Origin of the sequence: Rossellomorea arthrocnemi (genome assembly GCF_904424705.1) — a bacterium.
Lineage (GTDB): Bacteria > Bacillota > Bacilli > Bacillales > Bacillaceae_B > Rossellomorea > Rossellomorea arthrocnemi.
Genome location: NZ_CAJGBF010000001.1, coordinates 517,101 through 562,732, shown reverse-complemented (window position 1 = coordinate 562,732; position 45,632 = coordinate 517,101). Strand labels below are relative to the sequence as shown.

At 44.8% G+C, this 45,632-nt stretch carries 49 protein-coding genes and 1 pseudogene (1 of these 50 only partly in view); 32 read left to right on the top strand and 18 right to left on the bottom strand.

The window, feature by feature from the left end; all coding sequences use genetic code 11:
- A partial coding sequence (locus BAA9072_RS02860; RefSeq protein ID WP_330999259.1) for a KGG domain-containing protein occupies positions 1–177 on the top strand: 177 nt, incomplete at its 5' end.
- Positions 178–227: 50 nt separating this feature from the next.
- Positions 228–455 (top strand): annotated as a pseudogene (locus BAA9072_RS02855) (KGG domain-containing protein); the annotation flags it as partial.
- A 123-nt stretch (positions 456–578) separates the two neighbouring features.
- Here the strand turns inward: BAA9072_RS02855 and BAA9072_RS02850 are convergent.
- From BAA9072_RS02850 to coxB, 5 genes are all read right to left on the bottom strand, one after another.
- The gene (locus tag BAA9072_RS02850; protein WP_201713153.1) at positions 579–815 is read right to left on the bottom strand and encodes a hypothetical protein; all 237 of its coding nucleotides are present in this window, start codon (positions 813–815) and stop codon (positions 579–581) included.
- A 642-nt stretch (positions 816–1,457) separates the two neighbouring features.
- Entirely contained in the window at positions 1,458–1,724 is a 267-nt protein-coding gene (locus tag BAA9072_RS02845) for a hypothetical protein (protein ID WP_201713152.1), read from the bottom strand.
- A 2-nt stretch (positions 1,725–1,726) separates the two neighbouring features.
- Positions 1,727–2,311 (bottom strand): cytochrome c oxidase subunit 3, encoded by a 585-nt coding sequence (locus BAA9072_RS02840; RefSeq protein WP_201713151.1) that lies wholly within the window; start codon positions 2,309–2,311, stop codon positions 1,727–1,729.
- Positions 2,308–4,176 carry a cytochrome c oxidase subunit I gene (locus BAA9072_RS02835; protein WP_201713208.1) on the bottom strand — a complete coding sequence of 623 codons (1,869 nt, stop codon included), beginning with the start codon at positions 4,174–4,176 and terminating at the stop codon, positions 2,308–2,310. The genes BAA9072_RS02840 and BAA9072_RS02835 overlap by 4 nt, the downstream gene beginning before the upstream one ends.
- 114 nt (positions 4,177–4,290) lie before the next feature.
- A complete protein-coding gene (coxB, locus tag BAA9072_RS02830; RefSeq protein ID WP_201713150.1) occupies positions 4,291–5,283 on the bottom strand; it encodes a cytochrome c oxidase subunit II in 993 nt (330 codons plus the stop codon).
- Between the two features lie 263 nt (positions 5,284–5,546).
- On the opposite strand from coxB, the gene BAA9072_RS02825 reads away from it, so the two are divergent.
- Both BAA9072_RS02825 and BAA9072_RS02820 read left to right on the top strand, forming a co-directional pair.
- Positions 5,547–6,104, top strand: coding sequence for a CBO0543 family protein (locus BAA9072_RS02825; RefSeq protein ID WP_201713149.1), 558 nt, complete (start codon positions 5,547–5,549; stop codon positions 6,102–6,104).
- A gap of 247 nt (positions 6,105–6,351) precedes the next feature.
- Positions 6,352–7,125 (top strand): PAS domain S-box protein, encoded by a 774-nt coding sequence (locus tag BAA9072_RS02820; RefSeq protein WP_201713148.1) that lies wholly within the window; start codon positions 6,352–6,354, stop codon positions 7,123–7,125.
- Between the two features lie 67 nt (positions 7,126–7,192).
- Here the strand turns inward: BAA9072_RS02820 and BAA9072_RS02815 are convergent, their stop codons facing one another.
- Positions 7,193–7,462: a DUF3243 domain-containing protein gene (locus BAA9072_RS02815; RefSeq protein WP_201713147.1), complete on the bottom strand. Its 270-nt coding sequence runs from the start codon at positions 7,460–7,462 to the stop codon at positions 7,193–7,195.
- Positions 7,463–7,653: 191 nt separating this feature from the next.
- On the opposite strand from BAA9072_RS02815, the gene BAA9072_RS02810 reads away from it, so the two are divergent.
- The 6 genes from BAA9072_RS02810 (at position 7,654) to BAA9072_RS02785 (ending at position 11,920) form a co-directional block, all read left to right on the top strand.
- A complete protein-coding gene (locus BAA9072_RS02810; RefSeq protein WP_201713146.1) occupies positions 7,654–8,532 on the top strand; it encodes a DUF6843 domain-containing protein in 879 nt (292 codons plus the stop codon).
- A gap of 53 nt (positions 8,533–8,585) precedes the next feature.
- Positions 8,586–8,981 carry a nuclear transport factor 2 family protein gene (locus BAA9072_RS02805; protein WP_201713145.1) on the top strand — a complete coding sequence of 132 codons (396 nt, stop codon included), beginning with the start codon at positions 8,586–8,588 and terminating at the stop codon, positions 8,979–8,981.
- A 106-nt stretch (positions 8,982–9,087) separates the two neighbouring features.
- Positions 9,088–9,480: a DUF5412 domain-containing protein gene (locus BAA9072_RS02800; RefSeq protein WP_201713144.1), complete on the top strand. Its 393-nt coding sequence runs from the start codon at positions 9,088–9,090 to the stop codon at positions 9,478–9,480.
- A 180-nt stretch (positions 9,481–9,660) separates the two neighbouring features.
- Positions 9,661–10,113: a helix-turn-helix domain-containing protein gene (locus BAA9072_RS02795; protein ID WP_201713143.1), complete on the top strand. Its 453-nt coding sequence runs from the start codon at positions 9,661–9,663 to the stop codon at positions 10,111–10,113.
- 198 nt (positions 10,114–10,311) lie between these two features.
- The gene (locus BAA9072_RS02790; protein ID WP_201713142.1) at positions 10,312–10,992 is read left to right on the top strand and encodes an adenine nucleotide alpha hydrolase; all 681 of its coding nucleotides are present in this window, start codon (positions 10,312–10,314) and stop codon (positions 10,990–10,992) included.
- A gap of 64 nt (positions 10,993–11,056) precedes the next feature.
- Positions 11,057–11,920 (top strand): protein phosphatase 2C domain-containing protein, encoded by an 864-nt coding sequence (locus BAA9072_RS02785; protein WP_201713141.1) that lies wholly within the window; start codon positions 11,057–11,059, stop codon positions 11,918–11,920.
- 127 nt (positions 11,921–12,047) lie between these two features.
- On the opposite strand, the gene ahpF is transcribed toward BAA9072_RS02785, so the two are convergent.
- Positions 12,048–13,574, bottom strand: a complete 1,527-nt coding sequence (gene ahpF / locus BAA9072_RS02780) for an alkyl hydroperoxide reductase subunit F (RefSeq protein ID WP_201713140.1) — start codon at positions 13,572–13,574, stop codon at positions 12,048–12,050.
- Between the two features lie 12 nt (positions 13,575–13,586).
- Positions 13,587–14,150, bottom strand: a complete 564-nt coding sequence (gene ahpC / locus BAA9072_RS02775) for an alkyl hydroperoxide reductase subunit C (protein ID WP_034761584.1) — start codon at positions 14,148–14,150, stop codon at positions 13,587–13,589.
- A 140-nt stretch (positions 14,151–14,290) separates the two neighbouring features.
- Here ahpC and BAA9072_RS02770 point away from each other — a divergent pair, with 140 nt between their 5' ends.
- Positions 14,291–14,749 (top strand): hypothetical protein, encoded by a 459-nt coding sequence (locus BAA9072_RS02770; protein WP_201713139.1) that lies wholly within the window; start codon positions 14,291–14,293, stop codon positions 14,747–14,749.
- A 24-nt stretch (positions 14,750–14,773) separates the two neighbouring features.
- Positions 14,774–14,989, top strand: coding sequence for a hypothetical protein (locus tag BAA9072_RS02765; protein ID WP_201713138.1), 216 nt, complete (start codon positions 14,774–14,776; stop codon positions 14,987–14,989).
- A gap of 26 nt (positions 14,990–15,015) precedes the next feature.
- On the opposite strand, the gene BAA9072_RS02760 is transcribed toward BAA9072_RS02765, so the two are convergent.
- Positions 15,016–15,480: a UPF0158 family protein gene (locus BAA9072_RS02760; protein ID WP_201713137.1), complete on the bottom strand. Its 465-nt coding sequence runs from the start codon at positions 15,478–15,480 to the stop codon at positions 15,016–15,018.
- An 87-nt stretch (positions 15,481–15,567) separates the two neighbouring features.
- Between BAA9072_RS02760 and BAA9072_RS02755 the strand changes: the two genes are divergently transcribed.
- Both BAA9072_RS02755 and BAA9072_RS02750 read left to right on the top strand, forming a co-directional pair.
- On the top strand, positions 15,568–16,881 hold the full coding sequence (locus tag BAA9072_RS02755) for an MFS transporter (RefSeq protein ID WP_230980730.1): 1,314 nt from the start codon (positions 15,568–15,570) through the stop codon (positions 16,879–16,881).
- On the top strand, positions 16,835–17,455 hold the full coding sequence (locus BAA9072_RS02750) for a TetR/AcrR family transcriptional regulator (RefSeq protein ID WP_201713136.1): 621 nt from the start codon (positions 16,835–16,837) through the stop codon (positions 17,453–17,455). Before BAA9072_RS02755 ends, BAA9072_RS02750 begins: the two co-directional genes overlap by 47 nt.
- 190 nt (positions 17,456–17,645) lie before the next feature.
- Here the strand turns inward: BAA9072_RS02750 and BAA9072_RS02745 are convergent, their stop codons facing one another.
- On the bottom strand, positions 17,646–18,221 hold the full coding sequence (locus BAA9072_RS02745; RefSeq protein ID WP_201713135.1) for a type 1 glutamine amidotransferase family protein: 576 nt from the start codon (positions 18,219–18,221) through the stop codon (positions 17,646–17,648).
- Positions 18,222–18,244: 23 nt separating this feature from the next.
- Positions 18,245–18,403 (bottom strand): hypothetical protein, encoded by a 159-nt coding sequence (locus BAA9072_RS02740; RefSeq protein WP_201713134.1) that lies wholly within the window; start codon positions 18,401–18,403, stop codon positions 18,245–18,247.
- Positions 18,404–18,496: 93 nt separating this feature from the next.
- On the opposite strand from BAA9072_RS02740, the gene BAA9072_RS02735 reads away from it, so the two are divergent.
- The 3 genes from BAA9072_RS02735 to BAA9072_RS02725 are packed head-to-tail and all read left to right on the top strand — an operon-like array spanning position 18,497 to position 20,123.
- Positions 18,497–18,922, top strand: a complete 426-nt coding sequence (locus BAA9072_RS02735; protein ID WP_201713133.1) for a DMT family transporter — start codon at positions 18,497–18,499, stop codon at positions 18,920–18,922.
- 16 nt (positions 18,923–18,938) lie between these two features.
- On the top strand, positions 18,939–19,634 hold the full coding sequence (locus BAA9072_RS02730) for a Crp/Fnr family transcriptional regulator (protein WP_201713132.1): 696 nt from the start codon (positions 18,939–18,941) through the stop codon (positions 19,632–19,634).
- 12 nt (positions 19,635–19,646) lie between these two features.
- Positions 19,647–20,123, top strand: a complete 477-nt coding sequence (locus BAA9072_RS02725) for a DMT family transporter (RefSeq protein WP_201713131.1) — start codon at positions 19,647–19,649, stop codon at positions 20,121–20,123.
- Positions 20,124–20,368: 245 nt separating this feature from the next.
- Here BAA9072_RS02725 and BAA9072_RS02720 read toward each other — a convergent pair whose 3' ends face one another.
- From BAA9072_RS02720 to katG, 3 genes are all read right to left on the bottom strand, one after another.
- Positions 20,369–21,145 carry a phosphatidylserine decarboxylase gene (locus tag BAA9072_RS02720; RefSeq protein ID WP_201713130.1) on the bottom strand — a complete coding sequence of 259 codons (777 nt, stop codon included), beginning with the start codon at positions 21,143–21,145 and terminating at the stop codon, positions 20,369–20,371.
- On the bottom strand, positions 21,142–21,684 hold the full coding sequence (locus BAA9072_RS02715; protein WP_201713129.1) for a helix-turn-helix domain-containing protein: 543 nt from the start codon (positions 21,682–21,684) through the stop codon (positions 21,142–21,144). Before BAA9072_RS02715 ends, BAA9072_RS02720 begins: the two co-directional genes overlap by 4 nt.
- Positions 21,685–21,976: 292 nt before the next feature.
- A complete protein-coding gene (gene katG, locus BAA9072_RS02710) occupies positions 21,977–24,193 on the bottom strand; it encodes a catalase/peroxidase HPI (protein ID WP_201713128.1) in 2,217 nt (738 codons plus the stop codon).
- A 326-nt stretch (positions 24,194–24,519) separates the two neighbouring features.
- Here katG and BAA9072_RS02705 point away from each other — a divergent pair, with 326 nt between their 5' ends.
- The 4 genes from BAA9072_RS02705 (at position 24,520) to BAA9072_RS02690 (ending at position 29,586) form a co-directional block, all read left to right on the top strand.
- The gene (locus BAA9072_RS02705) at positions 24,520–25,206 is read left to right on the top strand and encodes a response regulator transcription factor (RefSeq protein ID WP_201713127.1); all 687 of its coding nucleotides are present in this window, start codon (positions 24,520–24,522) and stop codon (positions 25,204–25,206) included.
- Between the two features lies 1 nt (position 25,207).
- Entirely contained in the window at positions 25,208–26,203 is a 996-nt protein-coding gene (locus BAA9072_RS02700) for a sensor histidine kinase (protein WP_201713126.1), read from the top strand.
- Positions 26,204–26,323: 120 nt separating this feature from the next.
- Positions 26,324–27,007, top strand: coding sequence for an ABC transporter ATP-binding protein (locus BAA9072_RS02695; protein WP_201713125.1), 684 nt, complete (start codon positions 26,324–26,326; stop codon positions 27,005–27,007).
- Entirely contained in the window at positions 27,004–29,586 is a 2,583-nt protein-coding gene (locus BAA9072_RS02690) for an ABC transporter permease (RefSeq protein WP_201713124.1), read from the top strand. The genes BAA9072_RS02695 and BAA9072_RS02690 overlap by 4 nt, the downstream gene beginning before the upstream one ends.
- A 61-nt stretch (positions 29,587–29,647) precedes the next feature.
- On the opposite strand, the gene BAA9072_RS02685 is transcribed toward BAA9072_RS02690, so the two are convergent.
- Entirely contained in the window at positions 29,648–29,872 is a 225-nt protein-coding gene (locus tag BAA9072_RS02685; RefSeq protein ID WP_201713123.1) for a hypothetical protein, read from the bottom strand.
- A gap of 132 nt (positions 29,873–30,004) precedes the next feature.
- Here BAA9072_RS02685 and BAA9072_RS02680 point away from each other — a divergent pair, with 132 nt between their 5' ends.
- Genes BAA9072_RS02680 through BAA9072_RS02670 form a run of 3 tightly spaced genes read left to right on the top strand, consistent with a single transcriptional unit; the run spans position 30,005 to position 33,968 of the window.
- Complete coding sequence (locus BAA9072_RS02680) at positions 30,005–31,627, top strand: spore germination protein (protein ID WP_201713122.1); 1,623 nt, start codon at positions 30,005–30,007, stop codon at positions 31,625–31,627.
- Complete coding sequence (locus BAA9072_RS02675) at positions 31,617–32,840, top strand: Ger(x)C family spore germination protein (protein ID WP_201713121.1); 1,224 nt, start codon at positions 31,617–31,619, stop codon at positions 32,838–32,840. Before BAA9072_RS02680 ends, BAA9072_RS02675 begins: the two co-directional genes overlap by 11 nt.
- A 27-nt stretch (positions 32,841–32,867) precedes the next feature.
- Entirely contained in the window at positions 32,868–33,968 is a 1,101-nt protein-coding gene (locus tag BAA9072_RS02670) for a GerAB/ArcD/ProY family transporter (protein WP_201713120.1), read from the top strand.
- Between the two features lie 192 nt (positions 33,969–34,160).
- On the opposite strand, the gene nhaC is transcribed toward BAA9072_RS02670, so the two are convergent.
- A complete protein-coding gene (gene nhaC / locus BAA9072_RS02665; protein ID WP_201713119.1) occupies positions 34,161–35,639 on the bottom strand; it encodes a Na+/H+ antiporter NhaC in 1,479 nt (492 codons plus the stop codon).
- 19 nt (positions 35,640–35,658) lie between these two features.
- The gene (locus tag BAA9072_RS02660) at positions 35,659–36,825 is read right to left on the bottom strand and encodes a trans-sulfuration enzyme family protein (protein WP_201713118.1); all 1,167 of its coding nucleotides are present in this window, start codon (positions 36,823–36,825) and stop codon (positions 35,659–35,661) included.
- Positions 36,826–36,987: 162 nt separating this feature from the next.
- Here BAA9072_RS02660 and BAA9072_RS02655 point away from each other — a divergent pair, with 162 nt between their 5' ends.
- Both BAA9072_RS02655 and BAA9072_RS02650 read left to right on the top strand, forming a co-directional pair.
- Complete coding sequence (locus BAA9072_RS02655) at positions 36,988–37,674, top strand: FadR/GntR family transcriptional regulator (RefSeq protein ID WP_201713117.1); 687 nt, start codon at positions 36,988–36,990, stop codon at positions 37,672–37,674.
- A 231-nt stretch (positions 37,675–37,905) separates the two neighbouring features.
- Positions 37,906–38,793, top strand: coding sequence for an EamA family transporter (locus BAA9072_RS02650; protein WP_201713116.1), 888 nt, complete (start codon positions 37,906–37,908; stop codon positions 38,791–38,793).
- A gap of 151 nt (positions 38,794–38,944) precedes the next feature.
- On the opposite strand, the gene BAA9072_RS02645 is transcribed toward BAA9072_RS02650, so the two are convergent.
- Entirely contained in the window at positions 38,945–39,787 is an 843-nt protein-coding gene (locus BAA9072_RS02645) for a hypothetical protein (protein ID WP_201713115.1), read from the bottom strand.
- A 395-nt stretch (positions 39,788–40,182) separates the two neighbouring features.
- Between BAA9072_RS02645 and BAA9072_RS02640 the strand changes: the two genes are divergently transcribed.
- The 6 genes in view from BAA9072_RS02640 to BAA9072_RS02615 are tightly spaced (at most 48 nt apart) and all read left to right on the top strand, a layout consistent with a single transcriptional unit that may run on beyond the window.
- On the top strand, positions 40,183–40,845 hold the full coding sequence (locus BAA9072_RS02640) for a sugar transferase (RefSeq protein WP_408015199.1): 663 nt from the start codon (positions 40,183–40,185) through the stop codon (positions 40,843–40,845).
- Between the two features lie 19 nt (positions 40,846–40,864).
- Positions 40,865–42,091, top strand: coding sequence for a glycosyltransferase family 4 protein (locus BAA9072_RS02635; RefSeq protein WP_201713114.1), 1,227 nt, complete (start codon positions 40,865–40,867; stop codon positions 42,089–42,091).
- Positions 42,092–42,108: 17 nt separating this feature from the next.
- Complete coding sequence (locus BAA9072_RS02630) at positions 42,109–43,473, top strand: sugar phosphate nucleotidyltransferase (protein WP_201713113.1); 1,365 nt, start codon at positions 42,109–42,111, stop codon at positions 43,471–43,473.
- A gap of 13 nt (positions 43,474–43,486) precedes the next feature.
- Entirely contained in the window at positions 43,487–44,446 is a 960-nt protein-coding gene (locus tag BAA9072_RS02625; RefSeq protein ID WP_201713112.1) for a pectate lyase family protein, read from the top strand.
- A gap of 48 nt (positions 44,447–44,494) precedes the next feature.
- Positions 44,495–45,427 (top strand): NAD-dependent epimerase/dehydratase family protein, encoded by a 933-nt coding sequence (locus BAA9072_RS02620; RefSeq protein WP_201713111.1) that lies wholly within the window; start codon positions 44,495–44,497, stop codon positions 45,425–45,427.
- A gap of 4 nt (positions 45,428–45,431) precedes the next feature.
- Positions 45,432–45,632, top strand: the 5' portion of a protein-coding gene (locus BAA9072_RS02615) for a YveK family protein (protein WP_201713110.1). 546 nt of this gene lie beyond the right edge of the window; only the first 201 of its 747 coding nucleotides appear in the window; its start codon is at positions 45,432–45,434; its stop codon lies beyond the right edge, outside the window.

The window sequence follows — 45,632 nt, the reverse complement described above, 5'->3', positions numbered from 1 at the left end:
AACCATGACAAAGAATTCTACCAGGAGATCGGTGAAAAAGGTGGAGAAGCGACTTCGGACAATCATGACAAGAAATTTTATCAGGAAATCGGCGCGAAAGGCGGAAGCCAGTCGAGTAATTCGGGCAACGCAAACAATTCAAATAGCTCGAATACCTCAAATAGCAACAATAAATAGTCGGATGATTTCATAAGCCAATTTCACAAAATATAAGGAGGACTTTAATCATGGCAAACAATAACAACAACAGCAACAACAGCAACAACAGCAACAGCAACAACAAAATGAGTTATGAAGAAGCTGGCCGTAAAGGCGGAGAGCAAACAGCGAAGAACCATGACAAAGAATTCTACCAGGAGATCGGTGAAAAAGGTGGAGAAGCGACTTCGGACAATCATGACAAGAAATTTTATCAGGAAATCGGCGCGAAAGGCGGAAGCCAGTCGAGTAATTCGGGCACTTCCAACAGCTCAAACAATTCAAGTAACTCCAACAGCAATAACTAGCCGAGGATCACGAAAGAAGACCTGTCCATTCGATGACAGGTCTTCTTTTTTTGAGCCATAAAAAGCAGACCATTATCGAGCAGTGGTATTCAACCTGCGTAATAATCGCTCTAATTGGGTCAAGGCAGCCTCTATATCAGGGAATGCTGCCTCAGAGTCACTCTCGGTGATGATAAATGCTTCGGCTTCTTTGGAATAAGAAACCAACAATACTTCAGTATCATGTTCAGAAAATGAATGGGTGATGTCACATTCGGCATAAGTTTGAAGGGTCTTTAAGATGGTGAACAGTTCACTATTTTGTGACATTATCAACATCTCCTTTCTTGCAAAAAGGGAAGAAATTTGTCTGATTTTTGGCTAATTTTAACATAAAAGCAAGATGTTTTTAAGGGAGAAAAGTAGTGTTTTGCTTGTAGGGTTATAGTGAAAATGAAGTGGCGGTATGGGTGGAAGATTGACTAGATAGATCAGGGAGCAGACATGCTCCCTGGTGGGTTTTCCACTAAAATGAATGGGGTATCGGCACGCCCGGTACCAGCCGGAGTCTACGCAGTTCCCCCTCGCTATTAAACGAGATTTGAGTGACAGTACACTAGTGACAAAAGGCAATCGAAAGAGGAGGACGTTAATCGCTCAATATTTAGAAAAAAGCTAGAGTTAAAATGTAAGGTGCTCGAGTCCTGCGGGAATAGCGGGAAATGCAGAAAAGCGGAGGCGGCTCGTTCAGTCCCGACAAGCATAAGCTAAATGGGCTAAGAAGGCGTTCTTTGCCTTCTTGGTCCATTTAGCTTATGACCTCGAGGGGCTAGCCGCCGGAGCTAGACAAGTTGAGACCCCGCAGGGCAAAGCCTGAAGAGGCTAACTCACGCCCCACGGAAAGTGAGCACCTTTCGTCCCAATCAACTAGCACTCACTAATTAAAAAGCAACAAAGTTTGCGAAAACAGCCTTATTTTAAAAGGAATAAATATAGAAAAGTGAGCCCTCCAATTAGCAGCCCGCTTGATAAGGAAAGCCATTTCCACTTGGTGATGGGTGTCCTGGTTCTCATCAATACTGTTATCTGCAGACTGATCGATAAAAAGGCAAGGGATAAAAGCGCTGTGAAGAGGAGAGTATGATTCAGTGTTTCCTTGTAGAATTCCACCAGTAAATACCCCCCGCAAGCAGAACCAATCACGATGACATAAAGAAGGAAGAATGTCATTTTATTCATGCTTATCCCACCTTTCCATACAGATAGACGAGGGTGAAGATCAATACCCACACAAGGTCCACAAAGTGCCAATAGAGGGAAAAGACCGCAAGTCTCGAGGAGTTCTCCCTGCAATGGCCATTCAAGACTAAGTGAATGAGTAAGATCCCCATCCAGAGGACTCCTGTCAGCACATGAAGTCCGTGGGTCCCGACCAATAAATAAAAGGAAGACAGGAATGGACTGGTATCCAATGCATAGCCTTTTTCGTAGTAGTGGATAAACTCTCTGGATTCCATCATCAAAAATACGCCTCCAAGCAGAAGTGTCACGAGTAATAGGAGGAGTGTCTGTTTCGTTTTTTCCCTTTCACTCGATTTAACACAGGCATAGATGGTGAAGCTGCTTGAAAGGAGAAGGACCGTTGAGAGCATCACACTTTTCAACTCCATCATTTGTTCACTGGATGGGCCATCTGAGATGTGGGATTTGAGGGTAAGGTATACCCCGAACAGGGAAGCGAAGATAACAACCTCCGCTGCAATAAAGAACCACATGGCAAGCAACTTGTCCTGCTTTTGTTCGGTTACGAATGTATGTTGATTCATTGGGACCGTTTCCTCCTTTCTGCCCGTAATTCATTAGGAGTATAAGGTGTCCATGTTCGTCCGGCTGTGAATGAACGTAGAGTCAGCATTCCAATGACACTGGCTAAACCAAACCATTGCAAGGGTGGAAAGGCAAAGATAAAGCCAAATGAAGAGACGAAAAGGGCTCCTGCCAGCATCAGGGGCTGAGACGTGTGATTCGATACATTAATAATGTCTTCTTCCCCAGCTGTTTGAATGGTCCCATCCCCTTTTTGCTTCTCATACCAGAGTTGATCGATTGTTGTGAGGACCGGCAGATGGATGAAATTCCCGAGAGGAGGGGGGGATGCGATCGACCACTCAAGGGTGCGTCCGTCCCAAGGATCCCCGGTGAGATCACGCTTTCCGTTCCGGTAACTCCAGTAGATGTTCCAAAGAAAGATCATTACGGCAGCAGCCATGAGAAAGGCTCCAATCGTGCTGATGAGATTCAATGTCCCCAAGCCGTCACTCTTTAAATACGTGAAAACACGGCGGGGCATCCCATTCAAGCCCATGAGATGCATCGGGAAGAAGGTAATATGAAAGCCGATGGTGAAGAACCAGAAATGCCACTTCCCCAATGTTTCATTGAGTAAAAAACCGAACATTTTCGGCCACCAATAATACACACCTGCAAAAATCCCCAGAATCGTTCCACCGACAATGACATAATGGAAATGTCCGACCACAAAATAACTATCGTGGTACTGATAATCGGCAGGAGCCGACGAAAGCATGACACCTGTGGCACCGCCGATGAGAAAGGTTGGGATGAACGCCAGTGAAAATAACATGGCGGTCTTAAACCGGATGACCCCTCCCCGAAGTGTGAAGAGCCAGTTGAAGATTTTGATGCCTGTCGGGACTGCTATGGACATGGTGGCGAGGGCAAAGATGGCATTGGAGATCGGTCCGAGCCCCACCGTAAACATGTGATGGATCCACACCATGAAACCAAGAAAGCCGATCAGCACAAGGGCAAAGACCATAGCAGGGTAGGCAAAAAGGTTCCGTCTTGAAAAGGTGGTGATCACGTCGGAAAAGATGCCAAAAGCCGGCAGGATTAAAATATATACTTCAGGGTGACCGAAGATCCAGAATAAATGCTGCCAAATAAGAGGATTTCCCTCAGTTCCCGTCAAGAAAGCCGTGCCGTACACCCGGTCCATCGTTAATAGTAACAAGGCAACAGTAAGGGCGGGAAAGGCAAATAATATTAAAATGGATGTGACAAATGAAGACCATGTGAATAAAGGCAGTCTCATAAAAGTAAGCCCAGGAGCCCGTTTTCTAATGATGGTCACCAGAAAATTAATGGCGGATATAATTGTACCGGCACCAGCGATTTGAATGCCAATGGCATAATAATCAAGACCAGGGCCGGGAGTATAGACATCCAGGCTAAGTGGGGCAAAGCCGGTCCACCCTGCAGAAGGTGATCCTCCCAGAACAAAGCTGATATTAACCAACGCCCCTCCAATAAGAAACAGCCAAAAGCTCAGCAGGTTGAGATAGGGGAAAGCTAAGTCCCTAGCCCCTATTTGAAGGGGAACGGCGACATTCATAAGCCCGATCAATAAAGGCATGGCTACGAAGAAGATCATCGTAGTGCCGTGGGTCGTCATCATTTGGTTATACTTTTCACCTTGAAAGACCCAGAACTGATTTTCCGGGAGTGCGAGCTGGAGCCGGATGATCAGGGCATCCAGACCACCTCGTAGAAAAAAGGCACCGCCTGCCGCCATGTATAAGATGCCTACTTTATGATGATGGGTGGAGGTTGCGAAGTTCCATGCCCACTTCCACTTTTTTAAGTATGTCAATAAGAAGAAGGCAGCCATTCCCATGATGAGAATGGAGATGTCTGCCGCAATGATATCAGAGGGGAATACGAATTCCCGTCCGAAAAGGGTGTACTTGATATCCATATTCACCACCTCCTAATGGCCAAAAGTTTATTCTTCTAATCGCGAAAGATATTCGCTTAATGCATGAAGGTCTTCCTCCGTTAAATCCGGAAAACCGGGCATGTTGATATCGGGTTTGAAAGAAGACGGGTCCTTGATCCATTTTTCTACATTTTCGTCCGTATTCTTCACGACATTCCCTATCCGCTCTTTATCGGAAAATCCGGCCAGGTTGGGCCCTTCGCTTCTTTCTGCAGGTGACACGGCATGGCAGCTTAAGCATTTAGATATGAAGATTTTCTTTCCTTTTTCAGCCGCCGGGGTTAGATTTTCAGGTGCTTTTTCCTTTGATTTTTTATCCTTCCATTGATTGAATTGGTTTTCTCCGACCGCGTGAATCTTGAATCTCATGAAAGAATGGGAAGCTCCGCACAACTCTGCACATTGTCCCTTGTAGACCCCTTCCTCCGATGCATTCAGGGTAAGAGTGTTGTTCTTTCCTGGTATGAGATCCTTTTTTCCACCGAGCTTCGGCACCCAAAAGGAATGAATGACATCATCGGATTTCAAATGGAACACGACTGGCTGATCCACTGGTATGTATGCTTCGTTGGTCAGGGTGATGTCCTGATCGGGATAGTGGACCTCCCACCAATACTGGTGTCCCGTCACTTCAATTTCCAATGGATTTTCACTTTTTTCATCCGAATGGGCAAGGGAGAAGGTTCCTTTCACAGTAGGGACTGCAAGGATCGTCAATAAGAGAATGGGGATGACAGTCCACGTCACCTCCATTTTCTTATTCCCTTTGACATATGAAGGGGTGAAACCGCGGCGCTCAGGTGTTTCTCTATACTTCCATGTGAAATACACAAACATGGAAAACACAATAAAAAAAACCAACAGCATAATCGCAATGGAAATTTGGAATAAGTTCAATTGAAGTTCAGCCACCGTACCTTTGGGATCAAGTACCTTTAAAGAGCTGCAGCCGGTGAGGAAAAGAACGGACATCAAAATACCGCAACAAAGACGCTTCATGGTATCCCCCTCTCAAAATTTTTTGTGACCATCCAAAAGTAGAAATAGGACGATTCTTCAAGCAGTAGGCCTTTCCATACATACCCCTACCTCAAATGTGGTGGTATTAAACAAAAAAATTAAAAAATGGCGGATATTAGGGAATTCGTACCAGGATGGAGAGTGAAGAAAGAATATAATCTCTTTAATAGCAGACAATAGGAACAAAACCTGCAATAAGGCACTTTCTAAAAATGAATCATACATGATTAAGGAGATAGCATATGCAAGAACGATATGATCACATAAGAGAAAAGGCTCTGGAAGTGACCCGGGAAAATATCGCTTATTGGCTGGATAACTGTTTTCTGTCTTTCCGCTGGTGGTTCATCGTTATTCTCTTAATCCTGACCTGGATGGTGTTTATCCGGTTAACGAGAAACGACAAGAATAAGCCTAAACTTCTATTCCTCGGTCTGGTATGGATAATCGTCGCGGCAAACTTAGACGGTATCGGTTTTGACCTCGGGTTGTGGGGCTATCCCGGGCAATTAATCCCGGTTTTACCGAAAGCGTACTTATTCGACTATGGCCTCATACCTGTAACCTACATGCTTCTATATAAATATTTTCCCAGAGGGAAGGCATTCTTTTATGCCACTATTATTCTGGCGGCTGGAGGTTCGTTTATAGGAGAAATATTTTTTGAATGGCTGCACATTTACAAAATATATCACTGGGAGTTATGGTGGTCATTTTTCATTTATATCCTTCTTTCCTATATCAACAGGGGAATAGTTGAGTATGTTTTTAGAAAAAGTAGCGAGAATAAGGAGGGTTGATGACATTGAGGGGGAAACAAGCAAGCATTATCTTATGGCTGTTGATCGGTAGTACGATTTTATCATCCATATTCAGCCTCATCATGATGACCGGGTTGAATTCAATCAACAAAAAGCTTTGATAAACCTAATGAGCTAACATGAGGAAATGTTGGCTTTTTCTGGTTTGAAGAGATTGTCAACTCCTCCCATCGCCCTTGCTATCTATTAAAACAACCTGTATCGTAAAAGGAAAAGGAGTGATAGTGTGAATGTTTCGATTGCAGAAGTGGATTATTTAGAAGTTATGGAATATTCACGGGATCCACTCATTATTCATACGGACTATAAAGTCCTGTACATAAACCATGCAGCGGAAGAGTTCTTTAGAAGCAACAAAGAAAACATGATCGGCGCGAGTCCCCTCGATATTTTCCAGGAAAGCTCTAAGGACGCCATCAGGCAGAGAATACAATCGGCGTATGAAAAGCCGGCAGATGTCATAGAAGAAACGATTTACCGTATGGATGGATCGACAGTAGAGGTTGAATTGTATTGTCACCCTGTGAAAGTGGGAGAAAGTATGGCCATTCAAACGTATGTCTGGGATGTGACGAAACGGAAAGAAACGGAAAAGCATCAGCAAGACATGAATGAGGAAATCAATGAATTGTCTGCTACGCTTGTGCCCCTTTTGGATGATGTGGCCGTTCTACCGTTGAGAGGGAAAATCAATCAAGAGAAAGCCACGGCCCTCCTGGAATTAATACCTGTCAAACTAAAGGATAAAAGTGTCGATCGCTTAATCATAGATTTTTCCGGTGTATATGCGTTAGATCGTATGGTCATCGATTATCTCTTCAGGATTACCAACGTTTCATCCCTCCTCGGTGTGCGTTCCATCATAACCGGCATTAGGCCTGAATTAGCGGTTGAAGCAACCAATATGGGCATTGACTTATCCTCATTTCCCGCAGTGGCAACGGTTAAAGATGCCCTTTCATACATTGGAATGACTTTAAAAGAACAGGTTGGGAACTAATTATAAGACTATTGATTAGGATAAAGCCCCCAAGGCATGCATAAATGGGGGCTTTCGCCTGTGTACTTTAATTGGTTTGGTCAGCCAGTTTCACTAACACATGGGCCATATGTTCCCGTTCTTCCTTGTTGGCGACATTCCACATTTCATTCAGTACTTTCTGCTCCCGGTTCCGAGGTTCTTCATGCTCGGCTAAATAGTCAGCCACGCGCTTAGCCCCTTTAGAAAGAGCTTCCTCACTGAGCCCCAATTTTTCTCCCTTGTGAACCTGATCTCCTAAATAGTTCTTAAAAGAATCGTACTGCTCCAGAATTTCTTCCTTTTTGTCTTCATTCATTTTTGCGGCTGCTTGTTTCGGATCGTGTGTGATAATGAATTCCTCCTTTATAGGTTGTACTAGTGTATTTCCCGTGTACAATATCGTTAAACAAGGGAGAGCACATCGGAGGAGAGTCTTCCAACTTCATACAATTTATGGTATGATTTTTTGTGAAAACATTCACAATCGGAGCTTTGGGAGGTTGGCAGATGAATAAATTCAAAACGGGCCTTTACACAAGTCTGATTCTTTCCAGTATTATGATGATCCTCAGCATAACGGACGGGGGGCTTTGGATCTTTGGAATTGTCCTGATCTATTCACTGGCAGGGAACCTGGCATACGGGATCCCCGTTTCACTGCTGTCTGATTGGTTGACAAGGAAGCTTGAGAAGGGACGGATGATGGCAGCAGGTTTCATCCACGCTTTCTTTGGTGGCCTCACCTATATTGTCATCGACGGATTTGCCTGGTTTGCCGTGATCTGTGCGGTGATCTTTTTCTTCATTGATGAGTGGTTGAAAAGGAAGGATAAAGCAGATGTTGACCGGGTGAATAAGCAATTTTATTTCTCATTATTGAGCGTTGTATCCGTGTTGGTGGTTGTGATTCTTGCCGTGAATTGGCTCCCTGGTAAAGATCATGGAGAAAGGGCCAAGAACCGTTTCTTGATCCCTGAAGGGTTTGAAGGCACGATTGTCATCTTTTATGGTATGTCTGATCGGCCTGCCCTTGAAAAAGACGGGAAGGTTTCCGTCATTCCTGTAGAGGTTGAAAGCTTACCTACTTTGATGAGAACTGATATTGAACGGTATGGAATCTATCAAACTTCTACACAAAATATGGGATTCAGTCAGAGTCAGTATTTCTATGAGGATGGAGCGGGAAATCGTACTCCCATCCCAGCTGAGTGTGTGTACCGGAGGGGAGGGGGCGGTATGACCGGCGCCGATGGGGAACAGGTGGAATACGATGAAGTACAGGTGACTAACTCAGCGTGCAGCGGAGACTTTTCTTTGGACGGCAATCAGCGATACTCTGCTCAGGGACGGGAGATTGTGAAGTACTATAATGAAATTTGGGATTGAGTTTACGACTCTATTTTGAAATAATTGGTAGTACTATGGTTTAAGAGGTTTCCATGAATAATCATCCATTTAGAGGAGCATTGGACGCATTTTTAGAAGCTTGGAAGAATTCTTCAATCAGAGAGCTTGAGAGCTTCTTTTCTACCGATTATCAAGCCAGGGAAGTCAGGGATGGAGACATCGTGGATTTTGGATATGAGGAATCGATCGAAGGCTGGAAGCAGGGATTTGATTTTGTGAAAGAGCACCCTGCAGAGTGGGAAATCCGGGAAGTGTCCGTCATTCCCCTGAAAGAGGATGAAATGATGGCCATCCTTTCCGCCACGATTGTAATCGATGGAAAGCCGATGCAAACATGCAACCTCTTCTTTGATACCTTTAAAAAGCAAAATCAATGGAAATTAATAAGAAGCTACATCGAGGCAGGAGTAATGAGAGAAGTGAAATGATTAGAAAGAAGGAGACCAGAAGAGGGACGGACCTCAAAATAGGCTTCGAAGAGTTGGATAACCCGGCGATTTGAGGTCCGTCCCTCTAAGAAAAGGAGTACATAAGATGGGATTAGATTCTGGTGTGGATACTGAAAGGAAAGTGGTCTTTGCTGTTTTGGGTTTCTTTGTTGTGTGTGTGATAGCATTTGGGGTGTATGGGGTGTATTGGGCTTTTTATGATATGGACAGGCTGCCGGAAGGAGAGTTTCTCACAGAAGAACCATCCCCCGATGGGAAATACACGGTGCGGGCATATGTCACGAATGGTGGAGCGACGGTTTCCTATGCGGTCAGAGGCGAACTGGTATATAACGACAAAGAGAACAAGACGAAAAACATTTACTGGAATTACCGGGATGAGACGGCAGAGATTTCGTGGACGGATCAAGATACAGTGGTGATCAATGGAGTGTCGTTGGATGTGCCTGGTGATGAGTTTGATTTTCGGCATCAATGAAGGTGATCTGCTGTTTCAGGTCACTTTTTTTATGTGAACGGATGATACGTGAATCCTTGATATAGCGGGGATTTTTCCATGTCAACGTGGGGTTGCGGGTATGTGCAACGGTTCCGTTCTTTACGATTGAAGGACTATGGGCAACAATGGAATTATCAACAATGAAAGGTGACTGATGGAATGGTTTTTGGGGAGAAGTTAAAGAGGGAGAGAAACAATAAAGGGTGGTCCCAGGGGGAATTGGCCGAGCAGCTATTTGTCAGCAGACAATCGGTTTCGAAATGGGAGAACGGACAGAACTATCCGAGCATCGAAATCATCATCCGGTTGAGTGATTTGTTCGGTGTGACGATTGATGAATTATTAAGGAGTGATGAAGAGTTGACGGAGAAGGTTATTAAAGACAGTAAGAAGCTGGCTTATCCGAGGGTGAAATTTATCTTCGATGTGTTGTTTTTAATAGGAATTATCTTATTGGCCATCAAATTGATTGTCCTGGGAGTAAACCACTTCACTTCGATGGATGCGGTTTTATATGGAGGTTCTTTCTTGTGGAATTTTGGTCCTCTGATCCTCATGCTGGGTGGGGGCTTCGGTTCTGGAGTGGTGAAGGATAAATATAAAGAGGAGTAGGGGTATACAGTGAAGTATGATTGAATGAAAAAAGGTCAAAGGTGACCCTGTATATCACAAAATAGTATAAGGATAATGAGATAATCAACTAAAGAGGCTAAATGGCCTCTTTTTTTTGCGAGAAGAAGTTTGAGTTCCTGGTTCAGGTTTGGAATAATAAATATTGAGAAAACTCATTGGGAAAACAGGGAGGTCAACATGAAAACAGTCATAGCATTCAGCGGTGGAAAAGATTCAACTCTGGCATTATATAACATTCAACAAAATCCGGATTTCGAGGTGGACTCACTTCTCGTGACTCTGACGGAGGGATTCAACCGGGTATCGATCCATGGGGTCAGGTATGAATTGTTGAAGAAGCAGTCAAAGTCCCTGGGGATTCCACTCCGTGAAGTCTGGATCCCGCAAGACTGCCCGAATAAAGTGTATCAGGAGCGGATGGAAAAAGCGGTCTCCGGTATGCTTTCGGACGGGGTCACGCATATGGTCTTTGGGGATATCCATCTGGAGGATGTTCGGGCATATCGTGAGGAAATGCTTGCAGAAACGGGCATCATCCCGATCTTTCCTCTCTGGAACAGACCCGTGGAGGAGCTGGGCCGTGAATTCATCGGGCTCGGATTCAAAACCGTTCTCACCTGCATCGATTTGGAACAGTTGGATCAAGAGTTCGCCGGGAGAGTATATGATGGTGATTTTCTAAAAGACTATCCTGAGAACTGCGATGTGTGCGGGGAGAATGGGGAATTTCATACATATGTATTTGACGGTCCAAACTTTGAATTTCCGATTGAGTATGAACTGGGTGAGGAGAGAGTGACACCGGACTTGGTGACGGGTCGGGACCGGTTTATGTATCGGGATGTGGTCCCTAAGTGAGTGAATGGAGAAAATCCAGATAGATTCGTAGATTTGCTGAAATAAAATATAAGGAAGTGTTCACATGAAACTACATCACATCACTATAAAAGGGGACGGACCTCTAAACGAGGATGCATTGATCTTTAATGAGCAACAGTCCCTATTCGGAGTCGCTGATGGGGTCTCCTCCCTTGTTCCATTCACCTCAAAAGAGAACCTGACAGGCGGGTACATCGCCTCCCATACGGTGAAGGATGCATTGGAATGTCTTGAAAAGGAGGATCAAACACTAGTCCAAACCTTATCAAACATTAATGATCGTTTACATAGCAAAATGAATGAATACGGAATCAACCACAATCGGAAGGAACAACTGTGGGGCACGGCTCTTGCCGTGGTTCGCATCCTTGATCACGGGATCGAGTTTATCCAGACGGGGGATTGTATGATCCTCGCCGTATATGAGAGCGGAGAGGTCCGTCCCTTGACGAGGCTGCAGGTGGATCACCTGGAGGAGACAGCGATTGAAATGTGGAGAGAATGCATCCGAAGAGGGTACCGGAAGAAAAATGAAATAATGCCTTATGTGAAGGAACAGCTGATTGCGAACAGGCAGTTGAGTAATCGGGAGAATGGATACGGTGTCCTGAACGGGGAGCCGGAAGCCCGTGATTATTTCGAATACGGGAAGATCAACAAGGTGGGGCTGACTCAACTGATCCTGCTGACGGATGGATTGTTCCTTCCTTCAGAATCAATCCCAGAGGGAGAATCTTATTGGGAATTCACAGCCTGCAGCATCCTCGAAAAAGGAATCGGAAAATATGCTGCAGACCTGATCGACCTGGAAGAATCCGACCCCGAATGCATCACCTACCCAAGATTCAAAAAAAGCGATGACAAAGCAGGAATCGTAATCGACTTTTGGAGAGGGACGGACCTCTAAACGAAGCCAGCATACATGGTTGCGGAATAATTTAGAGGGACGGACCTCGAAATCCGTCCAAAAGGGTTTATCCTCAAGACGAAAAGAGGTCCGTCCCTCTAAAACAAGGTCGGACCTCTACATTCATTTAGTTGCGAATCAGGTAGTCGAATGCGCCTAGTGAGGCGGTGGCTCCTGATCCCATGGAGATGATGATCTGGTTATATGCGTTGTCTGTACAGTCTCCTGCGGCGAATACGCCGGGGACGTTGGTGGCACCGTGTTTGTCTACCATGATTTCACCGAATTTCGTACGTTCGACAAGGTCGCCGAGCCAGTCTGTGTTTGGGACGAGGCCGATTTGGACGAATACACCTTGCAGCTCGACGTGTTTTTCTTCAAGAGTTTCACGGTCCTTATAAGTGATTCCATTCACCTTATCTGTACCCGTGATCTCCTGAGTCTGAGCGTTCGTGATCACGGTCACGTTCGGCAGGCTGTAAAGACGTTTCTGCAGCACATCGTCGGCTTTCAGTTCAGGATTGAACTCAAGGACCGTTACATGCTTGACGATTCCGGCAAGATCGATGGCTGCTTCGATTCCGGAGTTTCCTCCGCCGATGACAGCGACATCTTTCCCTTCGAACAGTGGTCCGTCACAGTGAGGGCAGTATGCCACTCCTTTGTTCTTGAACTTCTCTTCACCAGGAACGCCGATGTTACGCCAGCGTGCACCTGTTGAGATGATCAGACTCTTACTCTTCAGGACTGCGCCGTTTTCAAGCTCAAGCTCCACAAGGTCTTTCTTCTCAAGGCGGCTTGCTCGATGAAGGTTCATGACATCAATGCCATAGTCCTTCACGTGCTCTTCAAGGCTCGCCACAAGCTTAGGACCTTCCGTTTGCTTCACACTGATGAAGTTTTCGATACTCATTGTGTCAAGGACCTGACCTCCGAAGCGCTCAGCAACGATTCCTGTACGGATGCCTTTACGTGCAGCATAAATCGCCGCACTTGCTCCCGCAGGTCCGCCACCGACGACAAGGACGTCATACGGGTCTTTATCCGATAGCTCATCTGCACCTGGACCTTCGACGATTTTAGAAAGAATTTCTTCTAACGTCGTGCGTCCGCCGTTGAAGAATTCCGCATTCAGGTAGACAGCAGGAACGGCCATGACGTTCTTGCGTTCCACTTCATCCTTGAATGCAGCTCCGTCGATCATCGTGTGGGTGATATTCGGGTTCAGGACACTCATGATGTTCAGTGCCTGCACCACATCAGGACAGTTGTGACAGCTTAGGCTGACATACGTTTCGAAGTGGTGTTCGCCTTTGACGCTCTTGATCTGGTCAATGACGCTTTGATCCACTTTCGGCGCTCTGCCGCTCACTTGAAGGAGAGCCAGGACCAGAGAGGTGAATTCATGTCCAAGGGGAATCCCGGCAAAAATGATGCCGGTCTCCTCACCAGGACGATTCACGCTGAAGCTTGGTGTTCTTGTCAGTTCTTCTTTTTCAACACTGATACGGGATGACATGGAAGCTAGCTCCTCAACAAGAGCCAGCATTTCCTTCGACGTGTCATCGTCGCCTGCACTGACTTTCAGGACGATGTCGCCTTCCATCATCTGCAGGTATTGTTCTAATTGTGCTTTAATATCTGCTTCAAGCATGCGTAGCACTCCTTATAATTTACCAACTAGATCAAGGCTTGGCTTAAGGGTTTCAGAACCTTCCTGCCATTTAGCCGGGCAAACTTCGCCTGGGTTGTTGCGCACATATTGTGCCGCCTTAATTTTGCTTACTAGAATGTCTGCATCACGGCCGATTCCGCCTGCATTGATTTCAACAGCCTGGATCACGCCATCCGGATCGATGATGAAAGTTCCGCGGTCAGCAAGACCATCTTCTTCATTTAATACATCGAAACCGCGAGTGATACGTTGTGAAGGATCACCGATCATAGCGTATTTGATTTTACCGATTTTTTCAGAGCTGTCATGCCAGCCTTTATGTGTGAAATGAGTGTCCGTAGAAACTGAATACACTTCTACGCCAAGCTCTTTAAGAGTTTCATAATTATTCTGAAGGTCTTCAAGTTCTGTCGGGCATACAAATGTGAAGTCCGCAGGGTAGAAGCAGAAAATGCTCCATTGACCTTTCAGGCTTTCGTCTGTCACAGTGATGAACTCACCGTCTTTGAATGCTTCTGCTTTAAATGGTACGACTTGTGAACCGATTAATGACATAGTGTAAATTCCTCCTAATAGTTGGTTGTGATTGAGAATCATTAACAGATTGTAATAATTCTAATTCGATATTCATTATTATATAAATGCGTTTTTTTGTCAAGGGAAAAGATTAGAGTTTTAAAAAGGGGGAGATTGAATTGAAAAAGTTTCTATTGATTATGTTACTCATCATGCTCCTGCCTATCCACATCTACGCTGCATCACCAATGGTCATAGGAGAAGGAAGTGCCGGCGGTTTTCATTATAACGTCATAAAAGATGGCCGAACGTTTCTCTGGGAAATTGGACATGAAAAACATAAGAAGACGATACAAGAAGACAGTGAGAATGAAAAAAGCCTTGAGAGTTTTCGGGCGTCGGTGAATCAAGCGGAAAGTCACCGTTTCACTCTGATTCTATCGGCAGGGTATGTTGTCATTGTCGGCGTTACGACCTTGATTTTTTATAAAAAACGTAGGCATATCCCTTTATCGGCTGGAATCATTATTACCTGTTTGGCTGGAGGTGCGTTGTATTGTGCGGTTACGTCCTTTACAGGCATGCAGGCGGCTCTTTGGGATGCAGGGTATTATTACGGGGGATTGTTGGTGGAATGAAAATACATAAAAGGAGAAATGGCCATGAAAGCTGTCTTTCTCGATCGTAATGGAACAATCGGAGGAACGGGTGGCGGGATGCATCCTATGGACTTTGAACTGTATTCTTTTACACCTGCTGCCATTCGGAAGCTGGGAGGGAATAGAGGCGGAGTAGGGTGGATGCCCTTCGTGGATGAAAGGAGATATCTCTTAACTGGCAACCTGGTTTTTCAGTGCACTTATTTCATAAATTTGTAGGTTGAGAGTGGACTCTTTCTCCACTCTCACTCAACCCCCACCCCATTAAACTCACACCACCGCAATGCTACAGCTCTGTAACATTCGTGCCTGAATGCAAACCATTCTTCCTTTTTCCTTAACTGATCCACCTGGTCTTTGAATCTTCTAAACGCTCCATGTCCTTGAATAGCTGAAATCAGCCGTTCTCTAGCGTGACCTTCCTCCTGGGAATAGCAGAAGCTTTCCATCATCAGGTATTCATTGATTTCCTCTTTGTCCGGGAGTTCAAGATAATGTGAGTTATGCTCGATCACATCTTCTGCCTGGGCATATTCAATCTGTTCCCAGTCTTCAAGCTCGTCGATGGGCTCTTCATCTTCCGCCTTTATGAGGATCTCTTTGGAAACCATTACGACCGATCCCGTCTCCAAATGTAGATAATAGTAAAATTCATCAAACTGTGATTCCATTTCTTTAATGAGCATGTCTATATTTACAGGTTTGGGCATAAACAGACCTCCGTTTCTTATAAGCTAAGTATAACTATTTTTAAAAAATCTAAAAGTTTATTGTAAAATGACATTGGTGTCGTTATAATGAAATTAACGAAAACGACACCGATGTCATTTTTATGGAGAGGGAGATGTGGAATGGGTACTTCATTACGGAAAAATAAACCGTTCATCACGTTGATGACGGCGCAGGCAATTTCAGGCTTGGGGGATTGGTTGAGTATTGTGGCGATCATTACGCTGGTTGGGTTAAAATGGGAAGCGACACCGATGCAGATGTCGTTGATCATTCTGAGTCTCGCCCTGCCGATGGCTTTACTCGGACCGGTCACGGGAACGATTGCCGACCGGATGGAACGGAAGACGTTGATGATGTTTTCCGACGTGGTGAGGGGTGTATTGATTCTGCTCCTGACACTGGCAACGAATGTGTGGATGGTATACGGTTGTTTGTTCCTGACGGGGATCTTCTCCTCGGTTTTCATTCCGGCAAAAAACGGGAAACTGAAAGAACTGGTGCAGGATGAACAAATCAAGGGGGCAATGTCCCTGTCCTCCACCATCGATTCGGGTACGAAGGTCATCGGACCCCTTGTCAGCGGGATTCTCGTATCCCTGATCGGAACGTACAACGTCTTCTATCTCGACTCCGCCACCTTCTTCCTTTCAGCCATCCTCATCTTCCTGTTGCCGAAAGCCGTAAAGGAAGTCGAAGTCGAGAAGAGGGACGGACCTTCCTTCAAGAAGGAAATCAAAGTTGGATTCTCTTTTATTAAGAAAAGCCGTTTCTTATTATACGGATTGTTTTTACTCGGGGTCAGCTTATTGATCCTTCAGTTATCGGATTCTCAAATCATTGTCCTCTTAAGGCAGCTGACGGATGTATCACCAGATTTATTCGGATATACCGTAACGAGTGCAGGCGTCGGAATGCTGCTTACAGGGATATTTCTTTCAAAAAAGACCGATTACAACGCGTTCCTTTATATGTGTTTCGGCGTGCTTGGGATCGGCGCAGGATTTGGCCCGATGGCGATTCTTACCCATTATGACCTCAGTCTGTCGATTGTCTGGGTTCCGCTCCTGGGACTTATCGCAGGGGCATCTGCGGGATTCGTATTCATCCCGTTCCAGGCTGCAACCCAGGAGAAGACACCGGTTCATATGACGGGAAGGGTCTTCGGGGTCGTCAACAGTACCACGACGACGGCCACGATCATCGGGCCGTTAGCAGGAGGAACCCTTGCCACGATCATCGGGATCATTCCGTCCTTCATCGTGACGAGTTCCTTATTGATTCTTTTATTCATCATTTCAATCGCCGTAAAGGATAAAGTAGAGGAGGAGACGGATGTCACCGAAAGTCAGTCAACAACACAAGGAGCAACGCCGCTCTAACTTATTAGAAGCAGCGAGAGACGTTTTCATCGAGCATGGCTATGAAAACACCACCATGAAGCATGTCATGGAGCGGGCTGGCGTCAGCAGGGGCGGATTGTATCAGTACTTTGAAAATAAAGAGGATCTCTTCGAAGCCTTGATCGCGGAAGAACTGAGGGAGGCAATCGAAGGAAGCATCGAGGCAATGTTGAAAAAGCAGGGCTCATACTGGGATGTCCTGCTCATGAGCTTCCTAGGGGAGAGTAAAAAGGCAACCAATCATATGGATGCCCTCGCCCCTTCCAAGCTTGAATATTTCATTACCGGACGCCATGATGAAAGCAGGAAGGAGCATGCCAGGAAACGATTCCTCCACGCTTATCAAATGACCGTCAACATCATCGAAGAAGGCGTCAAAGCGGGGGAATTTTCTCCTCGTTTTGAACCTGAGGTGATAGCCAAGGCAATCATTTCCCATATCGATGGAATGGCGATGGACCACGCAATTCTCGATTCGGAGACGATCCAGTTGAAGGAGCAGACGGAGTGGCTGATGGGGTATGTGAAGTGGGGACTTGGTGTGGAGGAGTAAATGATGGGTGCGAAAAGGGGGGCGCTGATATATTTCTTTTTTCGCTGATAAAATCGATTTTTCGATGATATATCGAAACTATCGATATATCAAAAATTCCGCTGATAAAAGCTTCTCAGCCGTTGCCCTCACTCCAAAAAAAGAAGAGAAACAGGTTCCTTACAATACAGGAAGCTGTTTCTCACGTATTCTAACTGTGAACAGAACCTTTTTTAAATAACGCATACCATTCTTGAAGTTCTTTCTCATCGTATACTTGTAATTCCCGTAATACGTTTCTTGTAAATTCGAGTGCCGCCGTTCCATTAGCAGTGATCAGCCCGTTGTCACGAACCGATTGTTCGTCTATGTAATGGTCCTCCCCGCGATAATGCGGTGCCCCTTCTTTTAAATAAGGAAGCGAATTCCCCGTATGTTTATGGTGATCAAGGAATCCGTGGATCCCTAGGAATGTCGTGGCATCACAAATGGCCGCGACGGGGATGTTTTTCCTGAAACAATCTTCCACCAGCTTCTTGACCTGTTGATTCTTTTCTTCACGCCAAGTGGTTCCCCCTGGCAGGATCAACATGCTAAATCCTTGTGGCACGTCATCCATGCTGTAATCAGGAAGTACCGTCAGTCCTCCCATTGAAACCTTTGGATCCTTGTCGATGGCTACGGTCTGAACTTGATAGTCCGTCCACGACTTATTCAACTCCGCCGTCACGTAACTGGCTTCCCAATCGGCGAAACCATCCGTTACAAATAGCAATACTTTTTTCATACGCATCCCCTCCTTGTTACATTTTACCATAGCTTTAATTTACCTATGGCTGATTCTAGGTAATAATGGAAGAATCGCTGATAAAAATGAGATCCCGCTGATAAAATGAAAATTCCGCTGATATAAGCTCCATTTTCGCTGATAAAGGATTGGTCTGCCAGAAAATTTGAATGAAAACGCATACCCAATCCCCCATCCGGCAACCCTTAGGACATATGTCCTTTCACGAAACGCCAACCTCCTATTTAATAGAACAAAGGATAGGAGGATGAACGATGAAAGGTGCTATATTTGCCCTCTTTGGGGGTCTTTGCATCACGATGCAGGGGATTTTCAATGCACGGATGAGTGACGCGATCGGCGGGTGGCATACGACTTCGATGGTCCACCTTGTGGCCTTTACGATTGCGATGACGGTTTATATGAAAGTAAGAGATGGAAAAGGTAAAAGCTTCAGGCAGGTTCCGTTTTTGTATTTGATCGGCGGCACATTCGGTGTGATCGTCGTGTTCTCTGAGCTGACGGCGATTCACATGATCGGACCGGCATCGGCCATTGCGATCCTGCTCGTGGCCCAGATCGGGACGGCCTTCCTTATTGAGTCCCGGGGATGGTTCGGGGAAAAGAAGATCCCGGTTACAACGCGGCAGGCAGTTGGCCTCTCCATGATGCTTGCAGGGGTTATCCTGTTCCAATTGTAAAAAAAGGAGTCATACGATGAAAGAAACCCAGGGGGCTGCCCCCAATCATTATATAAACCAATTCGAGCTGGACGATTTATTTCCAGCAGATTTCAGAAAATATATCAAAATGTATTCCTTTGAAAAAGGGGATGTCTTATTTTCCACGGGGGAAGAGCTCGACGAACTGTACTTCCTCATGGAGGGAAAGATCAAGATCTTCACCCATACACCGGAAGGGAAACTGTTGATCAACCGCTTCAAGCGTCCACTTGCCCTGATCGGGGATGTGGAATATGCGAAGGGTACAGCGGTTCTTAATTCTGTGGAAGCCGTCACGGACGGAGTGTTCCTATCGATTCCGTTCACGGATCTCTCAAGGCTTGAGAAGGAGCATCCGGCGATCATGCGCTTTCTATTTGATACAGTGGCCCACAAGTTCTACACGGAATCCCATATCACGAGCATGCACATGCTGTATCCCGTTGAAGTTCGGCTTGCGAGCTATTTATTGTCCATTTCAGAAGCAGGCGAAGGGACCATGTTCCATCAGGAGATGCATACGTCCAATCTCATGGAGCTCGCCGAATGGATCGGAACGAGCTACCGCCACCTGAACCGGGTACTGAAAAAGATGGCGGCGGATGACCTCATCGAACGGGTCAACGGTTCCATCACCATCAAAGATCTGGAAAAACTCAGCATCCTTGCGAAAGGAAACATCTATGAATAAGGAGGGCATCACATGTTCGGAATAGGATTAGCCATCATAGCAGGAATCCTGATCAGTTTGCAAAATGTATTCAATGCCCGTGTCAGTGAAAAAACCGGCCCATGGGCCACGACAAGCCTGGTACTCGGCCTTGGTCTTATTTGTTCACTGCCCGTGTTTTATACAATGGAAGATAAAAGCCTGCTGGACTTCAGCGGAGTCAATCCCGTCTTTCTGTTCAGCGGAGTGTTCGGAGTCGGCATCGTGTTCTTCCTGATGAGGGGAGTCACATTGATCGGACCGGCATATGCAATCTCCATCGCGCTAATTTCGCAGATCACGATCGCATTCATCGTCAACACAGGCGGATGGTTCGGGTTTGAACCTTCTACATTGTCCTGGGAGAAGCTACTTGGAATTGCGTTGTTGATCGGCGGGGTGCTCGTTTATAAATTGGAGAAGCGTGCGGATGAAAAACCGGTTCGTGAACGTGAGAGAGTGGGGGCTTGAAAGGTTTTTTGCTTCAAAAGAGGTCTGATTATAGGATTTTTTAAAAAATAGAGTAAGTTTTGATGAGGATTAAGAAGGCTGTTCTAGCCTTTTGGCAGGATATGAGCCTGTTCTCAGGACTTATGAGCCAAAATAAAAATTTATGAGCTGAAATTTATATATATGAGCCACTTTCCCTCATTTATGATCCTTTTGTCGAAAAATCAAAAACCGCCTCCCCCCAACAGGGAAAAGGCGGTTTTTATTTAAGAGTTCCATTTTCCAATTTCTTCACCCATTTTGACAGGACCCGTTTTTCCGTTAAAGGTAAAACGACCTTCCGGAACGCAGATGACGACCGTCGATCCGAATGAGAAGTACCCGTAAGGATCTCCCCGGTGAACGACATCCTTCATATTCGTCCTCACGATGGAATTCACATTCAATGCTCCGACCATGACATGGGCAAGAGGGGCTCCTGCTACATCAAACCGGGAAACGAGTCGATAATTCCGGGTGAGTGGACGGAGACCGTGGGTCAGTCCGAGTTCATTTACGGGAGCGGCGTCTTTTCCAAGAGTATAGACCTCCTCCACGTTCGCGTCGATCGGCACGTGAACCCGGTGGTAGTCGGTTGGACTTAAATAAAAGATGAGAACCTGACCTCCGGCGTACGGTTCCGCTTTGGATGATGAGCCCAGCAGTTCTTCCACAGTGTAGTTCTGACCTTTGACCATGAACGTGCTCTCCGGGGTCAAGTCATCGACAACGGACAAATATCCGTCACACGGGCTGACAAATGCATCGGCAGAGGACGCGACAGGACGCGCATCAGGTGTCAACTCCCTTGTGAAAATATCATGAAGAGTGCCGTATTCACGGAGGGCGCGCGTGGCTTCTTCCATGTTCAGTTTATACAATTTGGCAAAAGAGCCGATGAACGGTTTGCTCACCTTGGATTGGGCGAATGAGCGTAGTCCTTTGGCGATGATGGGATGGCCGTTCAGTTCGAATACTTTTCGGTAAAATTTCGTCCTGATCATTGGGTGTCACGTCCTTTAGGGTCTGGGATAAGCATTTGGATGAGAGAGATTTTGTCATGTTCTTTCGTCGGCCTGTTCGATTTGAATTTACTCAGAAGCTCGGTCATGCCTTTATTCAACTCTTTGAGTTCATCGGGTGTCAGATATAGGTCCAACTGGTTATATCCGAATGAATCCCCGGTAAGATCCGGGTCTTTCAGAAGATAGCTTTTGGCCTGTCCTGTCACGGAAGAGAGGAAGGTCATGAATAATTTTAGATGCTCTTCCCCTGACAGCTGCTCCAATTCTTCAACAGTCAGATAGGGGCTGTCTTCCTGCATGGCATAGGTTTTCTCAACGGCACCCCGGATTTTCCGTTCATCGACAATATGGATGATCTTATTTTCCGTCAGTCGATTTAAATGCCGGTAAAGGGTAGCCTGTGGAACATCTGACATCCACTCCTTCAACTCGTGTACCGTAGCGGCCCCTTTTGAGAGGTGCTGTATAATACGCATCCGGACAGGGTGAAGGATCAAGTCTGTATTTAGTTCGGTCATGACATTCAATCCTCTTATTTGTTATTATTATCGATATTGATAATAATGGAGGGAGAGGGATTTGTCAATATACGGGGTATGACAGCACTATTAAGTTTCCTTTTATAGGGGAGGTGCATTTTTTTGAAAAAGTATCTTTAATCTTGCTGATTTTTACCAATCTAAATTATTAGTCCGTTACAAATATACGAGCCGGTTTCCTCCCTTGATGAGCAGGAATTTGTCGAAAATTCGCTGTGCAAAACCTCAATTAAAAACACGCCCCATCCCCAAGGACAAGGCGTGCAATTCATTATCTCAAATCAAACCGATCCGCATTCATCACCTTCACCCAGGCAGAAACGAAGTCACGGACAAATTTCTCTTGGTTATCATTTTGCGCGTACACCTCTGCCAGAGCTCGAAGGACTGAGTTTGAACCGAATACCAGGTCAAAGCGCGATGCTTTACGTACGACTTCACCCGTCTTTCGGTCGCGGCCTTCGTATTGATTGAAGCCGGCCGGTTTCCATTCGATGCCCATATCCAACAGTTTCACGAAGAAGTCGTTGTTCAGGGTACCGACGCGGTCCGTGAATACGCCGTGATCTGTATCGCCGTGGTTGGCGCCGAGGGAACGCATGCCGCCGAGAAGAACGGTCATCTCCGGTGCAGTCAATCCTAACAGCTGTGCTTTATCCACAAGCATTTCTTCGGGACTGACGGCGTATTCCTGCTTTTGATAGTTGCGGAAGCCGTCTGATACGGGTTCCAATACACCGAAGTTCTCTGCGTCAGTCTGCTCGGGCGTTGCGTCACCGCGACCTTGGGAGAATGGAACCTTTATCTCGAAGCCGGCGTCACGGGCAGCTTTTTCGATGGCGGCATTTCCGCCCAGTACAATCAGATCGGCGAGGCTGACGTTCTGATCAAGCTTGCCTTGAAGGTCTTCGTAAACTCTAAGGACTTTCTCAAGCTGCCGGGGTTCGTTCGCTTCCCAGTCTTTTTGAGGGGCAAGGCGGATGCGGGCACCGTTCGCGCCACCGCGCATATCGGAACCACGGTAGGTGCTGGCCGAAGCCCACGCCGTTTTCACAAGCTCGCTTACAGTTAAGCCTGTGTTCAAAATATGTTCTTTCAACGAGGCTACTTCACTTTCAGAAAGATCGTAATCCACGGAAGGAACCGGATCCTGCCAGATCAACTCTTCATCCGGTAACTCTGGACCCCAGTAGCGTGCTTTCGGACCCATGTCGCGGTGAAGGAGTTTGAACCAGGCGCGGGAGAAGGCATCGGCGAACTCTTCCGGATTTTCATGAAAATGACGGGATATCTTTTCGTAATCAGGATCCATACGGAGCGCCATATCAGCCGTCGTCATCATCGTCTTCACTTTGATGGATGGATCTTCGGCGTCAGGGGCCATATGTTCTTCCGTCATACCAACCGGTGTCCATTGGGAGGCACCTGCTGCACTCTTTGTTTTCTCCCACTCGTAGCCGAAAAGAAGATCGAAGTAGCCGTTATCCCATTTCGTCGGATTCGTCGTCCAGGCTCCGTCAACACCGCTTGAAATGGTGTCGCGTCCTTTTCCGCTTCCGTGGGAACTGAGCCAGCCCAATCCTTGATTTTCGATGTCTGCCGCTTCCGGATCATCACCGACAAGGGAAGCGTCTCCGGCACCGTGGGCTTTCCCGAATGTGTGACCGCCTGCGATAAGCGCGACGGTTTCATAATCGTTCATCCCCATGCGTCCGAATGTGTCACGGATATCACGGGCACTTCCGAGTGGATCCGGTTCTCCGTTCGGTCCTTCCGGGTTCACGTAGATGAGTCCCATTTGAACGGCAGCGAGTGGATTCTCGAGTTCCCGGTCGCCTGAATAACGGTTGTCAGCGAGCCATTCCTTTTCATTTCCCCAATACACATCTTCTTCCGGATGCCAGATATCTTCGCGTCCTGCACCGAAACCGAACGTCTTCAAGCCCATGGATTCAAGGGCTACGTTCCCTGTCAACACAAGTAAATCAGCCCATGAAATTTTATTCCCGTATTTTTGCTTGATCGGCCATAACAGGCGGCGGGCTTTATCCAGATTCACATTATCCGGCCAGCTGTTCAGGGGGGCAAATCGCTGTGAACCTGAGGAACCGCCTCCGCGACCATCCGTCTCGCGGTATGTACCTGCTGCATGCCAAGACATCCGGATGAAGAATGGACCGTAGTGACCGTAGTCAGCCGGCCACCAGTCCTGGCTGTCTGTCATCAGGTTATGGAGATCCTGTTTCAGGGCATCGTAATCCAGCTTCGAGAATTCTTCCTTATAGTTGAAGTCTTCCCCCATGGGGTTCGATTTCCGGTCATGCTGGCGAAGGATGCCGAGGTTCAGCATATTCGGCCACCAGTCTTTATTCGTTGTACCACCAGGAGCCGTCGTCGTTGTGATGGCACTATCCTTGTGATGAGTGACAGGACACTTTCCCGATGCTGCTGTGTGATCTTTTTGATCAGGGCGTTGATTGTTTTCCATTTACCATTCTCCTTTCTGATATGGGACACGTAGTCGTAGAAAAGCTGTACAGCTTACGAAAGATGAAGTGTTAGACTATTGTGATAATTCTTACTTATATTATAGTAGACTGGGAGGCTGATTCAAAGTGTGAAGTGTTGAGTCGAAGCATTTTTAAGGAATTGTAACAAGCAGGAGACTCCTTATAGAATAAGAGTACATAGACGGGGAATAACAGGAATGAAACAGATGTCGAATCTGAATCATTTGGCCGGAGGCTGTCCCTGCATTCCGCTTACATGATAAAATATGGTGATAAAAATGAATGACGGTTAGGGTGTATGTAAATGAAAGTGTTGTTGGTAGAGGATGATAGAACGATTGCGGCTGGGTTGGAGTATTCATTGCGCCAGGAGGAATATGAGACGATTCTTTGTTACGATGCGGAGTCTGCTAAAGGGATGATTCATAGTCGGTTGGAAGAAATCGATTTATGTTTGTTTGATTTGTCGCTTCCTGATGGGAGCGGCTATGATTTGTGTGAGATGGTGAAGAAGCGGGACGATAAGCCGGTGATCTTTTTGACAGCGCTGGATGACGAAGTGAATGTCGTGATGGGGCTGGATATGGGAGCGGATGACTATATTACGAAGCCGTTCCGGGTCCGTGAGCTGCTCTCCCGTATCCGATCGGTGCTCCGGCGGTATCATAAACAGCCCGTACAGGCAAAGGTGTGGATGGATATTGAGGATATCCGGATTAACACGTTGGAGGGCAAAGTGTATAAGAGGGGTGCCGAGGTAATATTGACCGCTTTGGAATATCGGCTTCTCCTCATCTTCGCCAATCACGTCGGACAGGTGTTGACGAGGGCACAGCTTCTCGATCGGATTTGGGACGTGGCAGGTGATTTTGTCAACGATAACACGTTGACTGTTTATATCAAAAGGCTGCGTGAGAAGTTAGAAGACCAACCACAGCGACCAACGATCATCAAGACCGTTCGCGGTATGGGATATAAGGCAGGCGATTGAAATGTTAAGGAATCGGGAAGTCCAATGGTTTTTCATCAGCCTTTTATTCATCAGTCTCGGAGCCTCGGTATTGGCAGGTTTTCTTTATTCCCTTTCTGTTGCATGGTTTGTGCTGGTCACATCCGGCTTGCTCGCAGGATGCAGCTTTTTCTATACAAGGTGGCGATACCGGGAAATTGAAAAGCTTTCCGGTTACTTGAGGAAAATCAGCAGCGGAGATGACAGCCTTGATGTACGGGATAACCAAGAAGGGGAGCTCAGCATATTAAAGAATGACATCTATAAGGTGACCTTGATGCTTTCTGAGCATCGTTCATCTTTAGAGAAGGATAAACTCACCTTGACCAACGCCCTTTCTGATATCTCTCATCAGTTGAAGACACCTTTGACCTCGATGATGGTGATGGCAGATCTCTTAAGTGACAGCACATTGGAGGAATCCAAGCGTGGAGAATTCACTCAACATATCCGGGTACAATTGGAAAGGATCGAGTGGCTTGTCTCTTCGCTTCTAAAATTATCCAAAATCGATGCAGGGACCATTGCGTTTAAGAAAGACAAGGTGGCCGTCAGGGATTTACTCCAGAGTGCGGTGCAGTCTGTCTTGATTCCAATGGATATTAAAGAACAGACATTGAACGTTCGTGGGGAAGAATCGGTCACGTTCACAGGTGATCTTCGCTGGACGGCCGAAGCCCTCATCAATATCCTGAAAAATGCTGTGGAACACACGGGAGAAGAAGGGATAATCTCCATTTCATTTTTAGAGAATCCACTCTACACTGAAATCACCATTGGGGATAATGGAGACGGAATACCAAAGGAAGATCTTCCGTATATATTCAGGCGTTTTTACAAAGGCAAGAATGCAAGCGACGACAGTGTGGGAATCGGTCTGGCAATGGCTTACAGCATCATCACCAGTCAGCAGGGGGATCTTGAGGTCCGAAGTAAAAAAGGAAATGGTACCGTGTTTTCGATTAAATTTTATAAATAGGAGGGTGTTGATTCTTGCTCTCCGTACCCCCTAAAGTGAATAAATTGTCACTTTCATAGTCACTTTAAAGTCATATTGGACAGATATACTGGGTCTACATCAACACTATGGAGGTACGAAATGAATATTTTACAAATTGAAAATCTGTCTAAGATATATGGCAAGGGGGAGACGGCGGTCAAGGCACTCGACGATGTTTCATTCTCTGTAAGAAAAGGAGAATTCGTTGCCATCATCGGTCCTTCTGGATCGGGAAAATCTACCTTGCTTCACCTGCTTGGAGGCGTCGACCGTCCGACAAGTGGGAAAGTGCTAATCGATCAAACCGATATTTATCAATTGGATGAAACCCAGCTGGCCGTTTTCAGAAGAAGACAGATCGGGTTGATCTATCAGTTCTACAATCTGATTCCGATCTTGACGGTGGAAGAAAACATCACCCTCCCCATGTTACTGGATGAGCATCGTGTAGATCAAAAGCAGTTGACTGATCTTGTGACGACGATGGGCCTACATGAAAGGTTGAACCATCTGCCGAACCAATTATCCGGAGGACAGCAGCAACGTGTATCCATCGGGAGAGCGCTGATCAGTAATCCTGCCATTATTCTTGCAGACGAGCCGACAGGAAATCTTGACAGCAAGAACTCTACAGAAATCATTGAACTGTTAAAAATGTTCAACAAAACCTATAACCAGACATTGATCATCATTACTCATGATGAACGAATTGCACTGCAGGCAGATCGGGTGATCGAAATCGCAGACGGAAGGATTGCAAAGGATGAGGTGATCCGCCCGTGAATATCATCAACAAACTAACGATACGGCATCTGAAAGAAAACAAAAGAAGAACCCTTGTGACCATCACCGGGGTGATCATCTCGGTGTCGATGATCATGGCCGTTGCGACCCTCGGCGTTTCATTCCTGGACATTATGAAAAGACAATCGATAGCCGACAATGGCGAGTGGCATGTCCAATATCAAAATGTCAGCCCCGATCAAATCGAAGCGATAGCGAACGACGAAGATACGGGAAAGTTGCTCCTATCTAACGACTTGGGGTATGCAAAACTCGATGGGGCCAAGGTAGAAGATAAGCCTTATCTATATATAAAACAATATAATGAAGAAGGCTTGAAGCAGTTTCCGATCGAGTTGAGTAAAGGTCGCCTGCCTTCTGATGAACAGGAAGTAGTCATTTCTGAGCAAATCGCCAATGATGCCGGTGTTCAATACGAAATCGGGGACGAGATCAAATTGGATATCGGGAGCAGGATGTTGGAGGGGGAAAGCGAGCCATTAGGACAGAATGACCCGCTCCAACGGGACGGAGAGGGCATTCTGGAAAGGCTTGAAGTGAACTCCATGGAGACCTTCACTGTTACGGGTATCATAGAAAGCCCATCATGGGAACCGGCATGGTCTCCCGGTTATACAGTACTTGGGTATATCGATAAGAGTTCCTTGAATAAGTCGGATATGGTGGATGCGGTCGTGGTATTGGACAAAGTGAACTCATCCGTATTTGAGCATGCAGAGAAACTGGCAAAAGAGAATGGCATTGAGAAAGTTGCTTTCAATAAAGAATTGCTGCGCTACTATGGTGTGACGGACAATGACAATCTCCGCTTGACTCTGTTCTCATTATTAGGGATCATCATGGCGGTCATCATTATCGGATCAGTATCACTTATTTACAATGCATTTGCCATCAGTGTATCCGAGCGTGCCAGACACTTAGGGATGCTTTCGAGTGTGGGGGCGACCAAGAAACAGAAGAGAAATTCCGTCTTTTTCGAAGGGATGGTCATCGGACTCATCAGCATTCCACTTGGTTTATTAGCAGGAGTCTTAGGGATCGGAGCTACCTTTTGGTTCATCAATACCTACATTGACGGGGCATTGGGCATTTCTGAGAGACTGCAGGTTGTCGTCACACCGTCAACGGTCCTCGTTTCATGCTTGATTTCAAGTGTGACGATATTTATCTCCACGTATATACCTGCACGAAAAGCATCAAAGATTTCAGCGATCGATGCGATCCGGCAGACGCAGGATGTCAAATTGACTGGTAAGACGGTCAAAACGTCCAGGCTTGTCAGGAAGCTGTTCGGGCTGGAAGCGGAAATCGGATTGAAGAATCTGAAACGGAATAAACGACGTTACCATGCGACGATTTTTTCCCTTGTGATTAGTATCGTCCTCTTCTTATCGGTGTCATTCTTTACAGATAATCTGAAGAAATCGGCAGTCATGTCCCAGGAGGGGACGAATTTCGATATTTCTGTATCCGCTAATACAGGGGATACAGGTAAGTTGGAAGACTTGGTTCATCTGGAACATGTCACAACGTACAGTGTCCAAAAAAGTCTGAATGCGACTGTACTTATTGACAAAGGCAAATTCCCTCAAGAATTGAAAGACATGATCAAACGGGATAACATCACCCTTGATAATGGACGTTATCCATACTATGTGAATGTATATGGAATGGATGAACAGAGTTTTAGAGCCTTTGCCAAAAAAGCAGGCGCGGATCTCAAGATGTTCGACGATCCCAAGAAGCCAACAGCAATTGTCATAGATCAGATTTCGTATCAGGATCCGACCACGTCCAAGTTCATCGAGACCAAATCGATCGTAACTGAACCGGGAGACGTCCTGGATTTGATTTTCACGGACTATGCGACAGAGAAATCGAAGCCTTTGGGATCGTTTACGATCGGGGCAATGACAGACCAAGTACCGATGGGGGTCCGTACCGCAATGATCGGGGGCTTGGATGTCATCGTGCCCATGGAAACGCTTGACACCGTGATGGATGAGCAGATCAGAAAGGAAGCCAGGGGCCAAATATATATGAACAGTACTGCTCCGATGGACACCCAGAAAGCCCTGGAAGAAGTGGTGCCGTCGAATCTGTATATATACAATGTCTATCAAGAAAGGCAGCAGGAAGAACAACTTATCCTGTTTCTGTCAGTCTTCACGTACGGGTTCATCGCACTAATTTCATTGATTTCCATCGCAAACATCTTTAATACGATTTCAACGAGTATCTCTTTGAGAAAACGGGAATTCGCCATGCTGAAATCTGTTGGGATGACGCCAAAAGGATTTAATAAAATGATCAACTATGAAAGCATCTTTTACGGAGTCAAGGCCTTACTGTACGGTCTGCCAATCAGTATCGGTGTCATGTATCTGATCCACCGGTCTGTCGGAGAGACCTTCGATTACGGGTTCGTGCTGCCATGGATCGATATCCTATCTGTCATCGCAGCGATTTTCATCATCGTCAGCTCGGCCATGCTTTATTCCATCGGAAAGGTCAAGAAGCAGAATATCATTGAAGGATTGAAGCAAGAGAATATATAGAAGAGAGGAGATGGGCTTTTAGAGGCTCATCTTTTTTTGTATGAAGGTGTGAACCGTGTACTTATTTGTCTTCCTTTTTCTTCTTGATAACAACATAGGCAGACTCAGCCAAGAAAAGGAATAGAAGAAAAAACAGCACAACCAATTCGGCTATCTCCATTACTCGAAAGGGACTGACAGCATTGTACAGAGCTTCTGATAGATCAAACCCTTGATAAATATCGAGACTTAAAGAAAAAGCCATTAAACTTCCCATCATTAATAGAGAAATAAACATGATTTTCATGCGGATCACACTCCTCCTATTAGGTTCTTCTCTTTGGTCTTGATTCATGCAGTCATCTCTTTTGTTAATAATTACATAAAAGCCCCTGATATGGTTAAAGTAATAAAAAATAAAAGAAGGGTGCCAGAATCTATGCCTTCGTTCTTTAAAGGTCGAAAACCAAAAAAGAACCACCAGCCGGATGCTGAAAATCAAGCTGCTGATCACTCAGAAGATCATCTTCAAGATTCGTTATCTGACAACCTTGACATCATCCGGCAAAAAACAGGAAACAGTTCAGACGTCGTCGTTCGACAATTAAAAATGGGGGAGAATTCGGATATTAATACGGCGCTTGTCTATGTTGAAGGAATTGTAGACAATCGATCGATTCAAGAGTTCCTGCTGCAGTCCATGATGAAAGATGAGCATAAAGAAAAATTGAATGAGCACGATGCATTAGAGATGATTTCTGAATACATGATGACAATAGGGAAAGTGACCTCCTTTGACACCTGGGATGACCTGTTTTCATCATTAATGGCTGGTGACACCCTCATCCTTGTGGACGGGATCGCTAAGGCTTTGAGTGCTTGCACGAAAGGTGGAGAAAAACGCTCCATATCGGAATCGACTACCCAAATGGTGGTCCGTGGCCCAAAAGGAGCATTTACAGAGTCGATTGGGACCAATACAGCTATGATCAGGCGTATCATAAAGACCCCTGATTTATGGATGGAGTCCTTGAAGGTAGGACGTGTCACCAAAACAGATGTAACACTTATGTACATACATGGCATTGCCAATGATAAGGTTGTGGAAGAAGTTCGTCAGCGGATAAACAGGATTGATATCGATAGTATTTTGGAATCGGGTTATATCGAGCAGATGATTGAAGATCAAACGATGACTCCCTTTCCAACGATTTTCAACACGGAACGACCCGATGTAGTGGCAGGGAATCTGTTTGAGGGACGGATCGCCATTTTTGTCGATGGAACCCCGTTTGTCCTGATTGCCCCTGCTTTGTTTATCCAATTTTTCCAATCTGCAGAGGATTATTACGCCCGTTTTGATATTGCGACATCGATTCGCCTTTTACGTATTTTGATGTTTACGATTTCGCTGATTGCTCCTGCAACCTTTGTCGCCGTCACTACCTTCCACCAGGAAATGGTGCCAACCACGCTCATAGTGGCCATTGCTGCTCAGCGGGAAGCCGTTCCTTTTCCAGCATTCGTGGAAGCCCTCCTGATGGAAATAACATTTGAAATTTTACGGGAAGCGGGGATTCGGCTGCCGAAGGCGATTGGTTCGGCAGTATCCATTGTCGGTGCACTTGTCATCGGGCAGGCAGCCGTTCAAGCGAGCATTGTGTCACCGGCCATGGTCATTATTGTATCGATCACAGCGATTGCCAGTTTTGCCACACCTTCTTTTGATATGGCTATTTCCGCTCGCTTAATCCGATTTATGTTTATGATTGGTGCAGCAACATTCGGATTTTACGGGATTATATTGATCCTGCTGATGATGGTTGTGCATCTATGCAGCTTACGCTCATTCGGTGTACCATACATGGCCCCATTCGCCCCCTTTATACCGGTGAATAATGGAGATACATTTATAAGGTTACCATGGTGGTCACTAAGACAAAGACCGCGCCTACTAAGTGCAAATACAGTGCGGGAAGGAAAGAATCAGCGACCCAATCCTCCAACATCCCGTGCCATGGTCAGTCGCGATCTTAAAGAAGGTGATAACAATGAATCGTAAAGGGATATTTCTCTTAATACTGATGAGCATGACCGTCACTCTTTCGGGCTGCTGGAGCAAAAAAGAGCTAACCGATCTTGCAATCGTAGCAGCTATGGGAGTGGATAAAACGGAAGATGGAAAATATATGATTACCCTTCAAATTATTAATCCCGGGAACGTGGCTGGAGGAATACGCGGAGGTGGTGGAGGGACTGAAAGCCCGCCTGTTACCATCTATTCGGCTACCGGAAATAATTTAGTAGAGGCAAGCAGGCATGCTTCCAGTAAAATTTCCCGGAGATTATACTATGCTCATGCCAATCTGGTGGTCGTGGGGGAAAACCTTGCAAGAGAAGAAGGGGTGGCTAAACTAATTGATGCCATTGACCGGGATCATGAATATCGAGTCACTACCACTATGGTCATTGCGAATGATTCATCTGCAGAAGCCCTCGTGGAAGCATTAACACCCGTTGATAAAATCCCAGCGAATAAGGTGTTGAAAACATTGGAATTCTCCCAAAAAGTATGGGGAGAGACCATCAAGACCTCAATCCAAGACGTGATGAAAGGAATGCAATCCCCAGATCAAGCAACCGTGGTCTCTGGATTTCGTCTTGTAGGAAATCCGAAGCATGCGAGTCAGTTAGAGAATATTCAAGAAAGTGAGCCTGAATCCACCCTAGAAGCCAGTGGAGTCGCCATTATCAAAGAAGGAAAGTTAGTGGATTGGCGGTATGGTAAAGAGGCGAGAGGAATCGTATGGATCCTGGATAAAATCAAAGGGACAGATATCAACATTGATTGGAAAGAAACGAAAGATGCCATCGCCTATCAAACGATCCGTCAAACGACAAACGTGTATGCTGAAGTCAAGAATGGAGAGCCTCATATCTCAATTCATACTCGTGCGGAAGGCAGTTTAGGTGAAATGAATGTACCAGTCGATATCACCAAGGTAGATGTTATTTCAAAGATGGAAAAAGAGGTGGAGAAAGAGATTACTAAAGAATTAAAGAGAACGATTGAACAGGCTCAAACGAATAAGGTAGATATCTTTGGATTTGGCGAAGCGATCAGACGTTCCAATCCGGATGAATGGAAGAGGCTAAAGCCGATGTGGAACGATGTGTACTTTCCCGAATTAAAGGTAGATATAATAGTGGAAGCCTATATCCGTCGTGCGGGATTACGAAACAAATCGTTTCTATCAAGTTTAAGTGATGATTAAACGAGAGGAAAAGGAGGTACCAGTGGAGTGGAGAAAGCCAAAATTAGTGCCAGTCAGCTCTTTATCTTAATGGTTTTGTTTGAAATGGGCAGTGCTTTACTCGTACCTCTTGCCATAGATGCCAAACAGGATGCCTGGATAGCTATCCTGCTTGGAATGGTCCTCAGCATCGTCCTTGTACTAGTTTATCATAAACTATATTGGTATTATCCCGATCTTCTGCCTACCGAGTACATGCAAAAGATTCTCGGTAAAGTGATGGGAACTGTACTTGCCTTTATCTACCTTTTTTTCTTTATGTATGATGCTTCAAGGGTTCTTCGCGACTTTGGCGAAATGCTGCTAACCTTTGCCTATCCGGAAACGCCTTTATTCATCGCGAATGCACTGCTCATGCTTGTTGTGATATACATGGTTCGAAAAGGGATTGAGGTCGTTGCCCGATCAGGTGAACTGCTTTTTTCACTTATGTTTATTCTTTCCGTCCTTGGATTCATATTGATTATAAGCTCCGGTTTAATTGATTTCACCAACTTGCAACCGGTACTTGAAGAAGGGATTAAACCTGTCCTCAAAGTGGTTTTCACTCAAACCTTATATTTCCCGTTTACAGAAGCCATTGTATTTACGATGATTTTGCCATACATGAATAATCCCAAGAAGGTAAAGCTGACGATGATCTGTGCAACGGGTTTAAGTGGAATCAATCTGATTCTAACGATGCTCATTAATATTAGCGTCCTCGGCGTGGGTCTGACGGCACGTTCCCAATTTCCGCTTCTTAGTACAGTTCAGACCATCCAAGTAGCAGATTTTTTGGAACGCTTGGATGTATTTTTTATGCTTGCCTTAGTGATCGGTATTTTTTTTAAGATAAGCCTGTTGTTTTATGCAGCAGTCATAGGCTCAGCCAGCTTATTTAAAATAAAATCACCTTCACGTCTGTCCTATCCCTTGGGCCTGGTCGTCTTATTTATGTCAATGACGATTGCGAGCAACTTTCAAGAGCATATCCATGAAGGAATGGAGATAGCAATGTTTATCTTGCATATGCCTCTCTTTGTGGGGATTCCGATCTTTCTTCTTCTTGTTGCGTTTTTGAAAAATAGGAAAAAGAAGAAGGGGTGACGGGGGGATTGGCATCATTCTTTCTTTGAGAGTAGAGGGAGACTTTCGATACTCAACGTAATAAATCGAAAGTTGTTATAATCCGAGAGGCTGTTTCCCTAAATAGTTACCTATAGGAAACAGCCTCTTTATTTCTATTGGACTCGGAAAAATAGGTTATGGATTATTATGGAGCAATGAAGCAAGTCATGGTTAGATAACCTTTTTGGAGGATCCCATGTCTTCTTCAACCTCATCTTCCGTCAATTTTCGAATTCCGAAATTGTTTGTGTATGGTGCCATAAAGCCGTATAAAAGGGAGAAGACAAATCCACCGAGGTTGAAAATGGCCCAAGGTAAGAATTCGAAGTTGCTCACTCCAAGAGTGGTGGCCATGAAGACCCCTGAAACCGTCCATGGCATCAATGCTTCTGTGATCGTTACGGAATCTTCCATACTTCTGGATAGATTGACCGGATGCAGTTTTTTCTTTTTATAAACGTCTCCGAAGATATCTTTGATTAGGAAGTATGTCACCAAGGCATTGGAGGTACAGTTGATGACGGCAAAGCCAGTAACAAGTGACGCTAAAATGACACTGCCTATTGACTTAAGATAAGAGATCATTTTTTCAAGGACGACGTTCAGAGCCTGTGAAACTTCGATGGCAGCTGCAAAGAAAAAGGCACAAAATATAAAGAAAGTAGCATTATACATTGAATACAGGCCGCCTCGATTCAAAAGCCCCTGCATCGCTTCTGAAATAACCGTCGGATCAATACCCGGGTTTGATGCCGTTACCATCTCAACATTGAACCCTTCAACGGCAGCCGTGAACAGCTGAGCAACTGTAGCTTGTTGAAAAAAGAAGGCAATGACCATTGCCGTTAAAGCAGAGCTGAACAAGACGATGAGCGGACTTTTCTTCATCAGGGAGCCGGCAATGACGATGACAGCCGGCAAGAGGACAAGGACATTCAAGTTGAACAGTTGATCGATCCCTGAAAGCATTTCATCGATGTTACTAAGTTGACCCGGAGTTGATTCAATGTTTAGACCGGCAAAATAAAAGACGATGATGGCGATGATGGATGAAGGGATTGATGTATACATCATATGCTGAATATGTTCGTACAAGTTGGAACCAGCGGCTAACGAGCTCATATTTGTCGTATCGGACAGGGGAGAAAGTTTGTCTCCGAAGTAAGCACCGGAAACGACGGCACCCGCAGTTATCGCAAGGGAAACGTCCATCGTTTGGGCAATACTCATCAAAGCGACCCCGATCGTACCGGCAGATCCCCAGGATGTCCCAACGCATGTAGATACGATGGCAGTAACGATGAAAGCTAAAACATAGAGATAACCAGGATCGATGATTTCAAGACCATAATAGACGAAAAATGGTATGGTACCCGATAACATCCAAGTACCGATGATCAGCCCGATGCTAAATAGAATTAGGATAGCGGGCAGTGCGGTTTTGATTTTTTCCCCCATAACGGTAAGGATCTTTTCCCACTTATGACCACACCAAATGGCGTATATGGAAAACACGACGCCTGCAAATATCAACATCAGCTCAGCTTGATATTTCAGAATTCCAATTCCTCCAATAAAAATGACAAGGGCTATCATGATTGGAATCATGGCCATACCGACGGATGGACGTCTAATACCCTCTTTACTCATAATGAATCATCTCCTCGAATTAAGATTTAGTGAGAGATATTGATTGGAATGCGTTTTCTAAATCACTGATCAGGGAATGAGGGCTTTCAAGACCGATAGAAAAACGAACCAAGCCTGTGCTGATCCCTGCTTTTATCAGTTCATCTGCGTTGTGTGGTTTAATCGGTGAGTTGACTAAGCTTTCATAGCCGCCCCAACTTACTCCAATTTTGAATAATGTCAGTGAATTAATGAATGCAGCGACATTTTCAAACCCCCCTTCCTTGAGTTCAATGCTAAGGACGCCTGAATACCCTTTCATTTGATGTCTTATATAAGGGTACTCTTTCACTTTAAGAAGACTTGGATGATAAATCTTAGCAATTTCCTCTTTCGTTTTTAAATAATCTATCACCATCAAAGCATTTTGCTGATGCTGCTGCATCCGAATAGGCAGTGTTCTTAATCCTCGAATGATGAGAGAGGCATCTTGAGGAGAAAGGGTGGATCCATTCAGCTGAAAGCCGAATTCAAAGATCTTGTCGACAAGGGCATGACTCCCAATGACAGCTCCTCCTGTTACATCACTATGTCCCCCGATATACTTCGTCAAGGAATGGATGGAAAGATCAAATCCATGGGTCAACGGTTTTTGGAAAAGGGGTGTGGACCATGTATTATCGATGACTGTATAGATGCCGTACTTTTTCCCAAGAGCAGAGATGCTCTCCAAGTGAATGACATTCATATTCATTGTCCCGGGGCTTTCTACGTAAATGACCCTTGTGTTTGGTTGAATGTGTGACTCGACATCGTCATACGCAGTGGTATATGTAATGTTGAATTTATGGAAAAATGTGATAAGTTGTTTTGTCGGTCCATAAATGTCATTGACGAAGAGCACATGATCCCCACTCTCCAGGAGCGAAAAGAAGACGGAACTAATGGCACCCATCCCCGATCCAAAGCACTTACACTTTTCTCCACGCTCCAGTTTAGCTAGTTTCATCTCTAAAAGTTCGGTTGTCGGATTCACTCCCCGTGTATAAACATAGTTCTCTCTCTCTTTCGTTTGTGCTTGTGTAAACGCTTCAAAACTTTCGAACGCAAAAAGACTGGTCTGATAAATCGGAGGAGATACCGCTCCTTTATGTTCAGCGGGGTGATCTCCATATTGCGTACAAATGTGAGTATCGTAGTTATCCATTTTGCCATCTGCCTTTCCTCTGTTGACTCTATTGCCATTATATTATCATACTATCAACCTGTATGAAAGGTTGGATTATTCAGAAAATAAAATAAGTACATTTTCTTATCAAACCTATCAATAGTATAATAAGAAAAACAGGTTAATCGTTGGGGTGAAAGAATGAAAGCCATAAAGAAAAAGCGCTTATCAGAAATAGGAGCAGATGAAATAAAGAAATATATAGAGGACGAAGGATTAAAATACGGGGACCGTCTGCCTTCTGTGGCTGAGCTTGTAGATATTTTGCAAATCGGCCGGTCATCCTTGAGGGAAGCACTGCAACTCCTCGAATCACAAGGGGTCATTGAGGTATTAAATGGGAAAGGGACGTTCATCAGGGAGAGTAAACCTTTTCAAATCCAAATGGCTTTCGAAGTCGAAGATAAAAAGAACTTTCTCCTTGAAACACTGGAGGTTAGAGAGGCTCTTGAGAAAAAGGCCGTCGAACTGGCGGTGAAGGCAGCGAGTGATGAAGATGTGGAGGAAATGACGTATCACCTTCAGCAATATGTCCATTTTCTCCAAACGGGGCAACGACAACTTGCAAACCAAGCTGATGCACGCTTCCATCAGGCCATATACGCAGCTTCCAAAAACATGATGCTTGAAAGCATCATCGACTCCGTTTGGGACACATTTCACGAGTTCTGGAATGAGCCTTTTGGCATCGATGACATCTTTGACCAGAGCTATCCCTACCATGAAAAGCTGCTTCAGGCGATTCGAAAACGGGATTCTACATCTGCTTTAGAGGCTTTTGATGAGATTATACAGTCAGTGAAACAGTCCATATATAATATTAACTGATGGAAGAAAACTCTATCGTTCTGATAGGGAATTTCAGATGACAGGCCCAATCGGAAATGGTATAATTCTTTTCAATGAAAGTATTGTTGTAAACAGTCTTTTAGTAACATCTAAATTAAATGATAAAACCTTTTTAGGAAGTGGATTTTTATAGAGTCAGCTCTATTTTCGCCACACAATGGTCAATTGACTATTGTGTGGCTTTTTTATGTGAAGAAAGGGTGAGGGAAAATGAAAACTTGGCAATATGCATTGGTAGTATTTTTGGGTGGATGCTGTTATGGGATCTTATCAACATTCGTCAAACTTGCTTATTCAGCAGGTTTTTCCGTAACTGAGGTAACAGGGGGCCAATATTTATTTGGAGCTTTGCTTACCTGGGTGCTGGTTCTGTTTACAAAAAAGAAAAGAATTCCTTTCAACCAAGCTTTTAAATTATTATTATCTGGAATTCCGTTTGGGCTGACCGGTGTGTTCTATTATCAGGCGCTGCAGACACTTAATGCTTCCCTTGCAATCATATTTCTATTTCAGTTTGTTTGGGTAGGCACTCTATTCGAATGGGTTTTTTATAAAGTAAAACCAACTAAAGGTAAAATCATCTCAATTGGTATTCTTATAATCGGTTCCATATTAGCTGCGGGGGCAGTTTCAAAGAGTGAAGTTGCTCTATCTATGCAAGGAACTGTCTGGGGATTGCTTTCGGCTTTGACGTTTACTACTTTTATAACACTTAGCAGTTCGGTCGGAAAAGATTCTCCACCCGTTCTGAAAAGTGCTTTCCTTTCCACAGGTGGTTTAATTGTCGTATTCTTACTATTTCCACCCACGTTTTTAGGTGATTTACATACTTTGGCGGGGGTCGCAAAGTATGGTTTATTGCTCGGCTTCTTTGGCGTTGCTTTACCCCCACTCTTATTTTCAATCGGAATGCCCCATGTTGGGCCGGGACTTGGCACCATCTTAACAGCTTCTGAACTTCCAGTGGCCGTAACTATGTCCGCTCTAATATTAGCTGAAGTGGTCAGTTTTTCACAATGGGCAGGTGTTGTCATCATCTTATGTGGGATTGTGCTCGGCAATTTGAAATTAAAAGGGAGAATGAAATCCCTATCATAATCGGTAGTACATTGACAAAAGAATAGAAAAAAGGTCCGTCCCTCATTGCGGTAATGTTTTACCGTGGTGAGGGACGGACCTTTTTTGTTTTTTATTGATTTAAACGTATTGTTAACAGAAAAAGTGGCGTTAGCGGGACGCCGTTTTCCCCTTACAGATTGACCTTATTTCGCTGCCCATTATCAGTAATTCGGTTGTCAGGTACGGAAGGGGTATTGAGGGTGGTATCCATACTGTCAGCGGTCAGTTCGATCACAGGACCGTTGTGCGGGATAGCTGACACATCCCATATCATTCCGTCAAAATGGTTGAACTGTCCAGTAACTTTCATGATTTTGGTTGTGATGGATGTGGGTTGAATTTGGAGGTCTTTAAAGAGGTTACCACTGATTTCATATGGGATGGTAGAACTGCTAGTCATGGTGATCATTTCAATACAATCATCCAGTGACAAGCTGAGAAAGCGGTTCGCATTGATCCAAGCCATTCCAGTAGAGGGCCGGTTGGCGACTAGCTTTATACCAATCTTCATTCCTGCGATTTTGATATTTTCAAAATGGACGAAAGAGATTTCATGGCCGGCACCGCCGGAGAATAGTGATAAGCCGATACCTTTGTGGCTACTGTACCAGTTGACAATATTAATATCTCTTATCTGGGTCCGGTTCCATGTATTGTAATATTTGTATTTCCCATTTAAGTAGATGACCTCTGAATTAAATGCCGGGTCATTGATAGCGATATATGCTCCTTCCAGTGAGGCGTTTTGTTGAATTTCCAGTACCCGAAAGTTCCCCTCGACAATAAACTGCGTTCCATAATCGAACACTAATTTCACGCCTTGCTTAATAACGATTGGTGCTGTAATTAAATAATTTCTATTTCCCAACTTTACGGTCTTCCCGTTATTGTTTCTGGCATAGTCAATGGCTGCCTGAATTTTAAGAGAGTCATTCACACCGCTGAAGCTTTCTACATAGATGTCTTCATTCATCTTTTCTCCCAACTTTCTTATGTTTAGCATTGTTCCAAGAGCATCAACACAAATGTAATGCTTGTCTTCATATCTTATTCCCTGAAAATATCAATGGTTCCAAAAAGTAGAGGATAGTTGTCATCCTGAACCAACCTCTTGTTTTTCATTCCGTTATTCACGACTTTCATTTGCTTGATTACCCTCCCTGAATCCATCGTCAAGATATTTTCAGATTGTTTCGACCATGTCAAAAGAGATTGGTCACTGTTTCTTGGAAAAAACGGAAAATAATTCAAATGTCACTATCTAACAAACTGGAAATTTGTTAGTATACATGCAAGGTTTAGTTCTTTATAGTGAACAATTATCGATAAAATTCGATAAGGATTATTTCGGAGGTGAGGATTTTGTCGCTGAAAGTCGATGAAATGCGTATTGCTGAAGGGGATTCTGTGAATGATGATTTGTTCTTCGTGGAGAACAACCCTTTGTCATCTGCTACATATCTCATGGTACAAAGATTATTTGATATTGTTCTGGCTATTGCTGGTTTAGTAGTTGCTTTTCCTTTTTTAGTTATTTTTTCTATAGTTATAAAATTGGATACGAAAGGTACGGTGTTTTATCGACAAGAGAGGGTAGGAATGAAGGGGAAATACTTTCAGTTGCTAAAGCTCCGCACAATGGAAATGGATGCCGAAAAAGACGGACCAAGATGGGCAGACACAAACGACATGCGGGTGACCAGAATCGGCAGGTATCTCCGAAAGACAAGGATCGATGAGCTTCCACAGCTTCTCAATGTATTAAAAGGGGATATGAGTATTATCGGCCCAAGGCCGGAACGTCCTATTTTTACCGAGATTTTCAATAAGAAAACACCAGGGTTTATCAAGCGGTTGGCCATCAAGCCTGGATTGACAGGGTGGGCACAGGTAAACGGAGGATATGATATCACTCCCGAAGAAAAGCTCGCTTACGATTTGGAGTATATTCGTAAGAGAAGTTTCTTCCTCGATGTAAAAATACTTCTTTTGACTTTTAAAGTCGTGATGACTGGTGAAGGTGCCAGATAAATGAATAGGAGGAACATTAATGAAAGTAATGTATATGTCTTCCAGGCCGCCATACCCACCGCATAAAGGGGACCAGCTGATTGCGTGGGAACAGATCAAGCAACTGAAAGCAAATGGCTACCAAGTTCATCTGATTACCTTTGTAAAATCGGAACAGGAAAGGGAGCTCGTTAAAGATAAACTTGCCCCTTATTGTAAGGAGGTTATTCTATTTACTGCCCACCCACTGCAAAGTCTGCTCAGGTCATTTAAAACGATGTATAACTTTAAACCGATTCAAGTAAACCTATTTTTTCATCCTAAAGTAAGAGACCGTGTGATGGATATATGTAAAAGAATTAAACCGGAAATAATTCATGTGCAGACTGCCAGGGTTGCCGAGTACTTCATTGATACCAATGTCCAGAAATGTATCGACATGATTGATGCACTGTCACTGAATATGGAGCGGCGTGCCAAAAATGAAAGCAAATGGCTAAAACCATTATTCCTCCTGGAGTCACAACTGATGAAACGATATGAGAAAGATATATTAACGAAATTTGACCGGACAATGGTCGTTTCTGAAAGTGATAAAAAATACTTAAGAAACGGACATATTGTCGTAAATCCAAATGGAACCTTTATCACGAAACAACATCTGTCCCGCTATCCTGACATCACAAAGGAAAAAATCATTCTCTTTCATGGAAACATGCAATACTATCCAAATGTCGAAGCTGTCGTGGACTTTGTAAAAGAGGTTTGGCCACATATTCATCAGGCATACCCGGAGTATCATTTTTATATTGTAGGTAAAGATCCAGTAAAGAAAGTGACGGCTTTGCATGGCAAGGATAATGTGGTGGTTACCGGGTTTGTTGAAGATATATGCAGTCGACTGCTACAGGCGCAAATTGGTATATATCCAATGAAATCAGGAACAGGAATGCAGAACAAAATTGTGGAATCGATGGCGTGCGGTCTTCCGACAATCGCTTCTCCAATAGCTTTGCAGGGGATTTCAGGTAGGCGGGGAGATGAGCTGATTTGCACGGGAAGTAAAGAAGGGATGATTGCAGCTGTTAAAGTTCTGATTGAAAATCCCGAATTACAAGAACATTATGCTGTTACAGGTCAAGCTTTTGTCCAGAGGAATTACTCGTGGGAACATAACTGTTCCAGGTTAATTCAAACCTGGAAGGATGCCGACTCGCATAGAGATCCTGAAGCCCCAGAAAAAAATGTACAAATGCTCGTTCATTAGTGAAAGAGGGTGTTTATATGAGAATGGTATTGTTATCTGGAGGCTCAGGGAAGCGGCTGTGGCCGCTTTCCAACGATGCCAGGTCCAAACAATTCCTGAAAGTACTGAAAAATGAAAATGGAAAGATGGAGTCAATGGTTCAGCGTGTGTGGAGGCAACTCAAAAAAGCTAATCTTGCTGATGATGTGATTGTCACAACAAGTCGTTCTCAGGTGGAAATGCTTCATACCCAACTCGGTTCGAATATTCCCATGGTGGTCGAGCCAGAGCGGAAGGATACGTTTCCTGCAATCGCATTAGCAGCTGTATATCTGTATTCCGTGGAAGGATGCAGCTTGGATGAGGCCATAGGGGTATTGCCAGTAGATCCATTCGTGGAAGACCATTTTTTTGAAACGATAACCGAGCTTGAACGTGCTCTGCACGAGAGCGGTGCTGATTTAGCACTCCTGGGGGTAACACCGACCTACCCGTCTGAAAAGTATGGATATATTGTTCCGGGAAGTGATACGTCAGGTGACTTTATTAACGTAAGCAAGTTTTGTGAAAAGCCTAATGAAACAGCAGCAAAAAAACTGATCCATCAGCGGGCTCTTTGGAATTGTGGTGTGTTTAGTTTCCGACTGGGTTATATGATTCAACTGCTCAAACGAAAAAATATTCCTGTCCAGTACGATGATTTACTGAAGCATTATGGTCAGCTCCAATCTAATAGCTTTGATTATGAAGTAGTTGAAAAGGCGAGTAATATTATCGCTATTCCATATTCCGGTTATTGGAAAGATCTTGGAACGTGGAACACCCTGACGGATGAAATGGAAACCCCCGTAATCGGAAAAGGGGTCATAAGTAATGATGTAATGAATTCTTGTATCGTGAATGAATTGGAAATCCCCATCATATTGATTGGAGTGGAGGATACCGTAGTGGTCGCAAGTCCGGATGGATTGTTGGTGACGGATAAAAAGAGCAGCCACAAAATCAAAGAGTATGTTTCCCATTTCCAAGATGGTCCGATGTATGAAGAATACGGGTGGGGATGGAGCAGAGTTCTTGAGTACAGCAAACGGAAAGAAGGAACAGAAACTCTTATAGAAAAAGTCTATTTGACCGCTGGCAGGAACTTACATGATCAGGGTCAAGGGGAAAGGGAAGTGTGGACGGTGACGGAAGGTGAAGGAACACTGTTCTTAAATGATGAAATCTCGAAAGTCTGTACGGGGACCACCCTTACGATTCCTGCAGGGAAAACCTATTCCTGGAAGGCGGGAAGTAATATGGAATTGATCGTCATCCGGAGCGGGGAACATCTAATGGAGTATCGAAGAGAAAACAGGTTATACGCGGTCAAGAAGAAGCAAGTGTATTCGAAGTACTCTTAGGCGGGGAATAGATATGAAAAGGCAGTATATTTATAGTGTAACCATCGTCCTGCTGACGGTAACAGTCGTGCTGTTAATTGGCTCATTATCCAGGGAGACCATTGAAGAGCCCAGGGGTGTCAGGGTGGAAGCATTTGGAGCAGAAGGAAATGATAAACAGGATGACTCTTCAGCCATCCAGGCTGCAATTGATTATAGCTACGAAAACGACAATCTGCCTGTCCAGTTACTTGGGAAGACCTACATACTGAATCGGGGATTGAAATTGAAAGAAGGGGTTACGCTCGAAATGGGCACGGCTACGAAACTTTTGGTTGAAGGAAATTTCAACGTTTTGGAGGTAGAGCAAAAAACCTCGATTACGAATGGAACCATTGAAATTACTACTCCTGAATTCCGTGGTGCTGCCATTTATGTTAGTGGTGAAGAACAGGTCTGGACGACCAATCGAATTCATATTGACAATGTGACATTGTATAACTCCAGCGGTACCAATCGTGGAAAAGGAATCTTTTTTAAAGCAGGATCATCTGGGGAATTTATCAGCTTCGTGAATGTTTCGGGAGTGAACGTAAGTGGATTTCACACGGCGGTGCTCTTAGAGGCCACACCACCAGTTGGAGGAGAGAATGACAATTTCATCAATGGTAACAGGTTCGTCAATATGACGTTGGATGACTGCGTTGTCTGTATCCAGGTCAATAGCGCTGTGACCGTTCCGAATGAAGTATCTGGGAACATATTTGATAATCTGCAGATCCAACTGACCGAGCGAACCGACAAAGCGGTGATTCTTTCCGGATCCCATAACATCATAGAGGGTATGGTGTGGGACGTTGCTTTCATGAATGCTCGTCAAACCTTACTAGAATTAACCAAGGATTCGTCGGAGAATCATTTGAGATTGAATTTACCGAAAGACAGGGTTGCAGATGAGGGGCGGGGTAACCATTTATCAGCCTTGGAAGAGTGACCGATTGGAACAGGATATTCTACGATAAATATCGGAAGGAAGATGGCCATGAAAGTGTTAGTAACTGGTGGGGCGGGCTTTATAGGGTCACATATTGTAGAAGCACTAGTAGATTCACAATACGAGGTTGTCGTGGTAGACAATCTGGTGACAGGGCATTTGAAAAATATTCCTCCACACGTGCGTTTCTATCAGCAGGATGTTCGAGGGAATATTGATGATCTTTTTGCCAAAGAGGAGCCGGACTTTGTCATTCATCAGGCAGCACAAGTTTCTGTAAGTCACTCTTTCATAGACCCTTTATACGATTGTGAAGAAAATATTATTGGTACACTCAACATTTTACAAGCTTGTGTTCGTCATAATGTCAAAAAAGTTGTATTTGCATCTACCGCAGCTGTATATGGTAACCCGGTCTATCTTCCAGTTGATGAAGCACATCCCCTCCAGCCGATATCCTTTTATGGGCTGAGCAAAGGGCACGCAGAAAAGTGTATCCACATTTTCGCAGAAACCCATCATCTTGACTATTCTATTCTACGTTACGCCAATGTATATGGGCCACGACAGGATGCCCGGGGAGAAGCTGGAGTCATAGCTGTCTTTATCGAGAAATTAATTCAAGGAGAATCACCTGTGATGTTTGGAGATGGAAAGCAGACGAGAGACTTCATCTTTGTCAAAGACGTAGCGCGTGCAAATGTTGCCGCGTTAACAAACGGTAATAGAGAGATCCTTAATATAGGGACGGGTCAGGAGATATCAATTCTAGAAATCATTGAGCAATTGGCAACCATTACGGGGAAGCCTATCCTGCCTGTTTTGAGACCAGGAAGAGAAGGGGACATTCGCTCAAGTGTATTACAAAATGATCGAGCACAATTAATGCTGCAGTGGTCACCTTGCCATTCACTTCAAAAAGGACTATTGGAAACCGTTCATTATTATCAGCAGGAATCCCTTGCAGGTATGAGGGGGTGAATTCATGAGGGAACAGATGGATATAAGAGAATTCTTCCGTATATTCAAACGAAGGGTAGTGACCATTTTGATCACTACACTCTGCGTTTCGCTATTGAGTGGCGCAGCGATTTTTTTCTTATTGAAACCCACTTATGAAGCAAAAGAATATATCCTCATAGGAAACTTCGGTCATGACGGGGAGGTCTATACTGATACCCAAACC

Coding starts and splice junctions, on each gene's coding strand:
- BAA9072_RS02630 (WP_201713113.1), top strand. CDS start 42,109: ATGAGAATGGTATTGTTATCTGGAGGCTCAGGGAAGCGGCTGTGGCCG.
- BAA9072_RS02810 (WP_201713146.1), top strand. CDS start 7,654: ATGAATAAATTCAAAACGGGCCTTTACACAAGTCTGATTCTTTCCAGT.
- BAA9072_RS02645 (WP_201713115.1), bottom strand. CDS start 39,787: ATGAATGAAGACATCTATGTAGAAAGCTTCAGCGGTGTGAATGACTCT.
- BAA9072_RS02705 (WP_201713127.1), top strand. CDS start 24,520: ATGAAAGTGTTGTTGGTAGAGGATGATAGAACGATTGCGGCTGGGTTG.
- BAA9072_RS02785 (WP_201713141.1), top strand. CDS start 11,057: ATGAAACTACATCACATCACTATAAAAGGGGACGGACCTCTAAACGAG.
- BAA9072_RS02730 (WP_201713132.1), top strand. CDS start 18,939: ATGAAAGAAACCCAGGGGGCTGCCCCCAATCATTATATAAACCAATTC.
- BAA9072_RS02620 (WP_201713111.1), top strand. CDS start 44,495: ATGAAAGTGTTAGTAACTGGTGGGGCGGGCTTTATAGGGTCACATATT.
- BAA9072_RS02715 (WP_201713129.1), bottom strand. CDS start 21,684: ATGACCGAACTAAATACAGACTTGATCCTTCACCCTGTCCGGATGCGT.
- BAA9072_RS02675 (WP_201713121.1), top strand. CDS start 31,617: ATGAATCGTAAAGGGATATTTCTCTTAATACTGATGAGCATGACCGTC.
- BAA9072_RS02850 (WP_201713153.1), bottom strand. CDS start 815: ATGTCACAAAATAGTGAACTGTTCACCATCTTAAAGACCCTTCAAACT.
- ahpF (WP_201713140.1), bottom strand. CDS start 13,574: ATGCTTGAAGCAGATATTAAAGCACAATTAGAACAATACCTGCAGATG.
- BAA9072_RS02660 (WP_201713118.1), bottom strand. CDS start 36,825: ATGGATAACTACGATACTCACATTTGTACGCAATATGGAGATCACCCC.
- BAA9072_RS02695 (WP_201713125.1), top strand. CDS start 26,324: ATGAATATTTTACAAATTGAAAATCTGTCTAAGATATATGGCAAGGGG.
- BAA9072_RS02835 (WP_201713208.1), bottom strand. CDS start 4,176: ATGGCTGCCTTCTTCTTATTGACATACTTAAAAAAGTGGAAGTGGGCA.
- nhaC (WP_201713119.1), bottom strand. CDS start 35,639: ATGAGTAAAGAGGGTATTAGACGTCCATCCGTCGGTATGGCCATGATT.
- BAA9072_RS02750 (WP_201713136.1), top strand. CDS start 16,835: ATGTCACCGAAAGTCAGTCAACAACACAAGGAGCAACGCCGCTCTAAC.
- BAA9072_RS02755 (WP_230980730.1), top strand. CDS start 15,568: ATGAAATTAACGAAAACGACACCGATGTCATTTTTATGGAGAGGGAGA.
- BAA9072_RS02840 (WP_201713151.1), bottom strand. CDS start 2,311: ATGAATCAACATACATTCGTAACCGAACAAAAGCAGGACAAGTTGCTT.
- BAA9072_RS02745 (WP_201713135.1), bottom strand. CDS start 18,221: ATGAAAAAAGTATTGCTATTTGTAACGGATGGTTTCGCCGATTGGGAA.
- BAA9072_RS02800 (WP_201713144.1), top strand. CDS start 9,088: ATGGGATTAGATTCTGGTGTGGATACTGAAAGGAAAGTGGTCTTTGCT.
- BAA9072_RS02655 (WP_201713117.1), top strand. CDS start 36,988: ATGAAAGCCATAAAGAAAAAGCGCTTATCAGAAATAGGAGCAGATGAA.
- BAA9072_RS02740 (WP_201713134.1), bottom strand. CDS start 18,403: ATGCGTTTTCATTCAAATTTTCTGGCAGACCAATCCTTTATCAGCGAA.
- BAA9072_RS02725 (WP_201713131.1), top strand. CDS start 19,647: ATGTTCGGAATAGGATTAGCCATCATAGCAGGAATCCTGATCAGTTTG.
- BAA9072_RS02650 (WP_201713116.1), top strand. CDS start 37,906: ATGAAAACTTGGCAATATGCATTGGTAGTATTTTTGGGTGGATGCTGT.
- BAA9072_RS02765 (WP_201713138.1), top strand. CDS start 14,774: ATGAAAGCTGTCTTTCTCGATCGTAATGGAACAATCGGAGGAACGGGT.
- ahpC (WP_034761584.1), bottom strand. CDS start 14,150: ATGTCATTAATCGGTTCACAAGTCGTACCATTTAAAGCAGAAGCATTC.
- BAA9072_RS02815 (WP_201713147.1), bottom strand. CDS start 7,462: ATGAATGAAGACAAAAAGGAAGAAATTCTGGAGCAGTACGATTCTTTT.
- BAA9072_RS02680 (WP_201713122.1), top strand. CDS start 30,005: ATGCCTTCGTTCTTTAAAGGTCGAAAACCAAAAAAGAACCACCAGCCG.
- BAA9072_RS02845 (WP_201713152.1), bottom strand. CDS start 1,724: ATGAATAAAATGACATTCTTCCTTCTTTATGTCATCGTGATTGGTTCT.
- BAA9072_RS02720 (WP_201713130.1), bottom strand. CDS start 21,145: ATGATCAGGACGAAATTTTACCGAAAAGTATTCGAACTGAACGGCCAT.
- BAA9072_RS02825 (WP_201713149.1), top strand. CDS start 5,547: ATGCAAGAACGATATGATCACATAAGAGAAAAGGCTCTGGAAGTGACC.
- BAA9072_RS02790 (WP_201713142.1), top strand. CDS start 10,312: ATGAAAACAGTCATAGCATTCAGCGGTGGAAAAGATTCAACTCTGGCA.
- BAA9072_RS02635 (WP_201713114.1), top strand. CDS start 40,865: ATGAAAGTAATGTATATGTCTTCCAGGCCGCCATACCCACCGCATAAA.
- BAA9072_RS02795 (WP_201713143.1), top strand. CDS start 9,661: ATGGTTTTTGGGGAGAAGTTAAAGAGGGAGAGAAACAATAAAGGGTGG.
- BAA9072_RS02685 (WP_201713123.1), bottom strand. CDS start 29,872: ATGAAAATCATGTTTATTTCTCTATTAATGATGGGAAGTTTAATGGCT.
- katG (WP_201713128.1), bottom strand. CDS start 24,193: ATGGAAAACAATCAACGCCCTGATCAAAAAGATCACACAGCAGCATCG.
- BAA9072_RS02760 (WP_201713137.1), bottom strand. CDS start 15,480: ATGCCCAAACCTGTAAATATAGACATGCTCATTAAAGAAATGGAATCA.
- BAA9072_RS02735 (WP_201713133.1), top strand. CDS start 18,497: ATGAAAGGTGCTATATTTGCCCTCTTTGGGGGTCTTTGCATCACGATG.
- coxB (WP_201713150.1), bottom strand. CDS start 5,283: ATGAAGCGTCTTTGTTGCGGTATTTTGATGTCCGTTCTTTTCCTCACC.
- BAA9072_RS02700 (WP_201713126.1), top strand. CDS start 25,208: ATGTTAAGGAATCGGGAAGTCCAATGGTTTTTCATCAGCCTTTTATTC.
- BAA9072_RS02625 (WP_201713112.1), top strand. CDS start 43,487: ATGAAAAGGCAGTATATTTATAGTGTAACCATCGTCCTGCTGACGGTA.
- BAA9072_RS02805 (WP_201713145.1), top strand. CDS start 8,586: ATGAATAATCATCCATTTAGAGGAGCATTGGACGCATTTTTAGAAGCT.